This window comes from Vibrio sp. Vb1018 (assembly GCF_033338775.1).
Taxonomy (GTDB): domain Bacteria; phylum Pseudomonadota; class Gammaproteobacteria; order Enterobacterales; family Vibrionaceae; genus Vibrio; species Vibrio alginolyticus.
Genome location: NZ_JAWOTI010000007.1, coordinates 115,343 through 173,013, shown reverse-complemented (window position 1 = coordinate 173,013; position 57,671 = coordinate 115,343). Strand labels below are relative to the sequence as shown.

The following is a 57,671-nucleotide window of genomic DNA, read 5'->3' as shown; positions in this document are numbered from 1 at the left end:
AGCCAGCGCACTCAATTCGATATCGAAATGATGAATGAGTTGGGCTTTTGCTCCGGTATCGAAAACTATTCTCGTTATCTCAGTGGACGCTCGGAAGGTGAGCCGCCACCAACCCTGTTTGACTACTTACCTCATGATGGCTTGTTGATCATCGATGAATCTCACGTGACAGTACCGCAGATAGGTGCCATGTATAAAGGTGACCGTTCGCGTAAAGAAACGCTGGTGGAGTTTGGTTTCCGGTTACCTTCAGCTTTGGATAATCGTCCACTGAAGTTTGAGGAGTTTGAAGCACTAGCGCCACAAACGATTTTCGTCTCTGCTACGCCCGGAAATTACGAACTAGAAAAATCGGCGGGTGATGTGGCGGATCAAGTCGTTCGTCCAACAGGCTTGCTTGACCCTGAGTTGGAAGTTCGCCCAGTAGCGACCCAAGTCGACGACCTATTGTCTGAGATCCGTATTCGCGCTGCTAAAGATGAACGAGTTCTGGTTACAACACTGACCAAACGAATGGCTGAAGATCTCACCGAATACCTTCACGAACATGATGTTAAGGTACGTTATTTACACTCAGACATTGATACTGTTGAGCGTGTGGAAATTATCCGTGACCTTCGTCTTGGGGAATTTGACGTGCTGGTGGGAATAAACTTATTGAGAGAGGGCCTGGATATGCCAGAGGTCTCGTTAGTTGCAATTTTGGATGCGGATAAAGAGGGCTTCTTGCGGTCTGAACGCTCACTCATTCAGACCATTGGTCGTGCTGCACGAAACATCGAAGGTAAGGCGATTTTATACGCTGACCGAATCACCAACTCAATGAAAAAGGCGATGGATGAAACTAACCGTCGTCGCGAGAAGCAGGAAGCGTACAACGAAGAAATGGGTATTTCGCCACAAGCGCTCAAACGAAATATCAAAGACATCATGGAACTTGGCGATATCACTAAGTCTAAACGCCAGCGTAACACTAAACAGGTACCATTATCGAAAGTGGCGGAGCCTTCGCAAACTTACGAGGCACTGTCCCCTCAGCAGCTAGAAAAAGAAATCAATCGACTGGAGGCAGCGATGTATCAGCATGCGCAAGATTTAGAATTTGAGTTAGCGGCACAAAAGCGTGACGAGATTGAAAAACTACGAGCGCAGTTCATCGCAAATAGTTGAACAAACTTACCGATTTAACTATCCAAGCATTTTAGGTCGCTTGTAAAAAAAGAAGCCAATAGGCAGTCGGGTCTATTGGCTTGTTTTGTGAACATATCGTTCACTAACAACGTCAGTTGGCTAGGTGACCCGAGGGGTCACTATCGTTACAGCATGGTTTGTGCCACTTTTTAAATAATTGATATTATTTTTGAATTTTTTCCTTTGCCCATAATTTAGCTAATGTTATTTGCAAAATGCAAAGCGTAATGCGATTATTGTTTAAAACACAACAAAATAATAGCTAGGTTATGCAACAAAAACCCGAAGGCCCAAAGTCTCGTTACCTTTTAATGGTCGAGGACACCGCATCTGTTGCGGCTCTGTACCGCTCATACCTGACACCGCTTGGCATAGATATCAATATTGTCGGCACAGGTAGGGATGCCATTGAGAGCCTAAATCATCGAATTCCAGATCTTATTTTACTCGATCTCCGTCTGCCAGATATGACGGGGATGGACGTTTTACATGCCGTTAAAAAGAGTCATCCCGACGTACCTATAATTTTTATGACCGCTCACGGTTCTATCGATACCGCTGTCGAGGCCATGCGTCATGGCTCACAAGACTTTCTAATTAAACCGTGTGAAGCAGACCGTTTACGTGTCACGGTTAACAATGCAATTCGTAAAGCGACCAAGCTAAAAAATGAAGCCGATAATCCAGGCAATCAGAGCTATCAGGGGTTTATCGGCAGTAGCCAAACCATGCAGCAGGTTTACCGTACGATAGATTCAGCGGCGAGCAGTAAAGCGAGTATTTTTATCACAGGTGAAAGTGGAACTGGTAAAGAGGTATGTGCCGAGGCTATTCACGCAGCAAGTAAACGTGGTGACAAACCTTTTATTGCAATTAACTGTGCTGCAATTCCAAAAGATTTGATTGAGAGTGAACTGTTTGGTCACGTAAAAGGGGCCTTTACTGGCGCTGCGAATGATCGTCAAGGGGCAGCTGAGTTAGCGGATGGCGGCACACTTTTTCTAGATGAGCTTTGTGAGATGGACTTGGATTTACAAACCAAGTTGCTACGATTTATTCAAACGGGCACATTCCAAAAAGTGGGTTCCTCAAAAATGAAGAGCGTGGATGTGCGCTTTGTTTGTGCCACTAACCGTGATCCCTGGAAAGAGGTACAAGAAGGTCGATTCCGTGAAGATTTGTACTATCGTTTGTATGTCATTCCTTTGCATTTACCGCCTTTACGCGAACGAGGCGAAGATGTTATTGAAATTGCATACTCACTGCTAGGTTACATGTCACACGAAGAAGGAAAAAGCTTCATACGTTTTGCGCCTGATGTCATCGAGCGATTCAACAGCTATGAGTGGCCGGGTAACGTTCGTCAGTTACAAAACGTGCTACGCAATATCGTTGTTCTAAACAACGGTAAAGAGATTACGTTGGACATGTTACCGCCACCGTTGAATCAACCGCTTGACCGTCCGTCGTCTGTGGCTAAATTAATTGAGCCGAAAGCGATGACCGCATCTGAGATTATGCCATTATGGATGACGGAAAAAATGGCAATCGAGCAAGCGATTGAAGCATGTGATGGCAATATTCCTCGAGCGGCGGGATACCTTGATGTCAGTCCGTCGACGATTTACCGCAAGTTACAGGCATGGAACGGCAAGGAAGAGCGGCAAAAAGTATGAGTGTAAATGTATTAAATCAGCAAAAAATAGATGAACTGTCGATGGAAATTGGCAGTGACAACGTACCTGTACTGTTCGATATCTTCCTAGGAGAAATGGATACCTATATCGAGAACTTATCCCAACTGCAGGGGGCAGAGCGATTAGCTTACTCAAAAGAAATCAGCCACGCGTTGAAAAGTAGTGCTGCGAGCTTTGGGGCAGATCGCCTTTGTGAACTGGCTATGTCCATAGACAAAAAAGCGAAAGCCGGTGAGTTGACTGCGGAGTCTGAGGAGTTAGAGGCTATGTTCGATCTTTTGCACGAAACTCGAGATGCTTATCGCTCTTGGCGACAGTAACTATTTATTCCTATTAACCATTTTTTCTTAGTAAACATCTGTTCTTACTGGATGCCTGAACTAAAACCCTTCGATGACAGAAGGGTTTTCATTATCAATAAACACCTTAAAAGAGGGCGCTAACCAGGTAACGTGCTCTTAAATAGAAAGTTGTAGCTGATTTTCAATCGCTAGTTTGAGCTTGTTTCTATCGTGACGCCAGTCTCGGTTAGAGGAGGCGAGTGACTCCGTCACTACATTCCATTGACTTAAGACGTCTTGCTCGGTTTTCTCTGCTAGAACCACGTCTATTTTTCTTCCTTGACAGGCACGTTCACACCATTCTAATTTTTGAGCCATCGTCATTCGTCCCGCTGGGCCGTATTCTGGACTCAGGTTAGCAACAAAAATGACTTTTGCTTTTGTGTTTGCTGCAATCGCTTTGCCGAGTTCAGGCAGCAATAAAGGAGGCATGATACTGGTTAAAAAACTGCCAGGGCCAAGAATAATCGCGTCCGCTTCCGCCAAAGCTGTGATGGCTTCTTTGGTGGCAGGCACTTCTGGTGAAAGGTCCAAGCGTCGTAGGTCTGCTTTCATTTCGTCGACATTTGTTTCTCCCGTAACCCACTTCCCATCTACGGATAACGCGGAAAGATCCGAAGGGTGTTCGGACATAGGAAGGATGTTAACGTCGACTTTTAACATATTGCGAATCAGATTAATGGCATCTAAAGGCCTGACCGATAAGTTATCGAGTGCAGTAAGCATCAAATTACCAAGATTATGACCATCAAGTTCGCCAGTGCCTTTGAAGCGATATTCAAACATCATCGAACTGATTGAAGGCTCTGTAATGAGCTGATTAATACAGTTACGTGTGTCTCCCCAAGCGATTCCTCCTTGGCAGTGACGAATTCTTCCTGTTGAACCACCATTGTCAGTCGTGGCAACAATCCCAGTTGCATTGCTGCCAAAATCTCGTAATGCGGCCAGCATTCGACCTAAGCCATGACCACCGCCAACAGCGACCACTTTTTTATCTGTGTAGATATTCATTATGTTCTTCTAATAATCTAATAAAAAACGGCTACAATTTATCTTAAGGAGTGTCTTAAAGGTACTCACTTAGCGGTAAATTGTGTCTCTAGAGAGTTTTTTATCACTCAAGTCTGGATTCCATTACAAATATTAAGTATTTTACACCGCAAAGCTATCAGAGATTTCATATCTCTGGTTGCCATAACTCCGAGCTCACTATTGCTAAGTCCTTGGATAAGCGTTTTGAGCCAGTGGCATACTGTCACAAGGGCATGATTGGAAATGGCCATGCCTCCCGTGTTTGGAAAGGTGTTCCGTGGCGCAACAATTCGAAGACAAATTTCATCGTAAGTTTTATTACTTGCGTCTGTCTGTGACCGACGTATGTAATTTCAAATGTACCTATTGCCTTCCTGATGGCTATAAGCCTTCGGGCAATAAAAACTCGTCTTTTTTATCTCTCCCTGAAATCAAACGGGTCGTAAAAGCATTCGCTGATTGTGGCACGTCAAAAGTGCGCATCACTGGTGGTGAGCCTAGCTTACGCAAAGATTTTACCGACATTATCCATTCAGTAGCGGCGACGCCTGGCATTCAAAAAGTTGCAACGACAACCAATGGCTACCGCATGGCAAAACAAGTCGCAGACTGGCGTGAAGCGGGTTTAACCCACATTAATGTCAGTGTGGATAGCCTTGACCCGCGTATGTTTCATCAAATCACAGGTGAAAATAAGTTTACTGAAGTCATGAATGGTATCGAACGTGCGTTCGAGGTCGGTTATGAGCAAGTAAAAGTTAATGTGGTGTTGATGAAAGATCTGAACCATCACGAGCTGCCAGCGTTTCTTAACTGGATAAAAGATCGTCCAATCCAACTGCGTTTCATTGAGTTGATGCAAACGGGTGAGATGGATGAGCTATTTAATAAGCACCATGTATCCGGAGTGGCAATTCGTAACCAGCTAATTGCAAATGGTTGGTTGCTGAAAGTGCGCTCGCATAATGATGGTCCTGCGCAAGTATTTGTTCATCCTGATTACAAGGGTGAAATAGGTCTTATCATGCCTTATGAAAAAGACTTTTGTGAAAGCTGCAACCGACTGCGCGTTTCTGCGATGGGTAAGCTGCACCTATGTCTGTTTGGAGACCACGGTGTAGAATTGCGTGATCTTTTGGAACGTGATGAGCAAGAGAGTGAGCTTATTGAACGTATCCAGGCGCAGTTACAAACCAAGTCGGTAAGCCATTTCTTGCATGATGGCAATACTGGTATGACGCCACACCTCGCGTCTATCGGCGGCTAACTTCATTCAATTTTTAGAGCGAGTTCACTGATAAGCTGGCTCTAACTTTTTCCGAATCGATACCAAGCGTATCAAAGCTAATTAAGAGAATAGGTGAACAAATGGGTCACGCCGAAAGCAAATTCCAACCTGCAAATATTGCCGTTCTAACGGTATCTGACACTCGTACTGAAGAAAACGATACCTCTGGTCGTTACCTAGCTGAGCATGCTCAAGAAGCGGGTCACAACGTAGTAGACAAGCAAATTGTTATTGATGACATGTATAAGATCCGCGCGATTGTTTCTCAATGGATTGCTGATGAAAGCGTACAAGCGATCATGATTACTGGTGGTACAGGTTTCACCTCACGTGATAGCACGCCAGAAGCACTTAAGCCTCTATTTGATAAAGAAGTTGAAGGTTTTGGTGAGTTGTTCCGTATGGTGTCGTACGAAGAGATCGGTACGTCTACGATTCAGTCTCGTGCGATTGCTGGTTTTGCTAACCACACCGTGATCTTCGCAATGCCAGGTTCAACTGGTGCGTGCCGCACAGGCTGGACAAAAATTATTAAACAGCAGTTGGATGCAAGTCATCGCCCTTGTAACTTCATGCCACACCTATCTGTATAACCTTTCCTAAAAGCGAAGGAAAAACAATGACCCAATTTACACATATCAATGCTTCTGGCGAAGCAAACATGGTTGACGTGTCAGCAAAAACGGAGACGGTTCGTGAAGCTCGTGCTGAAGCATTTGTTCACATGGCCCCAGAAACACTTCAACTGATTGTCTCTGGCCAGCACCACAAAGGTGATGTATTTGCGACGGCTCGTATTGCTGGTATTCAAGCTGCGAAGAAAACCTGGGATTTGATTCCACTTTGTCATCCGCTACTACTCTCTAAAGTTGAAGTTCAACTGGAAGCTATCGAAGCAGAAAACAAAGTTCGCATCGAATCAGTATGTAAACTTGCGGGTAAAACTGGTGTGGAAATGGAAGCGCTCACGGCAGCTTCCGTTGCTGCTCTAACGATTTACGATATGTGTAAAGCAGTACAAAAAGACATGGTCATTGGTCAAGTTCGTCTACTAGAGAAAACGGGTGGTAAATCTGGTCACTTTAAGGTGGAATCATGATTAAAGTACTTTTCTTTGCTCAAACTCGCGAGCTGATTGGCATCGACAGTGTCGAGTTAGACGGGCCGTTTGAAACGGTTGAATCCATTCGTGCACATCTAGTGGAAGAAGGCACTAAGAAAGATGGCAAGTGGGATTTAGCGCTCGAGCCAGGAAAGCTACTTGCTGCAGTGAACCAATCCATCGTCCCTCTGGATACACAAGTAAAAGCAGGTGACGAAGTGGCGTTTTTCCCGCCGGTAACTGGGGGTTAAGATGGATTCTCGTGTTTCTGTACAAATTGAAGACTTTTCGGTTGAGCAAGAATATCAACGTCTATCTGAAGGGACGGCTGCCGGCGCTGTCGTTACATTCGTTGGTAAAGTTCGAGATATGAACCTTGGGGATAATGTCATTGGTTTACATCTAGAGCACTATCCGGGGATGACAGAGAAGAGCTTGAGCGACATTTGTGATCAAGCTGAGTCTCGCTGGCCACTATTAGGTGTACGCGTGATTCATCGCGTCGGAGACATGGATAGCGGTGATCAAATTGTATTTGTGGGCGTTTCCAGTGCGCACCGCGGCGCGGCATTTGATGCGTGCGAGTTCATCATGGATTATCTGAAAACCCAAGCTCCATTTTGGAAAAAAGAGCGTACGACGAATGAAGATCGTTGGGTTGAGTCGCGCGACACCGATCATCAAGCTGCACAGCGTTGGGAAAAATAGAACTAACCCGCATTCTAGTGAAAAAAGCTAAGTGCTAATGGTACTTAGCTTTTTTTGTATTTATCTTCATTGTATTGCTCACTTTGTTTCAATATTTCCTATCTTTTGTCTGGTGATATTCTTCACAATAAAAGTTTTTTGCCCAATATATAAACAATTATTTGTTAGACTTGATTTGTCATAAATGTTAAATGATGTGTAAATATCTAGCATAAGATGCTAGCAAATGGTTTAAACTCAGATTAATCGAAAGTTTCGCCTGTTAAATGTCGCTTCTGGTCTTTATTTGGCTGGTGAATGCTTTGGGGTTAGAGTTTACTGCTAGATATGTGTGGTTTAGTCAGCATTATTGGTTTTTTTGCTACATTTTTATGGCAAATTACTTCAATGATTGCTAATGTGTGCCGCAGTCTTTGTAAGGTTTTAGACTTTTGTGCTCAGAAAGTGCACTAAAAAAATCTAAAACTCTGACCGTTCCAGGCCCTTACAAAGAAGTCATGGATGCTAACGAAAAAATTTGGAGTTTTACGCATGTATAAGAATAAAATCACGCGCGCTTTATTTATTGGTGCTGGTCTTTCTCTCGCTCTAGCTGGTTGTGGTGAAAAGCCTGCGGAGAAACAAGCTGCTGAGCCTGCTCCGGCTCCAGCCCCTGAAGCTAAATCTGATTCTAAAGAGCCAAAACTTGCTGCTGTTCAAGAATTGGTGCGTGGTAACGGTACAGAAGTTGCGACAATAGACCCTCATAAATCTCAAGGTGTTCCAGAATCCCACGTGATTCGCGATCTTCTTGAAGGCCTTGTAAACCAAGATGCGGACGGTAACACTATCCCTGGTGTTGCAGAATCTTGGGAAACTGAAGACAACAAAACATACACTTTCCACTTACGTGAAGACGCAAAATGGTCAAACGGTGATCCTGTCACTGCAGGTGATTTCGTTTACAGCTTCCAACGTGCAGTCGATCCAGCAACCGCCTCTCCATATGCTTGGTACATGGAATACACCAAGATGAAGAACGCAAAAGACATTGTTGCGGGTAAAAAAGATAAGAGCGAGTTAGGTGTTAAAGCGGTTGACGACCACACGTTAGTGGTTGAGTTAGATACTGCAGTACCATATTTTGTAATGATGATGGGCCACACGACAGTGAAACCTGTTCATCAAGCAACTGTTGAAAAGTTCGGCGATCAATGGACGAAGCCAGAGAACTTTGTAGGTAACGGTGCTTATGTTGTTGACAACTGGGTTGTAAACGAGCGTTTGGTTCTAAAACGTAATGAACAGTACTGGGACAACGAAAACACAACGCTTGACCAAGTTACTTTCCTACCAATCGAGAACCAAGTAGCGGAAATGAACCGCTTCCTAGCGGGTGAAATCGACTTCACGAATGAGCTGCCTACAGAGCACTTCAAGCGTCTGAAGAAAGAGCACCCACAAGAAGTGTCTGTAACCGGTAACTTATGTACTTACTACTACATCTTCAATACGAAGAAAAAGCCGTTTGATGATGTTCGTGTGCGTAAAGCGATTTCTTATGCGATTGACCGTAACATTGTGACCGATGCGATTTTAGGTCAAGGTCAAAAGCCAGCTTACTTCCTAACACCTGAAATTACGGCAGGTTTCAACCCAGAAATTCCTGCATACGGCAAAATGACGCAAGAAGAGCGTAACGCAGAAGCTGCGCGTCTATTGGAAGAAGCGGGTTACGGCGCAGACAACCCTCTTGAATTTAACCTTCTATACAATACATCAGAGAACCATAAGAAACTTGCGGTTGCACTGGGTTCAATGTGGAAGAAGACGCTTGGTCTAGACGTTACGCTAGAAAACCAAGAGTGGAAAACTTATCTATCTACCAAAGATTCTGGCAACTTTGAGGTTGCTCGTGCAGGTTGGTGTGGCGACTACAACGAAGCTTCATCTTTCCTAACGCTGATGATGAGTAATAACACTACTGGTGGTATTCACTACGACAGCAAAGAGTACGATGCGATCATGAACAAAGCATTTGCTTCAACTTCTGACGAAGAGCGCCAAGCACTTTACCTAGAAGCAGAGAAGTTGATGGCAAAAGATATGCCAATCGCACCTATCTACCAGTACGTGAAATCACGTCTACTATCACCGAAAGTTGGTGGCTTCCCAGTAAATAACGCGGAAGACAAGATTTACTCTAAAGATCTCTACATCACAGAGTAATTCGTAACTCGATAGAACTATAAAAATGAGGCTCTACATGTGAGAAATTGCATGTAGCGCCTATCTTTAGTCCAAAAGAATTGGACGACTTCTTTAATTTAACTGTCACAGACTGAAAGAGTGAGTTTATGCTTAAATTCATCGCAAAAAGGATATTTGAGGCGATCCCAACAATGTTGGTTTTGATCACCGTATCTTTCTTTCTTATGCGCTTTGCACCGGGAAACCCTTTCTCGACAGAGCGCCCATTGCCACCCGAAGTAATGGCAAATATCGAAGCTAAATATGGCTTGGATAAACCTGTATTTGAACAATACACCACGTATTTGACCAATGTTATCCAAGGTGATTTCGGACCGTCATTTAAATACCTTGATTACTCAGTAAACGAGCTGATCGCGGTTGCCTTACCTGTTTCGGCTAAAGTGGGCTTCATCGCCTTTATCTTTACTTTGATAATGGGGGTTACCGTCGGTACCATTGCTGCGCTCAAGCAAAATACTTGGATTGATTACACCATTATGTCGACTGCGATGCTTGGTGTCGTAATGCCATCCTTTGTATTAGCGCCTGCGCTTATCTACATATTCTCGCTTCACTGGAATATCTTCCCTGCGGGCGGTTGGCAAGATGGTAGCTGGCAGTATTTAGTGCTTCCTGTTATTGGTATGTCGCTACTGTATGTTGCTACCTTTGCTCGTATCACGCGTGGTTCGATGATCGAAACCCTAAACAGTAACTTTATTCGTACGGCACGTGCTAAAGGTCTAAGTTACCGTTATATCATTATCAAACACGCTCTTAAGCCGGCACTTCTCCCTGTTGTTTCTTACATGGGTCCAGCTTTCGTAGGTATCATCACCGGTTCCGTTGTTATCGAAACCATTTTTGGTCTGCCTGGTATTGGTAAACTATTCGTTAACGCTGCGTTTAACCGTGACTACTCGCTAGTAATGGGGGTAACCATTCTGATTGGTTTCCTATTCATTCTATTCAACGCGATTGTAGATATTTTACTTGCAATGATTGACCCGAAAATTCGCTACTAACAGGGACGTTTGGTTATGTTAACGAAAAAAGAAAACCTAGAAGCGATTGAGAAATTCTCCGAAAACTTGGAGATTGAAGGTCGCAGTCTTTGGCAAGATGCTCGTATCCGTTTCATGCGCAACAAAGCGGCGATGGTGAGCTTATTCCTTCTTGTTCTAATGACGTTGGCGGTTATTATCCTGCCAATGATCGCACCGTACACATTTGATGATACTGACTGGTACGCGATGCACGTTGCACCGAATGCTGACCATTGGTTTGGTACTGACAGCTTAGGCCGTGATTTATACGTGCGTACGCTAATTGGAGGTCGTATTTCGTTGATGGTAGGTGTTATGGGTGCATTTGTAGCGGTACTGATTGGTACGCTCTACGGCGCAGCATCTGGTTTCATCGGCGGTAAAGTTGACCGCGTAATGATGCGTATTCTAGAAATTTTATACGCGGTACCGTTTATGTTCCTGGTGATTGTACTGGTAACATTCTTCGGTCGTAACATCATGCTGATCTTCGTTGCGATTGGTGCTATCGCATGGCTAGATATGGCGCGTATCGTACGTGGTCAGACTCTTAGTCTACGTAGCAAGGAGTTTATCGAAGCGGCACATGTGTGTGGTGTAAGCAACTGGAAAATCATTACTCGTCATATCGTACCGAACGTACTGGGTATTGTAGCGGTATACTCTACGCTGCTTATCCCAAGTATGATTCTAACGGAATCATTCCTATCATTCCTTGGTCTTGGTGTTCAGGAACCAATGACAAGTTGGGGCGCTCTTCTACAAGAAGGTGCACAGACAATGGAAGTAGCAATCTGGCAGCTGGCATTCCCAGCAGTGTTCATGGTTGTGACGCTATTCTGCTTCAACTACGTTGGTGACGGCCTGCGCGATGCGCTGGATCCAAAAGACAGATAATTAAAAGATAAGATTAAGGAAGCAATGATGAGCTTATTAGATGTCAAAGATCTGCGCGTCGAATTCACCACGCAAGATGGTATCGTAACCGCAGTAAACGATTTGAACTTTTCTCTAAACCAAGGCGAAACCTTAGGTATCGTTGGAGAGTCGGGATCAGGTAAATCTCAAACCGTATTCGCAATCATGGGCCTTTTGGCTAAGAACGGTATTATTTCTGGTAGCGCAAAGTTTGAAGGCAAAGAAATCCTAAACTTACCAGAAAAAGAACTGAACAAAGTGCGTGCGGAACAGATCGCAATGATCTTCCAAGACCCAATGACATCACTGAACCCTTACATGAAAGTGAGTGATCAGTTGATGGAAGTGCTTATGCTGCACAAAGGCATGGGCAAAGCGGAAGCATTTGAAGAATCAGTACGCATGCTGGAAGCGGTAAAAATCCCTGAAGCGCGTAAGCGTATCACGATGTACCCGCATGAGTTTTCAGGCGGTATGCGTCAGCGTGTAATGATCGCGATGGCGTTGTTATGTCGTCCTAAACTGCTTATTGCCGATGAGCCAACAACAGCACTTGATGTGACGGTACAAGCACAGATCATGGACTTGTTGAATGAGCTGAAATCTGAGTTCAACACAGCGATCATCATGATCACGCACGACCTTGGTGTGGTTGCAGGTTCGTGTGACAAGGTGCTGGTGATGTATGCAGGCCGTACTATGGAGTACGGTAACGTAAACGAAATTTTCTACAATCCAAGCCATCCTTATGCGGAGGGGCTGCTGAAGGCGATTCCTCGCCTCGATACTGAGGGTGAAATTCTGCCGACCATTCCTGGTAATCCACCAAACTTGCTTCGTCTACCGCCGGGCTGCCCTTATCAAGAGCGCTGTCACCGTGTGATGGATCGTTGTAAGCGCGAGGCGCCAATTCTGACACCATTTGGTGATGGTCGTCAGCGTGCATGTTTTTCTGAATGGGAGGCTTGGAACAAATGAACGCAGTAGACAAAAAACTAATTCTGGACATTTCTGAGCTGAAAGTTCACTTCAGCATTGCCTCAAAGTCGGCATGGCCGTGGTCAAAGCCTTCGAGCCTGAAAGCGGTAGATGGCGTGAACGTTCGACTATACGAAGGGGAAACGCTTGGTGTAGTAGGTGAATCAGGTTGTGGTAAATCGACGTTTGCTCGTGCCATCATTGGTCTGGTTGAAGCTACTGACGGCCAAGTAGTTTGGTTGGGTCAAGACCTTACTAAAATGAAAAGCGTTCAGCGCCGTGAGACGCGTAAAGAAATTCAGATGATTTTCCAAGACCCATTGGCATCGCTGAATCCGCGTATGACTGTTGGTGATATCATTGCTGAACCTCTTGAGACATTCTATCCAGAACTGTCTAAGCAGGAAGTGAAAGATCGCGTTAAAGAGATGATGGCGAAAGTTGGCCTATTACCTAACGTGATTAACCGTTACCCACACGAGTTCTCGGGTGGTCAGTGTCAGCGTATCGGGATAGCGCGTGCGCTTATCCTTAAGCCTAAGATGATCATTTGTGACGAGCCAGTATCGGCGCTTGATGTATCTATTCAAGCTCAGGTTGTTAACCTGCTTAAAGAGATTCAAAAAGAGTTAGGGCTTTCTCTGGTATTCATTGCGCATGACTTGTCTGTCGTTAAACACATTTCAGATCGCGTTTTAGTTATGTATTTAGGTAATGCCGTGGAACTTGGCGAGGCCGAGGCTCTGTTTGCTGATCCTAAGCACCCATATACGCGTGCGCTGATGTCTGCGGTTCCGATCCCGGACCCGGATATTGAGCGCAATAAGAAAATCCAAATGCTAGAGGGTGATCTTCCTTCACCTATCAACCCACCGTCGGGTTGTGTATTCCGCACTCGTTGCCCACAAGCAACCGAAGAGTGTGCGAAGACAAAGCCAACCATTTTAGGTAATGACGTTCACGCGGTATCTTGTTTACACGTTAGTGTATAAATTCAGCCTGTGACGGGCTTAAGCGCGACACCTTCATCGGGTCGCGCTTTTTTTATGTGTCTGATTTATACATTCGAATTTCTTGAACATGATGTCCTAAGTTCGATGATTCTCTGTTTGATAGGAAACGCTAATATAGACACAAACAGAACGAGAGGAGAGCAATCATGGGTAAGTTGGTTGAAGGTGTTTGGCAAGATGTCTGGTATGACACAAAATCAAATGGTGGCAAATTTGTGCGCGAAGATGCCGGATTCCGTAACTGGGTTAAAAACGACCCTGATGCGGAGTTTACACCAGAGTCCGGTCGATACCATTTGTATGTCTCTCTTGCTTGTCCGTGGGCACATCGAACCCTCATTTTCCGCAAGCTGAAAGGTTTAGAACCACATATTGATGTCACGGTCGTTTGCCCTGATATGCTCAGCCAAGGTTGGCAAATGGGGCTTCCTGAGCCATTGTTTGGTCACACGCGCATGTATCAAATTTACACGCAGGCCAAACCCGATTGCACGGGCCGCGTAACCGTGCCTGTACTTTGGGATAAAAAGACCAATACTATTGTGTCAAACGAGTCGTCAGAGATCATTCGCATGTTCAATTCGGAATTCAATACGTTAACAGGGAATCACGACGACTACTATCCAGATCATCTAAAACACGTTATTGATGAGTGGAACGATTTTGTTTATCCAAATGTCAACAACGGAGTGTATCGTTGTGGCTTCGCGACTACACAAGAGGCGTATGAAGAAGCGTTTGATTCTTTGTTTAATGCGTTAGATAAAATCGATGCTCACTTAGCGACGCATCGTTACTTAGCAGGGAACACAATTACTGAGGCTGATTGGCGTTTGTTTACGACTCTTATTCGTTTTGATGCGGTGTATGTGGGGCATTTCAAGTGTAACAAGCAGCGCATCGCAGACTACGAAAATATACAAGGCTACTTAAAAGAGTTATATCAAGTCGAAGGCGTCGAAGAAACGACGGATTTCTATCACATTAAACGCCACTACTACTTCAGCCACACTGGGATTAATCCGACGCAAGTTGTACCAAAAGGGCCTGATTTAGACCTAAATACTCCTCATGGAAGAGAAAGGATTGGCTAGTTTGCTGCTTCCATCGCAAATGAAAAAGTACTTAACGGTTAGCAATGCCGTTAAGTACTTTTGTGTCATCTAAATACCGGGAGTAGGAAGTTTACTTTTTCATTCATCGCCACCTTACTTAGCGCGTACGATGTCCATCACTAGCTTTCCGTCCACTTTTACAGGACCGTCCTCTTTAGCGCCGAGCGTATACTCAAACACACCAGTCTTCATGCCACCTTTCTCTCCGTGGACCATTAACATCAGCATATCGCCTGATTCTACTGGTTCCATCAAAATTGCATTTACGTTTTCATTCTTTCCCATTTTTAACGGAGCGTAGCCGATAACAGGACCAGGCTTCATTGATTCGTCTGTTCGGTGGACAACCATCCACCCATTGTCATCAGCATGAGCCATTTCAGCGGTCACCGTTCCTCCGGACATATCTTGATCGACGCCTTTAATACTCGGGGCGGAAAAGCTGAATGAAGAAAAACTAATCAGAAACGCAGCTAAACCAAACTTTATCAGTGATGTATTGATGAAATCCTTCATATATATTCCTTAGCAGTCAATGAGTTTGTGCATTGCAGTAGCTTTTACGTATTTCCTAGCAAAAAAGTTTAGCTAAAACGTAAATAATGCCGATAAATTGAACAGGGACCGTGCTGCTTTGGAGCCAATGCATTTTTGGGAGTGGGTCAATCGGTGTAATAACAAGCACGAGCAATGTCGATTAGGTATGGGGGCGATAGGGAGAAAAGCTTTGTGCACCAGTAATTATAGGTTGTGCAGTGATTGGTATAAAAAACAAATAAGTGTTCTGGCCAGCAATAGAAAAAGCCCTCGACGAATCGAGGGCTTTGTATCTATATCCAACTAGATGTCAGAAGCGATTATTTAGCTTCTTGGTCTGCTTGGATAGCTGTTAGAGCGATGGTGTACACGATGTCGTCTACTAGCGCGCCACGAGACAAGTCGTTTACAGGCTTACGCATACCTTGCAGCATTGGACCGATAGATACTAGGTCAGCTGAACGTTGTACCGCTTTGTAAGTTGTGTTACCCGTGTTTAGGTCTGGGAATACAAATACTGTCGCTTTACCTGCAACTGGAGAGTTTGGTGCTTTAGAAGCAGCAACGTTTTCCATAATAGCAGCGTCGTACTGTAGAGGACCGTCAATGATAAGATCAGGACGTTTCTCTTGAGCCAGTTTTGTTGCTTCACGTACTTTATCAACGTCTGCACCCTTACCAGATTCACCAGTAGAGTAAGAGATCATTGCAACGCGTGGTTCGATACCAAATGCTGCTGCAGAGTCAGCAGATTGGATAGCGATTTCAGCAAGCTGTTCAGCAGTTGGATCTGGGTTGATTGCACAGTCACCGTAAACCAGTACTTGATCAGGCAGAAGCATGAAGAATACTGAAGATACGATAGACGCATTTGGTGCCGTCTTGATGATTTGGAACGGAGGAACGATAGTGTTCGCCGTAGTGTGAACAGCACCAGAAACTAGGCCGTCAACTTCGTCGTTCTCAAGCATCATTGTGCCTAGGAATACTGAATCTTGTAGCTTCTCACGAGCCACAACTTCAGTCATGCCTTTCGCACCGCGCAACTCAACTAGGCGAGCAACGTAGTTTTCACGAACAGCATCTGCATCGATGATGGTTACACCAGTACCTAGCTCAACGCCTTGTTGAGCCGCTACGCGACGGATTTCATCTGGGTTACCTAGAAGTACACAGTCTGCAATGCCGCGTTCAGCACAGATTGCCGCTGCTTTAACTGTGCGTGGTTCGTCACCTTCTGGAAGAACGATACGCTTACCTGCTTTACGAGCAAGTTCAGTTAGCTGGTAACGGAACGCTGGTGGGCTTAGACGACGAGACTTCTGAGTGCCTTCAGTCATGGACTCGATCCAGTTACCGTCGATGTGGCCAGCAACGTGTTCGTTGATGAACTCGATACGCTCTTTATCGTCTGCAGGTACTTCGATGCTGAAGCTCTGTAGGTTTAGAGACGTTTGCCAAGTGTTACCTTGTGCTTTGAATATAGGTAGACCAGTGTCGAATGCTGGTTTACATAGGCCTTCGATTTCGCTAGGGATATCGTAACCGCCAGTTAGCAGTACAGCACCAATATCCACACCGTTCATTGCAGCAAGAGAAGCAGCAACGATAACATCAGGACGGTCTGCAGAAGTAACAAGTAGAGAACCCGGTTTGAAGTGCTCAATCATGTTTGGCAGAGAACGTGCACAGAAAGTGATGCTCTTGATGCGACGAGTGTTGATGTCACCTTCGTTGATGATATCTGCTTTCAGGTGTTTAGCCATGTCGATTGCACGAGTCGCAATCAGATCAATGCTCCATGGCACACAACCTAGTACACGAATTGGAGAAGTGTTGAAAATTTCCATCACTTTCAATTCGTTTTGTTTCGCGCTGTCTGCATCGTCAAAGATTTCAGATAGGTCAGGGCGAGTACGGCCAGCTTCGTCAACAGGAGCGTTTAGCTTGTTGATGATAACACCAGAGATGTTTTTGTTTTTAGTGCCGCCGAAGTTAGAACATGCTACTTCGATACGCTCTTTCAGTTGCGCAGGGTTATCAGTACCTGGAGTCGCAACTAGCACGATTTCTGCACCAAGTGTTGCCGCGATTTCCGCGTTTACTTGGTTTGCAAATGGGTGCTTACGAGTAGGTACAAGACCTTCGATTAGCGTAACGTCTGCGTCTTTGTTGATTTGGTTGTAACGTTCAACAACGGTTTCTAGCAGCTCGTCCATGTTGTCGTTACCGATTAGGCTTTCAGCAACAGACATCGCCATTGGTTCACCGATCTTCATATCGCTGTTACGACCAACGATAGTTGAAGTCAGATCTGGTTGATCACCACCTGAACGTGGCTGACAGATTGGCTTGTAGAAAGAAACTTTAACGCCTTTACGCTCCATAGCGCGAAGAACACCCATGCTAACGCTTGTTAGGCCAACGCCTGCGCTAGTAGGGATAAGCATAATAGTACGAGACATTCGTAGAGTACCTTTAGCTATTTGGGGGATAAAAGCTCAACTCTTATTCCATGAAGCTCGAAGAATAGGAGTTGAGCCCCTAAGAAATTCGTTTGAATGAAAATCTGGCTAGCCGAGTGGCTAGCCAGGAATTCAATTAAAGACCTGTCAGGCGAGCAGTGTCTTCAGCGATGACTAGCTCTTCGTTAGTAGAGATAACCATTGCAGGGATACGGCTGTTTTCAGTCGTGATAACGCCTTCGCCGCCGAAGCGAGCTTTAAGGTTAGCTTCGCTATCTACTTCGATACCGAAGATGCCAAGACGGTTTAGAACCATTTCACGGATAGGGCCAGAGTTCTCGCCGATACCGCCAGTGAAAGTGATTGCGTCTAGACGGCCTTCCATTGAAGCAGTGTAGCCAGCAACGTATTTAGCTAGACGGTGGCAGAACACGTCCATTGCGCGTGTTGCTTCTTCTTTTTGACCGTAGTTGTCTTCAACGAAACGACAGTCAGAAGTCACTTCAGTTAGACCTTGAAGACCAGACTCTTTAGTTAGCATCGTGTTGATTTGATCAACAGAGTAACCTAGAGCGTCGTGTAGGTGGAAGACGATAGCAGGGTCGATGTCGCCACAGCGAGTACCCATTACCAGACCTTCAAGTGGAGTAAGACCCATAGAAGTGTCTACAGATTGACCGTTCTTGATCGCACATACAGATGCGCCGTTACCTAGGTGACAGTTGATGATGTTTACTTCTTCAACTGGTTTGTTTAGTAGGCCTGCAACTTCACGAGTGATGAACAAGTGAGAAGTACCGTGCATGCCGTAACGACGGATACCGTGTTCTTTGTATAGGTTGTATGGAAGAGCGTATAGGTAAGACTCTTCAGGCATAGTTTGGTGGAACGCAGTGTCAAATACAGCAACGTTTTTCAGCTCTGGGAAGTTTTTCTTAGCCGCTTCGATACCGATGATGTGAGCAGGGTTATGAAGAGGTGCAAATGTTGCAGCGTCTTGAATACCTTTTAGAACTTCATCAGTAATTAGTGCAGATTGAGTGAACTGCTCGCCGCCGTGAACGATACGGTGACCGATTGCGCCTAGGTTAGCTTTAAGCTCTGGCTTAGAAGCAAGAATAGTTTCTACCATAAACGCTAGTGCTTCTTCGTGAGCTGCACCATTGCCTAGTTGAGCTTCGTGCTTGCCATCAAGTTTCCACTTGATGCGAGCTTCAGGAAGGTGAAGACACTCAGCAAGACCTGACAAGTGCTCGTCGCCGTTCTCGGCATCAACAACGGCAAATTTAAGAGAAGAACTACCGCAGTTTAAAACTAAAACTAGCTTAGACATGTATGACTACCTGTTATTCGTCTGATAAAAAATCAGTTAAAGAATGAAAAATTAATCACAAGAATAGCCGATACCCAGAAGGCTGCGTACTAATCCTGGTCAAAAATTGTTCTAATTCCATATAAAGAAATAGTGATGAACCCTTCCATCACTATGATGCGATCCGTGCAGATAGATATCTCGGAGTTGCTTAAATTGTAAATAACAGCAACAATGAGATTGAGGGTCTGCAAAGGATAGCGATAATAAGCAATGATAACAAAAAAAATTTGAAAGAATATTAACTTTCATCAATTTTTTGTACCTTCAGTTGAAATGTTCAACTATTTTTTAGTGAGAGAGCGGTATGAGTAATAAAGTCGGATTGATCCATAGCCTGAAAGATGGCCAGAATTACATGGAGATCTGGCCGGTTCGTAAAGAGCTAAGCGCCATATTTCCGGAACAGCGTATCATTAAGGCGACTCGCTTTGGCATTAAAGTCATGCCAGCTGTTGCTGCGATCAGCGTACTCACTCAAATGGCATTCAACAATTACCACGCTTTACCTCAATCCATTGTTGTCGCCTTGTTTGCGATTAGCTTGCCACTTCAAGGCATTTGGTGGCTTGGTGCTCGGTCCAACACGAAATTGCCGCCTTCTTTGGCCTCTTGGTATCGGGAGTTGCATCAAAAAATTGTGGAAACAGGTTTTGCATTAGAGCCTGTCAAAGCTCGCCCTCGTTACAAAGAGCTTGCGATAATATTGAACCGAGCGTTTCGCCAGCTCGATAAATCGTCATTAGAGCGTTGGTTCTAATTTAAATTGTTTGAAATGGAGTGTGCACTGGCCGCTCCATTTTTGATCCTGCCTCTATTACCTACTTTGACGGTCGTTGATGAAGCGAGCGAAGCTTTGTTTGCCAAAGATTCTTTCCGGATGAAGAAGTCCCCCCGATCACAAATGTTGCTTTAGTGTTAAATCTTTCTTTTCTTTACTAAGACTTAGTAGTAATAATAAAAACAAGATGCGCAAGAAGTGCACAGTTATACGAACACAACAATACCGCCTTCAAACATTTGAATTCACGAGTCGATACACATATTGAAAGCTCGTGAAACAAGGACGAAGTCACATCAAGGAGTTATGATGAAAACGAAACGTTTATTAGCCACCGCCGTTCTATCAGCTACTGCTATTTTCTCTTCTACCAATGTACTGGCCGCCACTGCAACTGTCGCAGTTTCACAGATTGTCGAACACCCGGCGTTAGACGCGACGCGCCAAGGGTTACTTGATGGTTTGAAAGCGAAAGGCTACGAAGAAGGCAAAAATCTAGAATTTGATTATAAGACCGCACAGGGTAATCCAGCGATTGCGGTGCAAATTGCCCGTCAGTACGTCGGTGAAAATCCTGATGTGTTAGTTGGCATCGCGACACCTTCGGCACAAGCTTTGGTGTCGGCTACTCGCTCTATTCCTGTTGTCTTTACTGCGGTAACAGATCCGGTTGGTGCGAAATTGGTTAAGTCGATGGAACAACCAGGCAAAAACGTAACTGGCCTGTCTGATCTTTCACCCGTTGCTCAGCATGTCGATCTCATCCAAGAAATTCTTCCTCAGGTGAAAAGCATCGGGGTTGTATTTAATCCCGGTGAAGCTAATGCCGTGACTTTAGTTGAATTACTAAAAGAAAGCGCAAAAGCAAAAGGCATACAAGTGGTTGAAGCGACCGCACTAAAAAGTGCTGATGTTCAGTCTGCGACTCAAGCGATTGCAGCGAAATCAGACATTCTTTACGCCCCAACAGACAATACAGTTGCAAGTGCGATTGAAGGGATGATTGTGGCAGCGAATCAAGCGAAGAAACCTGTATTTGGTGGCGCGACGTCGTATGTCGAAAAGGGTGCAATTGCAGGCTTAGGTTTTGACTACTACCAGGTTGGTGTACAAACCGCGGATTACGTGGCGGCGATTCTTGATGGTCAAGAACCAGGCAAGCTGGATGTAAAAGTCGCGACGGGCTCTGACCTTGTAATTAATGAAAGCGCAGCATCTAAGCTCGGTATCAAGCTGCCAAGTTCTGTGATTGAACGTGCGACAAGCATGCAATAAGTAACGCTTTTTGGGGTTAAGCCTGTCACGTTGGTTGATAGAGGCTTGCCCCAAAATTGATACTCGCCAGATTTCTCGTGTAAAGCATTCTGCTAGAGAAGAAGGGGAGTATACGTTAGAAGTCTTAAGTTCAGGTTGGTATTAGCCAGCCTGAGCATGCAGAAAGGAGCAGTTATGTCTGCATTTGCTTTTTTTGGTGCACTCGAAATTGGCTTGATTTATGGCCTAGTCGCTCTGGGTGTGTATCTTACGTTCCGTGTTCTCGATTTCCCCGATTTGAGTGTGGATGGCAGCTTTCCAATGGGAGCTGCGGTAGCTGCAACGGCGATTGTCGCAGGTATTAATCCTTGGCTTGCGACAATAATGGCGATGATAGCTGGTAGTATGACGGGGTGGGTAACCGCTTTTCTGGCTGTTCGGTGTGGTATTTTACACCTGTTAGCTTCCATTCTTACCATGATCGCTGCATTTTCAATTAATATTCGTATTATGGGCAAACCTAATATGGCGTTGCTTGGAGAGGATACTATTCTCACTCCGTTTGAAGCATTGGGCGATGCGATGTTTATTCGCCCTCTGGTTGTTGGGGTCTTAGTTCTTCTGTCCGCTTTCTTTGTCATTCGCCTGCTGAACAGCGACTTTGGTCTTGGTTTACGAGCCACGGGTGTGAATGCGCGTATGGTTTCTGCGCAAGGGGCGAGCACTGGCTTTTATACCTACTTTGGCTTGGCTTTATCCAACGGGTTTGTGGGATTCGCAGGCGCGTTGTTTGCACAAACGAACAGCTTTGCGGATGTGACCTCTGGCGTGGGCACCATTGTCGTTGGTTTGGCAGCTGTGATTTTGGGGCAGACCCTTATTCCCGGGCGCAAGATTTGGGTTGCGGTATTTGCGGTCATCATCGGTTCGGTACTTTATCGCCTTGCAGTGGCTTTCGCTTTGAGCTCTGGCATGTTTGGTTTACAAGCTTCAGACCTCAACCTGGTTACCGCAGTATTGGTGGCTGTGGCGCTTATTGCTCCAAAGCTAAAACAGAGCATGAGAGCGAAACAACGCGTTACTGATGCTAAACAAGCGGCATCAAAAAATGGTTCTGGGGAGGCATTATGATCGAACTAAATAACATTCAGGTCACGTTCAACCCAGGGACGATTTTGGAAAATCGTGCATTGAAAGGCGTCTCTTTAGAGGTTCCAGAGCATCAATTTCTTACCGTGATTGGTTCTAATGGCGCAGGAAAATCGACGTTGCTTGGTGCGGTGACAGGTGAGACGCCGATGATAGGTGGTCAGGTGATCATTGATGGTAAAGACGTCACCAAGCAGACGGTAGCCCAACGTGCGACGCAATGTGCCCGAGTGTTTCAAGACCCATTGGCCGGGACTTGTGGTGCACTGACGATAGAAGAGAACATGGCTCTAGCGCACATGCGTGGTAAAAAACGCAGCTGGGGGTTGGCGCTCTCTACTAAACGTCGCAAGCTGTTCCAAGAGCGAATTAGCATCCTCGGTCTTGGTTTAGAAGACCGCTTGGGCGATAGCATTGGGTTGCTGTCTGGTGGACAACGACAAGCCGTTAGCCTTGTGATGGCGACGTTATCGGAGAGTAAGTTGTTATTGCTTGATGAACACACGGCTGCGCTTGATCCTCGTATGGCGGCGTTTGTTATCGACTTAACTAAACGTATTGTCGATGAGTTCGATTTAACAGTGATGATGGTGACGCATTCGATGAAAGACGCATTAGCATGTGGCGATAGGACCGTAATGCTTCACCAAGGTGAAATTGTGCTTGATGTGGCTGGAGAGCAGCGCGCTAACATGCAAGTACCAGACTTGTTGGATATGTTCTCCAAAGTGCGTGGTGAAGAGCTGGCAGATGACAGTCTCTTGTTGAACTAAGCGGTATCCGACAAGTCACTACGCCTACTAAGTGTGATCCTCCTTGGGAAAATTGGCTGATATGTCAACTCGCAGGGAGGATTTCTTGTCTCTAATTCTTCAATAAAATAGTGGCATATCCGATGACGAGGAGTGCCCATAATGAACCTGCCATTTATTTTTCATAGTCAAACTATTGATGGTTTAGCTTTTAATGACGAGCAAGTTACAGTCAGGCTGAAAACCGAGACATTGGATTTTGATTCCGTCTATGTGCGTATTGAGCCGGACAATGAAGAATATCTGGTCGACATGGCTCAAATTGGAACAGCTGGGGAATTGTTACTATGGGAGGCATCGTTTCGACCAAATCGAGATCGAGATGTCACACATTATGTGTTTAAGATCCTCAAAGACGGACAACAATACTGGCTCGATGCACGGGGTGTGCAAAAGCGTATTCCACCCAAAGAGTTCCACTTTAAGTTGAATGTAAACCATCAACCACCAAGCTGGGTCCAAGAGCAAGTTTTCTATCAAATCTTTCCTGACCGTTTTTCTGCTAGTAAAAGTGAGTCTGATATTCGCCACGCTTATGCGCAGTATGATTCTGCATCGATTGTCAAGGCGTGGGGAGACGCGGTAGGCTCTCACCAAAATACCGGGGCGCGTGAATTCTTTGGCGGCGACCTCAAAGGTGTAGAACAAAAGTTGGACTATCTTGAACAGCTCGGCGTTACTGCGCTTTATTTCAACCCGATCTTTTCTTCACCAAGTAATCATAAATATGACACCACCGATTACTTCACTGTTGACCCTATGCTCGGCACCAACGATCAGTTTGCTGAACTGTGTGAGAAAATCCGTGGTAAGAATATGAAGATTGTCTTAGACGCGGTGTTTAACCACACGTCAGTGCATCATCCTTGGTTTGATATCCAACAAAAAGGAGAAGGAGCGTATGGCAATCCGCAGTCAAAGTTCCGTGATTACTACTTTTTCGAAGGTGAAACCAATCACTACATTGGTTGGAAAGGCATTGGTAACTTACCGGTTCTGAACTTTGAAAATGAACAGGTGCGCGACTACATCTACCAAAGTGAAGATTCTGTCATCAAGTATTGGCTGAAGCCACCGTACTTGGTTGATGGCTGGCGGTTTGATGTAATCCATATGCTTGGCGAAGGAGACGGCGCGAAAAACAATGCTCATTATGTGGCAGCGTTTCGTAATGCGACTAAGTCAGTAAACCCGAATGCTTATGTGTTAGGTGAGCACTTTTTTGAAGCAACGCAGTGGTTGCAAGGTGATCAAGAGGATGGGGCGATGAACTACTACGGTTTTGCTCATCCAGTTCGAGCTTTTATCGCGCAGCAAGATATTATGTATGAACCAATCAACATTGATGGTTTGGAGTTTAAAGCATGGTTGGACGAAGCCAGAGCAAAAATTCCATTTTCGAATCAGCTATCGCAGCTAAATCAACTCGATAGTCATGATACTGCTCGTTTTATCACACTGGTTGATGGTGATAAGCGTAAAATGAACATCGCGCTAGCAATGCTTATGACTTACGTTGGCACGCCTTGTATTTACTACGGGAGTGAAGTCGGTCTAGAAGGAGGTCTAGACCCAGATAATCGTCGCTGTTTTCCTTGGAATGAAATTGAAAGTTCACAATGGCTATCGCTTTACCAACAATGGATCAAGATACGTAAACAATGTAAGCCTTTACAGTCGGGCTGTATTCAATGGCTTCATTGCACTAACAACCTGTTGGCGTACGCACGTGTACTGGGTCGTGAAGCAGTCGTTGTAATGATTAATCTCAGTGGTAATGAATGTTCAATCGATTTACCTATGTGGCAACTGGGCTTGGAGGTTAGCCAAGTTGTATCGTTGTTAGATGACACAGAACAGGTTGATTATAAAGGTCATATCTCTGTCAATATGTCTGCACAGAGCTGCAAATTATGGCGACTAAAGTGACACCACACTCTATATTGATTAAACTCCTTTAATATATAAACGGTCTCAAACAGCGCGCACACATTTGTTTGGTCTCTTGTTATCTGGTGCTGCATTGCATGCGTCACCAGATAACGAGTATCAATTTAATAGCAGTCATAAGAGACTATTGACCTTTCATATGTATGGTACTCAATGGTAAACCAAAGGCGATTTAGCCTCTCATTTGTCATCTTTTTTCCTCTGGCGTTATTTGTAGTGGTTTTACTCGTGACAACGAAAAATTACTATGATGCGGTTAACCGCTATATCGATTCTGAGTATTCGCGTATCGAGCGTGCAATGTCTCGCGGTATTAAAGTACTCACGGCTTTAGATTACAGCTTCACCAACTATACCAATTACGCTAACCCACTGTTTGAAGAACATAATTCTTTAGTCAAAGAAGGGCTTTGTTATCTTTGGCCTATAGATGTGTTATTACTCGATAGTGTTTATAGTGAAGGGTTACCTGCGGTTGACCTTGATTATATGATCGTAGGGGACGAAAGCTTATGCCAGCAAGGTTCAACGATTAACCAGTTAGCTGAACAAAAGGCGGGTTTTGCGCCGTCCTTGTCATTTCTGCACGATATTGAATCGCACATTGTTGGAATCCATTACATTGACAAACGCGGTTACGTTATCTCCTCACCCGATACCTACGCAAAAAATTTCACGAGAGAACTTTTGTCAACGCTAAAAGCCCGACCTTTTTGGCAAAAAACCGCGCAAGATAAAGTGAACATTACCTTGGCTGGACCAGGGCCAGTGTTGGACTCGATGGAAGGTCAAGTCATTAGTATGACGGTACCCGTCTATGAGAAAGGAGAACACCAAGGTGTTTTGTCTATTGATTTTGACATCAATACGCTCATGGCTTCGTCGCTAGGTCTTGTTGGTCAGTTTCATTTGGTTTCCAATTTACAATCCATTCCTTCAAACAGTACACGAATCAAACCAGTCGAATTAGAGCGATTGAGTGCGAATCACAGCATGTACTACGAGTACAACCTTTGGGATGAAGCTAAGAACCTAGCGGTTTTTGAAAAATACAGCCTTATTGTCGCACTATTTATTTACGTGCTGAGTACCGTCGTCTTGTTCTATGTGAATATGCATAGCGAGCGACGTTACTTTAAAGAACTGGCAGCAAGAGACCCAATGACCAGTTTATTGAATCGTCGAGGTATGCAAACCGTGTGGCGTAATAAGATGACAAAAAAACAGGTTGCTTTAGCAGTGTTCGATATTGATAACTTCAAGAAGATCAACGACACCTATGGTCATGATGTCGGTGATTCTGCAATTCAGCTTGTTGCAAAATGTATACGTGAAAATATTCGCCATACCGATGTTGCCTCAAGGTTTGGTGGCGAAGAGTTCGTTTTAGCGATTTATGACGAAGATTCAGAGGGCATTAAACTCATTTTAGACAGAGTAAAAAAGGCCATAGATGAGCGCTCGACACGCGTAACGAAAGAAGGCTTTACGATCTCTGGCGGTGTGGTGTTTAGTAAAGAGAGCCGAGTAGAAAACTTTGATGAATTGTTTAAAGCGGCGGATGAAAAGTTATATCAAGCCAAAAGTACCGGCAAAAATAAGATCTGTTACTAGGATTTAGATACAAAAAAGGACGAGATATTCGTCCTTTTTTGTGTTCGGGAGTTATGCAACCTGAGAGTTTAAGTCATCGCGGTAGCGTTGAATATGCTCAACAATTGGTGCGGCTTTGTTGAACGTTCTGATTTCTCTAAATAGGTCTTTTGCTTCAGGATAAGCCTGACGTAAGTAAGAGAACCATTGTTTTACGCGGTTTGGGTAATACAAGCCTTTATCGCCTTTCATCTCAAACTTGGAGTAATAGATGAGCAACTCAACCACCTCGGGCCATGACATTGGCTGGTGGTTATGTTTTACCATATTGCCTAAGTTAGGGATATTGAAAGCGCCTCGGCACACCATCAAAGAGTTAACGCCAGTCGTTTCAATGCAACGTTGACCGTCTTCATAATTCCAAATTTCACCATTCGCTATCAGTGGGATATCGAAACGTTCACGAATTTGGTTGATGTAATCCCATTTTATCTCAGAAGCTTTATAACCACCTTGTTTAGTACGTGCGTGTACGGTCAATTCATTTGCGCCAGCAGACTGAATGGCATCGACAATTTCAAAGCAATCTTCAGGGTTCTCCCAGCCAAGACGAATTTTTGCAGTTACGGGAATGGCTTCTGGAACGGCTTCTCGACAAGCTTTAACAACACGGTGAATGAGCTCTGGATGTTGGAGTAGCGCTGCTCCACCTTTACTTTTGTTGACCATTTTGGCTGGGCAACCAAAGTTTATATCAATACCTCTGGCGCCAAGATTTGCCGCTTTAATTGCGTTCTCAGCCATCCAGTTTGGTTCTTGTCCCAACAATTGCACATGTACTGGCACACCAGATGCAGTCTGAGAACCTTGCAACAGCTCCGGGCATAAACGGTGAAATACATGATCGGGTAATAGCTGGTCGATTACGCGAACAAACTCCGTAACACACAGGTCATAGTCGTTTATCTCGGTCAGGATTTGGCGCATCAAATGATCTAAAACGCCTTCCATTGGGCCTAGTACAACTCGCATAGCTTGCCTAATACAGTTTGGTGGTAAAAAGGAGGGCGATTGTAGCGATGTAAGTTAAGTTTGTCATTAAAAGAGTCGAAGCGCCCAGTGCAGTCAAACACACAACGTTAGGTTACGTGCTTTTGAGCTCTGAGGTATAATGCCGCCAAATTTATGGGAAACCAGATGTCATGCAATACACATTGATTGAAAAAGGTGAAGTTCACGTCGATGAATCTTGCCTATTTATCGAAGGCGCAGTGTTAGCTGCGAATCTGACGACAAAACCACTCGCTCCTGAAAAGTGGTTAGAGCCGCTATTAGGTGAGGGATTCAAAGCGATTCAACCAGCTGTGGAAGAGCAAATTCACAAGCAGCATAACCGAATTCAACGAAACGAATATTCCGTGCTAGAGCTAACAGGCAAAGAACCTGAACAACTTGCTGATTTTGCCGAAGGCTTTATGTCTGTTTGGCCAATGATTGAAGAACAGTGGCAGGACGTTGAGCTCAATGATGGATTACAGCGTATGCTGCAAGCATTACTGACCACTTTGATGCTGGCTATCGATGAGCCAGCAACGCAGCAACAGATGCGCGACGCAGGTATTGAAACGCCACCGGCCCTGACAGATTTAGTCGACCAGCTTGATTTAATGGTCGGTGAAGTCGCGCTGGGCGCGGATGAGTTGATGGTAGGAAATAAAGCTCAAAGCCTAAACCCATTCAAAGGTATCGGGCGCAATGATCCCTGTCCTTGTGAGAGCGGAAAAAAATTCAAGCAGTGCTGTGGTCAATCACGCGGCTAAAGCGAATCGCCGCGCTATCCACTTAACAAAAAGCCGACCAGATGGTCGGCTTTTTGTTAATTTTTACGCGTCAGTAGGATTAACGAATTGGATTAACGCGTTTTGCAGGGAAGAATTGTGCAATTACAATTAATGCCAAAGCGATTAAATTGCCTGCAAAAATTACTACTAACCATTGTGGCATTGATAAATCAAGGAGCTGCCACACAACCTTAGAGCAATCACCATATGCTTCAAACATCCAAGGAACCCACTGATTGAGCGGAGCCCAGCTAGGGAATGTGACGAATAAATCGCAAGTCGCGAATGGTGATGGATTAAACTGGTAGTCAACGTGCTGCATTGCAAGTAACAAACCCTTGTAAGCACTTAATCCCCAGCCTATCAAACCTAGCCAGCGGAAAATTGGGTTCTTGGGTGCCAATATACCAACCATTGCAGCGACGCCCACTCCCATCATCGCGACTCTTTCATAAATACACATGACACATGGTGCAAGCATCATGACGTGCTGAAAATAAAGGGCACATGCTTCAAAGAAAACGACGAATAGCAGAAGCAGTAGCCACGATAAACGTCCCTTTGAAAACTGGTTAAGTGAATTTAAAATAGTCACGTTTTTGTTCCTGTCTGAAATAGAAAAAGCTCTGAATACTCAGAGCTTTTTATCGTGGATAAGTTTCCTAATCAACTCAAATTTTAGTGACCACCGGATACTACGGGAGTCAGATCACCACTATGAGGTAAAATCCAACCAGCTTCGTAGAAAGAAGCTGTTGCAGGCTCTAGGAAGAACATGATTCCCATCAGACCGACAATCGCAAGAACGACGGTGTAAGGCAGCGCCATGATAACCATTCGACCGTAAGACAGACGAATTAATGGAGCGAGAGCCGATGTGAGTAAGAATAGGAATGCCGCTTGACCGTTTGGCGTTGCAACAGAAGGCAGGTTAGTACCAGTATTGATTGCCACCGCCAGTAAGTCGAACTGATCACGAGTAATGAGGCCCTCAATGAGTGCAGTTTTTACTTCATTGATGTAAACCGTACCAACGAACACGTTATCCGACACCATAGATAATAAGCCATTCGCCACATAGAACAGAGCTAGCTGAGTACCTTTATCTTCAACGGCAAGCACCGCATCGATGACTGGTTTAAACAGCTCTTGATCAATGATTACAGCAACGATCGAGAAAAATACAGCAAGCAGTGCAGTGAAGGGCAGGGCCTCTTCAAACGCTTTCCCCATGGAGTGCTCTTCAATGACACCAGTAAATGCGGTCGCTAAAATGATCACAGAAAGGCCAATTAAGCCGACAGCCGCTAAGTGCAAAGCGAGTGCAACGATCAACCAAACCGCAATAAGACCTTGAACCCAGAGTTTTGCGACATCTTGATTTGTTCGCGTTTTACGCTCTTCACGGTCAAAATCGACGAGGATCTGACGAACGTTATTAGGAAGCTTCGCGCCGTAGCCAAACACTTTAAGCTTTTCAACTAAAGCACAAGTGATGAGACCACAGAAAAATACAGGTAGTGTCACTGGAGACATACGGATTAGGAATTCACCAAATAACCAACCCGCTTGGTCTGCAATAATTAAGTTTTGAGGTTCACCAACCATCGTGGTTACGCCACCTAAGGCAGTACCTACACCAGCATGCATCAACAAAGAGCGCAAAAAGGCACGATAGTTTTCTAGGTCATCACGCGTTAGTTCAGTGATCGTGTCATCTTGTGTATGGTCATGGTCACCGATAGGGTTACCAGACGCCACTTTGTGATAGATAGAGTAAAAGCCGATCGCCACGCTGATAACAACGGCGATAACCGTCAAGGCATCCAAAAACGCAGACAAAAATGCCGCAGCAAAGCAGAACGCGAGTGATAGTAGGGTTTTAGAGCGAATGCCAAGTAAAATTTTGGTAAAAATGAACAGCAATAGCTGCTTCATGAAGTAGATGCCCGCAACCATAAATACCAGAAGTAGCAGTACTTCGATATTTGCTACTAATTCGTGCTTAACTTGCGCAGGGCTAGTCATGCCGATAGCAATGGCTTCAATAGCAAGTAAACCGCCAGGTTGTAATGGGTAGCATTTTAATGCCATTGCTAGCGTGAAAATAAATTCAGCGACCAACAACCATCCAGCTACAAATGGGTTTATTAGGAAGAATACAATCGGGTTAATTATTAAGAAGGCTATAATGGCAACTTTGTACCAATCAGGCGCTTTACCAAGGAAGTTCTTGATAAAAGCGTTTCCGAGCGATATCGGCATGATAATTCTCTTTATAACAAAATTATGAATAGACACTACAATAGTGCTTAAGTATCTGTTTGTTAGACTTATTAACTAGTCTTTAAAAACAATAACTTAGTAAAACAACAATCCTTTGTTTATTGTAGTCTTGCCAAGTTACTTCCCCTGAACTCAAGCACCGCTCACTTTCGACCGCAAACTCTACACTCAGGCATTTATTAGTCAATAACAAAACGTGATGCTACCGACTAAAATGACTTTTTAAATGTAATAACGCGATCAAAACGGCGTTACTATACCATGAAAGTCTTAAAAAAATCCTCTTGGATTTTAAATGACGGTCAGTGACGAGAAAAGGCAAATTAAGAAAGAATATTAACTGTGATATACAAAGTAATTTTTCATATTTTGAATATAAAAATGTGACACGGTTGTCTTTATTTCTCCGAGATTTGTGAGCTGTTTAATTAAATGAAAATTCATATTTTACTGCTTTCGCTCGCATGTTAGAGCCTCTTAAATTGACACAACATATAGAGTATTAACTCTATGTTATGGAGTCGTTTCCACTATTGATCGTAAATTTTCTCAAACCGCTAAGTAGTGGTATGATGAGTAGTATCGACCCTCAGAAATCAATATTGGATAAAAAGTAGAATGGTCATAAAGGCGAAAAGCCCTGCGGGATTCGCAGAAAAATATATTATCGAGAGCATTTGGAACGGCCGTTTTCCTCCAGGCTCAATTTTACCTGCTGAGCGCGAGCTGTCCGAACTGATTGGTGTTACTCGAACGACTTTAAGAGAGGTTCTTCAACGACTAGCCCGTGATGGATGGCTGACTATCCAGCACGGCAAACCTACGAAAGTTAACCAATTTATGGAGACCTCTGGTCTGCATATTTTGGATACTTTAATGACGCTAGACGTTGATAATGCGACAAACATTGTAGAAGATCTGCTTGCGGCACGTACTAACATCAGTCCTATCTTTATGCGCTATGCATTTAAAGCGAACAAAGAGAGCTCTGAGCGTACAATTAAGAACGTAATCGAATCTTGTGAAGCTTTAATGAATGCGGCTTCCTGGGACGAATTCATCGCTTCTTCGCCGTATGCTGAAAAAGTTCTGCAGAATGTGAAAGAAGATAACGAGAAAGATGAAGCGAAGCGTCAAGAAATCTTGATTGCTAAAACGTTCAACTTTTACGATTATATGCTTTTCCAGCGCCTAGCATTCCATTCAGGAAATCAAATTTACGGTTTGATCTTTAATGGTTTGAAGAAGCTCTACGATCGTGTCGGTAGCTACTACTTCTCAAATCCAGCTTCTCGTGAGCTAGCTCTGAAGTTTTACCATCAATTGCTCGAAACTTGTGAAAGTGGCCAGCGTGAACAACTACCAGTAGTGATTCGTCATTATGGTATGGAAAGTGCGTTGATCTGGAACGAAATGAAAAAGCAATTACCAACGAACTTCACGGAAGACGACAGTTAAGCGCTGACAAGTTGGATAAGCGAAAACCGCAGTGCCTTAGGCCTGCGGTTTTTTTGTTTTTATTTATAAGTCGGCGACGGACCAAGCACCAATAATAAGGCATGGAACGTTTATCCTGCTAGCGAGAGTCTGGGTAACGGTAGATATAATGACTCTACGACATCTGAAAGGACATGGTCGTAAGTATTGAAGATGGTCAATGACAAGTCCGATGTGACGCCATAAAGCTCTGCTTCTGTTAAGTCGACATGACTCCCTGTCACGTATTCATTTAGCGTCTGTATTGAGCGCGTGGAAGCAGGAGAGGTAATGCTAAGTGGAGCGATAACCGCTAGTTGGTTTAGCTTACGCATCATGACCGATGCATAGTTTTTGAAACGCTCATTTCCGCCTTGTTCTCCTAAATCTTGAATGCTGATTCGTAACTGAGTCAGGGTCTCCAAGCTATCCATAATGTTTTGCCAGTTCATGTGATACTCATTATGCAAGTCATCTCTTTGCTCAACCGCTAGCCATGCGATGGTTACTTCATCCATCAAAAACAAGCAATGACGAATTAACTTACCATGCTCCATCTGGTTTCTTGCAACACTATGGTCATTCCATTGTTCAAGTAGTTTCCCTACTTTAATCTGTAATACGCGATACATGGGTTTGTTTTCAAACCGTGATGTTTCGACTAAAAGATGCAGCTTGTTAGTCAGAGCATCATGAAGAGCGTCCAATTTTTGTTGATCGTTTTGTTGGAATTGAAGCGAGTAGTGAGTAGCAGCTCGGTGGTGTCTCAGAAGGTGAACAACATCTCGCAACAATGTTAACAGCTGATATTTGCGCGCATGTTGCTGCTCTCGTTTAGAAGATAAGTGATATATTCCGGCTAAAATAGCGATGGACAATAGTGTGGAAATCAAAACAAACATAACCAACTCCTTGTTAGTGTTTGGACCTAACAAGGAAGATAGCAGTTTTGATGCCACTAATTAAATTCTATTAAAACAGTAATTTAGGATTGTGATGGGAGAGGTGCTGTACAAGTTTGGTGCACAAATTCCCCAAAAGTGTGAATTCAGTCAAAAAAAGTCCCCGCTGAACTGGCGAGGACTTTTTAAATTTGATTGTAAAGCTACAACTTACATTACGCGCATACCAGGTTGAGCGCCTTCGTGTGGCTCAAGGATCCACAGGTCACTACCACCAGGGCCTGCCGCTAGGATCATACCTTCAGACATACCAAACTTCATCTTACGAGGTTTTAGGTTTGCTACCATTACCGTTAGCTTACCTTCTAGCTCTTCAGGTTTGTAAGCTGACTTGATGCCAGAGAATACCTGACGAGTTTCACCACCGATGTCCAATTGGAACTTAAGCAGTTTGTTGGCTTTTGGTACTTCTTCACAAGAGATGATGCGAGCGATACGCATATCTACTGCAGCAAAAGCATCGAACTCAATCTCTTCAGCGATTGGTTCTTTGTCTAGCTCGGTTTGGCTAGCCTTGTTCTTTTCCGCTTCAGCTTTCTCTTTCGCCGCCATTTCTGCCGCCGCATCTTCTTTAGACGCTTCGATCATCGCTTCAACATTCTTCGGATCGATACGGTTGAACAGTGCTTTGAACTTAGTGATCTCGTGGCCTGTTAGTGGAGCAGCGATGTTTTCCCAAGTTAGCTCTTGGTTTAGAAACGCTTCAGTACGCGCAGCTAGCGATGGCATTACTGGTTTCAGGTAAGTCATCAGTACGCGGAATAGGTTGATACCGACAGAACAGATGTCTTGTAGTTCCTGATCTTTGCCTTCTTCTTTTGCTACAACCCACGGTGCTTTTTCATCAACGTATTGGTTAGCTTTGTCTGCCAATGCCGTGATTTCACGGATTGCACGACCAAACTCACGCGTTTCGTAAAGCTCAGCGATACGGTCAGCAGCAGCAACAAATTCGTTGTAAAGTTCAGGCTCTGCAAAGTTGTCAGACAGTTTGCCTTCAAAACGTTTCGCGATGAAACCTGCGTTACGAGATGCCAGGTTAACGATCTTGTTAACAACGTCAGCGTTTACGCGCTGAGTGAAGTCTTCAAGGTTAAGATCTAGATCGTCGATACGGCTGTTTAGCTTCGCAGCGTAGTAGTAACGAAGACACTCAGGGTCTAGGTGCTCTAGGTAAGTGCTTGCTTTTACGAACGTACCTTTAGACTTCGACATTTTTGCGCCGTTTACGGTTACGTAACCGTGTACGAATACGTTGTTAGGCTTGCGGAAGCCAGAACCTTCTAGCATTGCTGGCCAAAATAGGCTGTGGAAGTAAACGATGTCTTTACCGATGAAGTGGTACAGCTCTGCTGAGCTGTCTTTTTTCCAATACTCGTCGAAATCTAGGTCGTCGCGCTTGTCACATAGATTTTTGAAAGAGCCCATGTAGCCGATAGGCGCGTCTAGCCATACGTAGAAGAATTTGTTCTTCTCACCAGGGATCTCGAAGCCAAAGTATGGTGCATCACGTGAGATATCCCATTGCTGCAAACCAGACTCGAACCATTCTTGCATTTTGTTCGCTGTTTCAGCTTGTAGCGAGCCAGAGCGAGTCCACTCTTTTAGCATGCTTTCAAACTGAGGCAGGTCGAAGAAGAAGTGCTCTGAATCTTTCATTACTGGCGTCGCACCAGAAACCGCAGATTTAGGATTGATCAGTTCTGTTGGGCTGTAAGTCTCACCACAGTTGTCACAGTTGTCACCGTACTGGTCTTCAGACTTACATTTTGGACAGGTACCTTTTACGAAACGGTCCGGTAAGAACATCTCTTTTTCTGGATCGAACAGCTGAGAGATAGTGCGGCTAGAGATAAAGCCATTTTTCTTCAACTCAAGATAAATGTGTGACGCTAGCTCACGGTTCTCATCTGAGTGTGTGCTGTGGTAGTTATCAAAGCTGATATCAAATCCAGCGAAGTCTTTTTGGTGCTCTTCGCTAACTGCGGCAATCATTTCTTCAGGAGTAATACCCATCTGTTGCGCTTTAAGCATGATTGGCGTGCCGTGAGCATCGTCAGCACAGATGAAGTTTACAGTGTTGCCGCGTAGGCGTTGGTAACGAACCCAAATGTCCGCTTGGATATGCTCAAGCATATGACCAAGGTGGATCGAACCGTTAGCGTACGGAAGGGCACAAGTTACCAGCATTTTCCTTGACGGAAAGTTTTTTGGATCGTTTGCCATACTTAATATTCGCTTTTCTTGATAGGTATAAATAAATTTTGATGGATAATACTACCCCATGAACTGACTAACTCCAAGGTGTCAAACTGCGGAATGCCTTAGTTTTTTTGGGGTTCTGGTTGAGCCTGGACGGTGGTAGCATGACATCTAAAAGGAGGGCTTATGCATCAGTTCACTTCAAAACAAGATTTTTGTCACTGGTTTAACCAATTCCAACATCCACAGTTGGTGGAAAACTGGGCAGATATTCATGGCGCAATTTCGATTACGACACAGGGTTCTATTGATATAACGTTGCCATTCGCAAGTAATGAGCTTCAAACCGTACTGCATGACTGGATTAAACAGCAGCAAGCCTCGGGTAAAGTGGCTGAATTCCCATTTAATATTCGCCTTGGAGTTAAAGCTTTAGAAACTCAAGTGGCTAACTCGGTTAAGGGTGTTAAGAACATCGTTGCCGTCAGTTCTGCGAAAGGTGGCGTTGGTAAATCTACTACCGCAGTTAACTTAGCGTTGGCGATTGCTCAATCTGGGGCGAAAGTGGGATTGTTGGATGCAGATATCTATGGTCCGTCTGTACCTATGATGTTGGGGCAAGAAGATGCTAAACCAGAAGTTCGTGATGGCAAGTGGATGGAACCCATTTTTGCTCACGGCATCTATACTCATTCTATCGGTTATTTGGTGGATAAATCAGAAGCGGCGATATGGCGCGGTCCAATGGCTTCAAAAGCGTTGTCGCAGTTATTAACTGAAACAGATTGGCCAGATTTGGATTATTTGGTGATTGATATGCCGCCAGGTACGGGGGATATTCAATTGACTCTGTCACAACAAATTCCGGTAACAGGTAGCGTGCTAGTCACAACACCGCAAGATTTAGCCCTTGCCGATGCAAGGAAGGGAGCGGCAATGTTTAACAAAGTCCATGTCCCGGTTATTGGTGTTGTGGAAAACATGAGTTATCACATTTGTAGTCAATGTGGCGCGAAAGAGCATATTTTTGGTATGGGCGGAGCTGAAAAAATGTCGCAAGAATTTGGCTTAGCATTGTTAGGACAAATTCCGCTTCATATCTCTATGCGAGAAGATATTGACGCTGGCGTGCCAACGGTAGCAAGACGCCCAGAAAGTGAGCATGCAGGGTATTATAAGCAACTTGCCGATCGCGTATGTAGCACGATGTTTTGGCAAGGCAAAGCAAAACCAGATGCGATTAGCTTTACAATGGTGAACTAAGTTTACTATGCCTGTTGGTTGATAATCGCACATTTTAACGTTTGCTCGGAGGTTAATCCTCTGAGCAGGCAGAAACTTATGACTAAACCCTAATTCCAACTAGTAACTATGGGGTGAACTCCCTATAATCAGGCAGTTTATCTTTTTATGTGACTAGAAATCATCATCGGGTGCAAACTAATGTCTGATAATAATCAATGCGTCATCGTAGGTATTGCTGGCGCTTCTGCTTCTGGAAAAAGTCTGATCGCGAGCACTATTTATAATGAGCTTCGCGCGAAAGTAGGCGATCATCAAATCGGTGTCATCACGGAAGATTGCTACTACAACGACCAAAGCCACCTAAGCATGGAAGAGCGAGTAAAGACGAACTACGATCACCCGAGTGCGTTGGACCACGACCTACTGTGTGAGCACCTAGAAAAATTGGTACGTGGTGAAGCAGTAGAAGTGCCTGAGTACAGCTACACTGAGCACACAAGAACAATTAACACCACCACAATGACACCTAAAAAGGTGATCATTCTAGAAGGTATCCTTCTTCTTACAGACCCTCGTCTTCGTGATTTGATGCATGCGACAGTATTTATGGACACACCGTTAGATATTTGCTTGCTTCGCCGTGTTAAGCGTGATGTGGAAGAACGAGGCCGAACTATGGAATCTGTTCTTAAGCAATACCAACAAACAGTACGTCCGATGTTCATGCAGTTTATCGAACCTTCTAAGCAATATGCGGACATTATTGTTCCTCGCGGTGGTAAAAACCGTATCGCAATTGATGTATTAAAAGCTCACATTGCAAGACTTTTGAAAGCTTAAGCCTATAGACGGCTATATCGCTTTATTTTTAGGAGAAGAAGTGGCACCTTAAGTGCCACTTCTTTTTTTGTTTTTAAATTAGTCAGTTGCAGGTTAAAACCAGACACTTTTCACGCTTTTGTGGAACTGTCAGCGGTAAATGGAGTCTGCGCTTATAATTGTAAAAACACTCGAGCAAGGAAAAACAAATGAAGAAACTGCTCTTAATTCTAGCAATACCGATTGTGGTCATTTTGGTCGCAATTTTAGCGTTAACCATCTTCGTCAATCCGAATCAGTTTAAACCCCTTATTGTTGAGCAAGCGCAAAAGCAAACGGGATTAGAGTTGGTGATTGAAGGGGATATCAGTTGGCAATTTTTCCCATCGATTGGCTTTGAGTTGGGACATACAGAATTGCGAAATCCACAAGGCTTTAGTAAACCCAATTTATTCAAAGTTGATACCGTTGGTGTAGACATCTCTGTTATGCCACTTTTTAGTCAACAGCTTGAAATTGGAAACGTCACGCTTGATGGTGCTGAGTTCTACATTGAAACCAAGAAAGATGGCAGCAAGAATATTGATGCATTGACGAAAGCCCAAACACAACAAGCAGAACAAGAGAGCAATGCTGCGCCTACGCAAAATGGTGAAACGCAAACTTCTGGTTCTGATTGGAGTATTAATCTTGCTGGCGTTACGGTTTCTAACGGTTCATTAGAAATGCAGGATAAGCAAGCCGGTAGTTACACCAAACTCTATGATATTTCATTAAACCTTTCCGAATTCGCTTTTGACAACTGGACAACGGCTGATTTTGGCGTGAAGGGCGAAATGAACGACCAAAAGTTCACCGCGAAAGGTCAGGCAGACTTTAAGCTAGAAAAAGGTTTGGCAAACTACGCGCTAAAGAACATCAACTTTGATGCGACATACTCTGACCCTGCCAATAAAATTGAATCGGCAACGATCGGTTTAGACACGTTTGAATTCGATAAAGTAAATAACCTGACTTATGCCATTAAGGGTGACGCTGGTGGTATGAAGTTAGATATGCAGGGTGCTGGTCAACTTAGCGTGGACAAGGCTATCAGCAAAGTACAGTTGGATAAGTTAACTCTTAAATCGACTTTTGAGGGTGATGCTTTACCTCAGTCCCCGATGAAAGTCGACATGGTGTCTGATCTGTCTTTCGACCTAACGAAAAACCATCTGAGTTTTGTTCTAGAGAAGTTAACAGCGAATGCTATCGCCCTAGATGGTAAGGCAGATGTGACACTCGGTGATATTCCTAAAGTACGCTTTGCTCTCCATAGCCCCAATATCGATCTTGATGAGTTCTTAGGGTTAGATAAGCAAGCTGCCGAAGGTAATAAGCCTGCTTCTGGTGGCGAGAGTGCTCCTGCCGGACCTGAGGTTGAGCCTGATTTGTCTGCGTTGAAAACGTTAGATGTAAAGGGTGACATTACCATCGACAAATTCAAAGCGGCAAATGCGAAGATGGAAGCGGTAAAAACGAGCTTCACTGTAAATCGTGGCGTGTTTGAGCTTACATCTTTTAGTTCGAAGTTGTACCAAGGCTCAATCTCAGCGACAGCGAAGTTAGATGCACGCCAATCACCAGCGACTTACAGTGTTAAAAAGTCAATCAAAGGCGTGAAAGTTCAACCGCTACTTATAGACGTTGCTGAAAACGACAAACTTGAAGGGACAGGTAACATTGATGTGAATGTTACAGGTAAGAGTCTCACGCCTACCGGTATCAAGAAGAATCTATCTGGTACGGTTGTTATCAATTTTGCTGACGGTGCGGTGAATGGCATCAACGTTGCTCAGTTGATTCGTGAAAACTATGCGAAATTTAAAGGGCAAAAAGTTGAAGGCACCAATGAAGCTAAGAAAACAGACTTCAGTGCGATGACGGCGACATTGAAACTCAACAAAGGTGTTGTATCAACGGATAATATGCAAGCTCAGTCTCCATTGTTACGTGTTCGTGGTAAAGGTACCGCAAACTACATCAATGAAACAGTCGACTTTACTATCAGCACGTCAGTTGTAGGCAGCCTAGAAGGCCAGGGCGGTAAAGATATAGATGAGCTGAAAGACATCACGATTCCAATCAATGTGTCTGGTAAGTGGGCAGAACCTAAGTTTAAGCTCGTATTCGATGATGTTCTGAAGCAGAAAGCTCAGAAAGAAATCGATCGTGGCGTAGAGAAGCTAACGGACAAAATCAAAGACGAGAAAACCAAAGATGCGGTCGATGGTTTATTGAAGAATCTTTTCAACTAACCGTGCGTGAAAATCAAAAGGGTTGGCATTTTGCCAACCCTTTTTAAATTACTCTGCGAGTGTTACCAATCGACGCCTTTGAGGGCTTTTACGCCAGATTCAAATGCGTGCTTTACATTTTTCACTTCAGAAACGGTATCGGCCATTTCAATCAGGGTTCGATGTGCGCCACGCCCAGTAATAATAACCGACTGCATTTTAGGTCTGTTGCTCAGTGCTTCGACCACTTCGTCTAAGTCGATGTAGCCGTAGCTCACCATATAAGTTAGCTCGTCAAACAAGATGACATCGATAGAGTCGTCTTGCAGCATGCGCTTACATTCTTGCCATACGCCTTGCGCTGCTTCGGTATCAGCGGCTTTGTTTTGAGTTTCCCACGTAAAGCCGGTTGCCATTACTTGGAATTCAACGCCGAGTTTCTCAAGTAGGTTGCGCTCACCGTTGTCCCAAGTACCTTTAATAAACTGCGCGACAGCACAATTCAAACCATGACCCACTGCGCGTGCGATCGTACCGAATCCTGATGTCGATTTACCTTTACCATTTCCGGTAATGATCAGTAGCAGACCTTTTTCCTCTTGAGCAGCAGCGATTTTTGCGTCTACCTGTTCTTTGACTTTTTGTTGGCGAGCTTTATGGCGTGCTTCTTTATTTTCTTCGATAGACATAATACTTCCTCAATTCCTTTTCGTGCTGTGCCCAAGCTAATTTGGGTTCATTGATTTATCTCGCTATGATAGACCAACATATCGTGAAGAAAAACCACCGATAATTCAGGGAATAAAATGAAGAAAATACTTGTTGTTTGTATGGGAAACATTTGTCGGTCACCAACTGGAGAGGCAGTGTTAAGAGCGAAAGCTCAAAAGCTAGGCGTTGAAGTAGAGGTTGATTCGGCAGGTACAATTGGCTACCACGCAGGAAACCGACCGGATTCAAGAGCGATGGCAGCAGGAAAGCAGCGAGGTTATTCTTTTAAAGGAATGCAAGCGCGCCAAGTCACCATTGATGACTTTGAAAAGTTTGACCTTATATTAGCCGCAGATAAAGCAAATTTGGCCGATTTATTGGATATTTGTCCGTTGAAGTATCGACACAAAGTATCGTTATTTTTAAGTCATTCTGAGTCAGGTTACGACGAAGTCCCGGACCCATATTATGGTGGGGAAGATGGCTTTGAACTGGTGCTTGATTTAATCGAAGAGGCATCAGACGCAATTTTGAAGAAGCTATAATCGCCGTGCTTGAAGACAATAGAAAAAGGGATGAGCTCAGCTCATCCCTTTTTATTCGTGTTAACCCGCTAGTATGTCGGTTGCGACTTTGTAGCTTGGGTCTTCCTTCACGTTAATTTCAACCAAGCTGCCAGCTTTGTCCAAAAGTTTACGACAATCTGGGCTTAGGTGACGAAGGTGCAGCGTTTTACCTTGAGCATTGTAACGCTCAGCCAGTGTTTCAATGGCTTCAATTGCAGAGTGATCTGTCACGCGAGAGTCTGCAAAATCGACAATCACATCTTTTGGATCTTCAGGCGCGTTAAACAACTCCAGGAAGTTAGCCGCAGAGCCAAAGAAAATAGGGCCGTGAATCTTGTACTCTTTTGAACCTTCCTCGTTTAAGCACGTGTCGGCATAGATGTGCTTAGCGTGTTGCCATGCAAACATTAATGCAGAAACGATAACACCAACCGCTACGGCAACAGCAAGGTCAGTAAGAACAGTAACAACGGTCACAAGAACAATAACGAAGAAGTCTTGCTTCGGTACGCGGCGTGCTAGCTTAAATGTTGCCCATTCGAATGTACCAATGACAACCATGAACATCACACCAACCAGAGCAGCGAGTGGGATCATTTCAATTAGCGAAGAAGCGAATAAGATAAACATCAATAGAGCGATAGCCGCAACGATACCAGATAGACGGCCGCGACCACCTGAGTTTACGTTGATCATCGACTGACCAATCATCGCACAACCACCCATTGCGCCAAACACAGAACACGTCATGTTTGCCATACCTTGACCGATACATTCGCGGTTAGATTGACCACGAGTATTCGTCATCTCATCTAAAACTGTCAGTGTTAGTAGAGATTCAATTAGACCAATGGCCGCGAGAATGATCGCGTATGGAAGAATGATTTGTAGTGTCTCTAGTGTAAATGGTACCGCAGGAATAGAGAAGGTTGGTAGTGAACCTGCGAGTGTTGCAGCTTCATCACCAGACATTGTACGCAGGAAGTCAACAACAGTTCGAGTTTCCAGATCCAAGCCAACCACTAAAGCCGTCACCGTTACGATTGCAACAAGTGAAGAGGGTACAGCCGTTGTGATTTTTGGTAGAAAGTGAATGATTGCCATAGTTAGCGCAACCAAACCAAGCATTAGTAGCATTTGGTCTTGTGGTAGCCAAGTAAGCATGCCGTTGATATCTGGCGCTTTAAACTGACCCAACTGAGCTAGGAAGATAACAATAGCCAGACCGTTCACAAAACCAATCATCACAGGGTGAGGCACGATACGGATGAACTTACCCAATTTAAACATACCAGCGGCAATTTGAAGTATACCAGCGAGCATGATGGCTGCGAATAGGTACTGGACACCGTGAGTCGCGACAAGCGAAACCATTACGACTGCCATGGCACCTGTTGCACCAGAGATCATGCCGGGACGACCACCGAAAATGGAAGTAATAAGACCAACGATGAATGCAGCGTAAAGACCGACCATCGGATCTACGCCTGCGACGAACGCAAATGCGACAGCTTCAGGAACCAATGCTAGCGCAACGGTTAAGCCTGATAGCACATCATTTTTTACGGAGTGCTTAGAAAATTGGGGAAATTCGAACATGTTTGTTTTTAAGTTCTCTTTGCAATGAGTTAAACCCGACACATATTCGTATTTGCACAAGCCACTGGAAGGTTGATTTTTAATCAAACATTGCAGTGTAAACCGTAGTATTAAAAGAGCAGCATCAGAATGGTGTCGAAAACTTGAGTCGGCGCATGCTACCGAAAAGTGTGATTAAGTTCAAGAATGATACGAATAATGGCGTACAAATGTGATCACGAATTGGTATTTATATGAACAATTTATTGGGCAAATATGAAGATAAAAAAGGCTACCAGATGGTAGCCTTTAATTTATTTATGCCGTTAAGCAGTTGAACGTAATGATTTAGCCTAGTTAAAGTTAGGCTTTGTCATCTCTGCCGATGCACGGTTTTTAGCCACTTGGCTACCTGCACCTTTAGCTTGGTAACGTTCGGTTTTGAACGGCGCTGCTGCAACCGTGATTTCGCGTAGCTCTTGAGGGCCAGGTGCTTTCGTCATCGGTGCGCTAGCGTTTAGCTTAGCAGCAACTTTAATGGCTTCGACTTTAGGCTCTGGTTTATCTACTGGCGCTTCGGCTACAATCTCTTTTGCTGCTTCAACGATAGGCTCTTCAGTAGGTGCCGTTTCTACAATGGCATCAACCGGTTCAGCATGTTCAGTTACAGGAGTTTCAACGATAGGCTCTACCGATGCTGTTTCTACTACTGCCGATTCAGCTTTTTCTGCGATTACTGTTTCAACAACAGGTGCTTCTACTACTGGAGCTTCCACTTTCGCTTCAACGGTTTCTTGAACCTTGTGTTCAACAACTGGCGCATCTGTTACGACAGGTTGCTCGCGACGAATAATCACTTTACCCATTGCCATTTCTGGACACGCAAAGCCACCTTGGATTGTAGGTACTGCTGCTACAGCTTCTTCCTTAACTCGCTCTTCCTTCTTAGGTGCTGGTTTCGGAATGTAACGTGGCATTACTTTACCCATAGCCATTTCAGGAGAAGCGACACCTCCCTTACGTAGGCGGAACGGGTTAGGGCGGCGATCACGGCCACGGCGACGACGCTGGCCGCTTGCACGCAGGTGACGTGGCGAACGACGATTACGACGTTGCTTAGACTCTGCTTGCTTGTTGTCTTGCTGTGCCTCTACCGCTGCTTCTGTTGGCTTTTCAACTTTAGCTTCAACCGTTTCTTGAGTCTTAACCGCTGTTTCTTCGGCTTTCTTCTCAATAGCTTCTTGGTCCTTAACGCGTACAGACTTGTTCAATTTGCGACGTTGGCGGCGCTCTTTCACTTTTTCTGCTTTCGCATTTTGCTGCTTCGGTTTGCTCTCTTCTGGTTTTGTTTCAGTACGAGCTTCCGCTGCTAGCTGCAGACCTTTTTCCGCTACTTTTGCGTTTGCTTTCTGCTCTTGGGCTTTATCTGCCTGTTGAGCTTTAGGTTTACGCTTTTGGTTACGGTTTTGCGGTTTATTTGTTTGTTGTTGAGCTTCGTTTTGCTCATTAGCCTGCTCATCACGAGGCTTACGACGACGTCGGTTATCGCGATTGTCGCGGTTATCACGATTATCACGCTGGTTGTTATTGCGACGACGATCGTTGCGATCACGTTTGTTACGTCGATTATCGCGATTTGGTTTTTTCTCTTCCTGAGGTTTCTGTTCTTCTTTTGTTTCTTCAGAACTACCGAATAGGAAGCTACCAAGTGCTTTAAACAGACGGCTGAACAATCCAGGTTTCTCTTCTTGTTCAACGTTTTGTTCTTTCTTCTTCGCCTCAGGAGCTGGTTTAGCTGCTGGTGCAGGTGCGGTTTGAGACGGAGCAGCAAAGCCTTTAAGAACTGGCTCTTCAATTCGTTTTGGTTTTACGTCAACTTCAGCTGGCTCTTTACCTTCTGCTTCTTTCATTGCTTCCAGTTTCTTAGGAAGTAAGTAAGAAATCAGATCGAACTCTTCGCCTTCACGAATACGGATAACTTCAAAGTGCGGTGTTTCCATATCAGAGTTAGGAACAACCGTAATTTTCACTTCTTGAATGCGTTCGATATGGTTTACTGAACGACGTTTTTCGTTCAATAAGTAAGAGGCGATTGGCACAGGTACGACTGCAAGTACTTGTGCTGTGTTGTCTTTTAGCGCTTCCTCTTCAATTAAACGAAGTACAGAAAGTGCTAGAGATTCGTTGTCGCGAACGACACCAGTTCCGCTACAGCGAGGACAGATGTGATGGCTTGCTTCTGCAAGAGAAGGGCTCAAGCGCTGGCGTGACATCTCCAACAAACCAAAGCGAGAAATACGACCGATTTGTACACGAGCGCGATCAAGACGAACGGCTTCACGTAGACGGTTTTCTACTTCTCGTTGGTGACGAACTGGGGTCATATCGATAAAGTCGATAACCACTAAGCCACCTAAGTCACGTAGACGCAATTGGCGAGCAATTTCGTCGGCTGCTTCTAGGTTCGTGTTTAGAGCTGTTTCTTCAATATCGCCGCCCTTGGTTGCACGAGCAGAGTTGATATCGATAGACGTTAGTGCTTCAGTCGGGTCAATAACAATAGAACCACCAGATGGCAGACGCACTTCACGTTGGAAAGCCGATTCAATTTGGCTTTCGATTTGGTAGTGGCTGAATAGTGGAACTTCGCCTTCATATTTCTTAACGCGGTTAAGGAAATCAGGGCGCACCAATTGAATGTGCTCTTTTGCACGTTCGTAGATGGTGTTGCTATCAATTAAGATTTCGCCAATATCACGACGCAAATAGTCACGGATTGCACGAACGATAACGTTACTTTCTTGGTGGATTAAGAATGGAGCAGGGTTAGAGTCCGCTGCACCTTTGATTGCACCCCAGTGGTTAAGTAGTACATTCAAATCCCACTCAAGCTCTTCAGCACTCTTGCCAACGCCAGCAGTACGTACGATTAGGCCCATGCCCTGAGGCAGTTCCAAAGTACTTAATGCGGCTTTTAGTTGAGTTCGCTCGTCACCTTCGATTCGACGAGAAATACCGCCAGCACGAGGGTTGTTAGGCATCAGAACAAGGTAACTACCAGCAAGAGAAATGAAAGTAGTAAGAGCAGCGCCCTTGCTTCCACGTTCTTCTTTTTCCACTTGAACGATTACTTCTTGGCCTTCCGTTAGCACTTCTTTGATGCTTGGACGACCTTGGTAGGTGTAACCTTCAGGGAAATATTCGCGGGCAATTTCTTTGAGAGGGAGGAAACCGTGACGCTCGGCGCCGTAATCAACAAATGCGGCTTCTAAGCTTGGTTCGATACGTGTGATACGTCCTTTGTAGATATTCGCTTTTTTAGATTCATGCCCTGGACTCTCGATATCAAGATCGAAAAGTCGCTGGCCATCAACCAGAGCGACACGCAACTCTTCTTTTTGAGTTGCGTTAATTAACATTCTTTTCATTGAAAATTCTCGTTGTCTTTTCTTTTATATCTTTCTTGTCGACTTGCCACTGTTTTTTCGCTCTTTCACGGTGCCAGATCCCATGGCTTGTATTTTGCAGCCTCCCGGCTGGAAGGGGATGCTCTCGGGCACTTCAGTCATCACAAGCCTCTTGTGGTTTCTGTTGGAAACGTAGACTTGTGACCCGCTATTTGGGCGGTAGGTACTCAACGTGAATATGCGAGGAGTAGGGTGGCAAGAGTGTTGAATTCGATGTGTCTCACGCCAATGCTGCACTCGACCTTCAACGATCTACTCACATTGCTTGAGGATAAATGATTGGTAATGAATAAAATGTAACCAAACCTTCCTTAGCAGCTGTGAACTATAGCAGTGCGCGTGGCTATCAGCAATCTGCTTTCACGCAAACGATAGAAAATTTGCCGCTAAACTCAAAATTTCTAATTTATAACAGGTTGTTTCATAAGCAATTGAGATGTGCAAACTGTTCAGGACAGAAAACAAATTGAGAACTTGATTGAGAGTTTTAATAATTTAAACAAAAGCTTGGCGAAATTTAGACCAGTATGTGCCACCGAGTGTTTCTTTTACGACAAGAATAATGTGAAGTCGCACGAAATTGAGTTTACAATACCGCCCATGAACGAAATAAGAACAAAAGTCCAGTTCGTCGACATTGACGAAGATATGGCGGGTCAGCGCATTGATAATTTTTTGCGCAACCAATTAAAAGACATTCCTAAAAGCATGATTTACCGAATTGTGCGTAAGGGCGAAGTGCGCGTAAATAAAAAGCGTATAAAAGCAGAGTACAAGTTAAAAGCAGGCGATCTCGTTCGTATTCCACCGGTGACCGTCGAGAAAAAAGATGACGATGTCGCACCAAGTACGAAACTTAACAAAGTCGCTGAGTTGGAAAATATGATTATCTTCGAAGATGATCATATGTTGATTCTAAACAAACCATCTGGCACCGCGGTGCATGGTGGCAGTGGTTTAAAGTTTGGTGCGATTGAAGCGCTTAGGGCTCTGCGTCCTCAAGCTCGCTTTCTTGAACTTGTGCATCGTATTGACCGTGATACTTCAGGGATTTTGCTGGTTGCTAAGAAGCGTTCTGCACTTCGTCACTTGCAAGCCCAGTTTCGTGAAAAGACAGTAAAGAAGTTTTACTTAGCTCTTGTCATGGGGCAATGGAAAAGCAGTTGTAAGGTTGTGAACGCGCCACTGCTCAAAAACGAAGTGAACAGTATTGTTCGTGTTAACCCTAATGGTAAGCCGTCAGAAACGCGTTTTAAGATTTTGGAAAAGTTCGAACAAGCTACATTGATTCAGGCGAGTCCGATTACTGGTCGAACTCACCAAATACGAGTTCATACGCAATACACTGGTCACCCAATCGCTTGGGATGATCGCTACGGTGATCGCCGCTTTGATGCTTATACAGGTCAAGTTGGTTTAGATCGTTTGTTCCTACACGCGGCAAACATTAAGTTCCAACACCCATCAAATGATGAGTGGATGGAAATCAACGCACCGATGGAACCGAAACTAGAAAAAGTGTTGGCGGGTTTAAGAAACGCGTAACCATGTTTTCCTCGCGGATGCAAAAGGGAGCCACAGGCTCCCTTTTATCGTATTTGGGTTAAAGGACATCGAGTCCTTGAACATGCAACATATCAATCAAATCAATCAATGGTAGTCCGACAAGTGTGTTCGGGTCTTTACCAACTAATTTCGTAAACAAACAAATTCCCATGCCTTCGCTTTTAAAGCTGCCTGCGCAGTAAAAAGGTTCTTCCCTGTCGACGTAGCGTTCGATTTGTTCAAGCGTTAAATCTCTAAAGTGCACCTCGAAAGAATCAAAGCCGACTTCTGTATGGTTTGTGACGGTGTTATGTACCGCAAGACCAGTATAGAAAGTGATGACTTTTCCACTTTGAGCCAAAAGTTGATTTATCGCGTTATCTCTATTTAAAGGCTTGCCAACGATTTCACCATTAATGACACAAACTTGGTCACTGCCGATAACTAAACTTGCTTTATCCGTCTGGCAAGATATTGCTTTCTCTTGGGCCAGTCTCTGCACAAGTTCAGTTGGCGTTTCTTGGTCAAAAGGTGTTTCATCGCAATCAGGTGGTAAACAAACGAATGGTAATGAGAGCTTTTCAAGCAGTTGTTTACGAAAAGGGGAAGTTGAGGCTAAAACCAGTTGGTAATTTTTCATTTTGAATTACAATTCGTGGGAGCATTTCCAATAGGATAATCGATCAAAAATGATTCTGGCTAATGCTCTGTATGTTAAGCGTAAAAAAGTACAACTTTTTTGCCTTTTTCTTTGACTAATTTTGATTTGGAAGATAATATTCGCGCCCTATGCAAAAGGTAAAAATACCGCGAACGGTTGACCCAGCTAAAGCTGCACAGAAACGATTGGATTACGATGGCATCATCCAAGCTAGTCTTTTCAAGCGCTTAGTGGAAACAACTGAAGGCGTAAAACGCGACGCAGAAGTCTCATTGTCATTTGGGATGGATGAACAGCGACTCGTTGTTATCTCTGGTAAAGCTAACATCGAAGTCGATTTAGAGTGTCAGCGTTGTAATGAGGTATTCGCACATGAGTGCGAAGTTGAATTCCTTTCTACTCCTTACTACGGTGAGAAAACAGAACAGGAAGCACCAGAAATTTATGATTTGGTAGATCTAAATGAATATGGTGAATTAGACCTCATACAACTTGTTGAAGACGAGTTCATCTTAGCATTACCTCAAATTGCGATGCACGATGAAGCGGATTGTAGCGTTGATTCAAATAACATGGTTTTTGGTGAGATTCCTGAAGAAATTGAGGAAGAAAAACCGAATCCATTCGACGTTTTGAAAAGTCTGAAAAAGTAATAGGTGTGGTAGCCGATTCTTCTTCAGGTTTTTAACCCAATAGTATAGGAGTAGGGTCAATGGCCGTACAGAAAAACCGTAAAACTCGTTCTAAGCGCGGTATGCGTCGTTCACACGATGCGCTAACTACAGCTGCTCTATCTGTAGACGCGACTTCTGGTGAAACTCACCTACGCCACAACGTAACTGCTGAAGGTTACTACCGTGGTCAAAAGGTTATCAACAAGTAAGGTTGAACCTTTGCAAAGTATTACCGTTGCACTTGATGCAATGGGCGGGGATTTCGGTCCACGCGTAACAGTGCCTGCCGCCGTGCAGGCACTGTCTCATTTCCCAGAGCTAAAAGTGATTCTTATTGGTGATCAATCTCTGATCACGTCTCAATTATCTCAACTCGGTACCTCGACCAGTTCCCGCTTGACTATTCTTCACAGCGAGAAAGTTATCTCGAACTCAGAAAAACCTTCATTGGCGTTGCGTAATAGCCAAAATAGTTCTATGCGTATGGCTATCGATTTGGTTTCTGAGCAGAAAGCGGATGCTTGTGTTAGTGGTGGCAACACCGGTGCATTAATGGCACTATCGCGTTTCATTCTTAAGTTACTTCCTGGCATTGAACGTCCTGCTTTAGTTTCCGCTTTACCGACGATTACCGGAAAGCGCACTTGGATGCTAGATCTGGGGGCGAATGTATCGTGCGATGCTGATAGCTTGTTCCAATTTGCTGTAATGGGCAGTGCATTAGCTGAAGAACACTTGGGTCGTCCTCCTCGCGTTGCTGTACTCAATATTGGCGCAGAAGAGATTAAAGGTAACGATTTAGTCAAACGTTGCGCAGAAATGCTTTCTCAGACCGATGCGATTAACTTTGTCGGTTATATTGAAGGTAATCAAATTTTGCATGATGTTGCTGACGTCATTGTTTGTGATGGATTTGTCGGCAACGTATGCTTAAAAGCCAGTGAGGGAACAGCTCAACTTTTTATCGAAAAAATTAAAACCAGCATAATGGCATCAACGATAAAGGGTTGGATAGCTAGAAAGTTGTTTTCTAGGCTATTTAATGAACTAAAAACACTGAACCCCGACCAGTATAACGGCGCAAGTTTGCTAGGATTGCGCGGCATTGTCATAAAAAGCCATGGAAGTGCGGATGTATCTGCGATTGTCAATGCACTTGGCGAGGCAGTACACGAGGTCAAACGACAAGTACCAAGCCGTATTAGCGATCGTTTGGAAGCGGTTTTACTCGAGAGGCATTATTAGTCTTCATGTATAGCAAAATTTTAGGTACTGGCAGCTACCTGCCATCTCAGGTGCGTACAAACGCAGATCTAGAGAAAATGGTAGATACAAGTGATGAGTGGATCGTTGCTCGCACGGGTATTAAAGAGCGTCGAATTGCTGCAGAAAACGAGACTGTAGCAGACATGGCATTCTACGCAGCTGAAAACGCTATCGATATGGCGGGTATTGATAAAAACGATATCGACCTGATTATCGTAGCCACAACGAGCAGTAGCCATACTTTCCCTTCATCTGCGTGTCAGGTGCAGGCAAAGCTTGGCATTAAAGGTTGTCCAGCTTTTGACTTAGCCGCTGCTTGTTCTGGTTTTGTGTACGCATTATCTGTTGCAGACCAACATATCAAATCTGGTATGTGCAAAAACGTACTTGTGATTGGTTCAGATGCTTTGTCTAAAACGTGTGATCCGACAGACCGTTCAACCATTATCCTATTTGGTGATGGTGCCGGAGCCGTTGTCGTAGGCGCTAGCCAAGAGCCTGGCATTATCTCTACCCACATATACTCGGATGGTCAATTCGGAGAGCTTCTAAGCCTACCTGTACCTGTGCGGGGGCAAGATGCGGATAAATGGCTTCATATGGCTGGGAACGAAGTATTCAAAGTCGCTGTCACTCAGCTATCGAAACTAGTAAAAGATACGCTTGAAGCCAACAACATGCATAAGTCTGAACTAGACTGGCTAGTGCCGCACCAAGCGAACTACCGCATTATTTCAGCGACAGCGAAGAAACTTTCGATGTCACTAGACCAAGTCGTGATTACACTTGATAAACACGGCAACACATCAGCTGCGACGGTGCCAACAGCACTAGATGAAGCGGTACGTGATGGTCGTATTAAACGCGGTCAAACTCTGCTTCTTGAAGCGTTTGGCGGCGGATTCACTTGGGGCTCGGCCCTTGTGAAGTTCTAAGTTTCACAAGAATTCAAAATTTAAGGTGCACTTGGTGCATCTTATTTCTTTTTACTTTGCTTAAAGGAAAACAACATGAGCAAGTTTGCTATCGTATTTCCAGGTCAAGGTTCTCAAGCTGTAGGTATGCTTGCAGAACTAGGCGAACAATATGACGTAGTAAAACAAACATTTGCAGAAGCATCTGACGCACTAGGTTACGATCTATGGGCGCTTGTTCAAAATGGACCTGCAGAAGATTTAAACGAGACTTTCCGTACTCAACCAGCTTTGCTAGCTTCATCTGTTGCAATCTGGCGTGTATGGCAGGAACTTGGCTTAGAGCAACCAGCAAACCTAGCCGGTCACAGCCTAGGTGAGTACTCAGCACTTGTATGTGCGGGTGTTATTGACTTTAAAGAAGCCATCAAGCTGGTTGAATTACGTGGTCAACTTATGCAAGAAGCAGTACCAGCTGGTACTGGCGCAATGTACGCGATTATCGGTTTGGCTGATGATGCGATTGCAAAAGCGTGTGAAGACGCAGCGCAAGGCGAAGTGGTCTCTCCAGTAAACTTTAACTCGCCTGGTCAAGTCGTTATCGCTGGTAGCAAAGACGCAGTAGAGCGAGCTGGTGCGCTATGTAAAGAAGCTGGTGCGAAGCGTGCGCTTCCTCTTCCTGTTTCAGTACCTTCACACTGTGCACTTATGAAGCCAGCAGCGGAAAAACTTGCTGTAGCTCTCGAGTCTATCGAATTTAACTCACCACAGCTGCCAGTTATCAACAACGTTGATGTGGTTGCTGAGACAGATCCTGCAAAAATCAAAGATGCGCTTGTTCGTCAGCTACATAGCCCAGTTCGTTGGACTGAGACAGTTGAACTGATGCACGAACAAGGCGTAGAAAATCTTCTTGAGCTTGGTCCTGGTAAAGTTTTAACAGGTCTAACAAAACGTATCGTGAAAACGCTAACTGCAGCCGCAGTGAATGATATCGCATCGCTAGACGCTGCGAAGTAATCCATCAAGCGATAAATTTGCGATAAGAAAAGGAAACACAACATGATGAATCTAGAAGGTAAGATCGCGCTAGTTACCGGCGCAAGCCGTGGTATTGGCCGCGCGATCGCGGAACTTCTTGCCGAGCGAGGTGCTACGGTTATCGGTACTGCTACTTCTGAAAGTGGTGCGGCTGCTATCAGCGAGTATCTTGGTGATAACGGTAAAGGCTTAGCGCTTAACGTGACTGATGTCGAGTCTATCGAAGCGACATTAAAAACGATCAACGAAGAATTTGGTGTGATCGATATTCTGGTGAATAACGCTGGTATTACTCGTGACAACCTATTGATGCGCATGAAAGATGATGAGTGGAACGACATCATCGATACCAACCTAACGCCAATCTACCGCATGTCTAAAGCGGTTTTACGCGGTATGATGAAAAAACGTGCGGGTCGTATCATCAACGTAGGCTCTGTTGTTGGTACCATGGGTAATGCTGGTCAAACTAACTACGCAGCAGCGAAAGCGGGCGTGATTGGTTTTACTAAATCAATGGCTCGTGAAGTTGCGTCTCGTGGTGTAACAGTGAACACTGTTGCTCCTGGTTTCATCGAAACTGACATGACTAAGGCACTAAATGATGACCAACGTGCGGCAACATTGTCGAACGTGCCAGCAGGTCGTTTAGGTGACCCACGTGAAATTGCATCAGCAGTAGTTTTCCTTGCTTCTCCTGAAGCAGCGTACATTACTGGTGAAACTTTGCATGTAAATGGTGGCATGTACATGGTTTAATGCGACAGTTTATGCAAAATAAGCTATTTTACATTGTGAAAAATAGCCTATAGTTGCAGTTAACTGTCATGAACTTGTCATGCTTATGCGCAAGATTTGTGCATGATTTAAGTCAAAAATGTATTGAAATTCGGTTAAATTCGCTAATTTTGTGGTTTGACCAGCAAGGACCCCCTTGCAACTTTCAATAGTTCGAATAAACTACGGAATCATCGCATTAGGCGAAATCTGTAAAGGAAAAGAAAAATGAGCAACATCGAAGAACGCGTAAAGAAAATCATTGTTGAACAGCTAGGTGTAGACGAAGCAGAAGTTAAAAACGAAGCTTCTTTCGTTGACGATCTAGGTGCTGATTCTCTAGACACTGTAGAACTAGTTATGGCTCTAGAAGAGGAATTCGACACTGAGATTCCTGACGAAGAAGCTGAGAAGATCACTACTGTTCAAGCTGCAATCGACTACGTAAACAGCGCTCAGTAATTAGCTCTCCCAGGCGGTCTCCTAGACCGCCTGTGTTCTTTCTAACTTCTTCTATCCTCTCATAGAAATATTCAATTCCCGGAGAATTATATCGTGTCCAAGCGTCGTGTAGTTGTCACTGGCATGGGTATGTTGTCACCGGTAGGCAACACAGTAGAATCATCTTGGAAAGCCCTGCTAGAAGGTCAAAGTGGTATCGTAAATATCGAGCACTTTGATACTACGAACTTCTCAACTCGTTTTGCAGGTCTTGTTAAAGATTTCGATTGCACAGAGTACATGTCTAAAAAAGATGCTCGTAAGATGGACCTTTTCATCCAGTACGGCATTGCAGCGGGTATTCAAGCTCTTGATAACTCTGGCTTACAAATTACCGAAGAAAATGCGGCTCGAGTTGGTGTTGCTATCGGCTCAGGCATTGGCGGTCTTGACCTTATCGAAACTGGCCATACTGCATTAGTAGACAAAGGCCCTCGCAAAGTTAGCCCATTTTTTGTTCCTTCGACCATTGTAAACATGGTTGCAGGTAACCTATCTATCATGCGTGGTCTTCGTGGTCCAAATATCGCGATTTCTACCGCATGTACTACTGGCCTGCATAATATCGGCCATGCAGCACGTATGATTGCCTACGGCGATGCAGATGCGATGGTTGCTGGTGGTGCAGAAAAAGCTTCTACGCCTCTTGGCATGGCTGGCTTCGGTGCAGCTAAAGCACTATCTACTCGTAATGAAGAGCCTCAAAAAGCGTCTCGCCCATGGGATAAAGGCCGTGATGGTTTTGTTCTAGGTGATGGTGCTGGCATGATGGTGCTTGAAGAGTACGAACACGCAAAAGCACGTGGCGCGAAGATTTACGCAGAACTGGTTGGTTTTGGTATGTCTGGTGATGCTTACCACATGACATCTCCAAGCGAAGACGGCTCTGGTGGTGCACTTGCGATGGAAGCGGCGATGCGTGACGCTAACATCACAGGTACTCAAGTAGGTTATGTGAATGCTCACGGTACTTCTACTCCTGCTGGTGATGTTGCAGAAATCAAGGGCGTGAAACGTGCTCTTGGTGAAGAAGGTGCGAAGCAAGTTCTTGTGTCTTCAACTAAGTCGATGACGGGTCACCTATTAGGTGCTGCTGGCTCTGTTGAAGCAATTATCACGGTTATGTCTTTGGTTGACCAAATTGTTCCGCCAACCATTAACCTTGATGATCCAGAAGAAGGTCTAGACATCGACCTTGTGCCGCATACAGCGCGCAAAGTTGAAGGTATGGAGTACGCTATCTGTAACTCGTTTGGCTTTGGTGGTACAAACGGTTCTTTGATCTTCAAGAAGTTCGCTGAGTAACACTATCTAACCTAATTTAGATAAGCGAAACTTGTATTCTAACGGCTCGATGCTTAGCATTGAGCCGTTTTGTTTTATTTGTTGTCTGCTAATTTGAAGGTACGTGAATGTTTTGGGTAAATGGAGTTCCGCAAACGCATGTAGAGCTAGGTGATCGCTCATTCCAATACGGTGATGGAGGCTTTACCACCATCCTGACCCAAAATGGAGAGTTGGTTTACTGGCAAGAACATACTGAGCGCATGAGTGCTTGCCTTGACGCTTTGAAGATCTCTTCACCTGACTGGAAAGTTGTGCATGATTGGGCAAGCAAAGCGGTTTTATCTGACGCACGAGCGGGGGTGAAGATTCACGTTAGCCGCGGTATTGGCGGGCGAGGGTATAGCCCTAATGGGATTGAAGGCCCTATCGTGACGATTTCCAATTTTGCGTTTCCTTCTCATTATTCATCTTGGCAAGAACAAGGTGTGGACTTGGGCGTTTGTAATACTCGTCTAGGGATTCAACCTTTACTTGCTGGACATAAGCACAACAACCGTTTAGAGCAGATTCTCGCCAAGGCTGAAATCGACAATACAGAGTTTGCAGATGCAATAACGTTAAATGTGCAAAACCATGTCATTGAAACTACAATGGCCAACCTTTTTTGGGTTAAAGGTAATAAAGTATTTACGCCGGAGCTGACCTTATCAGGCGTTACGGGCGTAATGCGTCGTAAGGTGCTTGAGTTACTTAAAGTAAGTCATATTGAAGTCATCGAGGGGCGTTTTATACTTCCAGATTTTCTGAGTGCTGACGAGGCTTTCATGTGTAACTCAATATTAGGTGTCGCACCTATTCGCAGCATAGTGACATCGAACTCTAAGACTATATTTCCGATAGGAAAATTGACTCAACGACTGCAAGGGAATTTAACTACGTGATTAAAAAACTGTTGGCTTTTGTTGTGCTGATTGCAGTGATAGGCGCAGCAGCTGTTTTTTATATAATTTCACAGGCTAAACAATACGTTGAAAAGCCTATTCTATTGGAACAACCTCAGCTGTTTACTGTAGAAAGTGGTACAAGCTTTCATCATGTCATGCGCGCCTTAGTTGAAGATGAGGTGATTGAAACATCGGAGTATATCCGTTTAATTCCTCACTTATATCCAGAATTGTTGCAAGTGCGAGCGGGTACTTACCAACTTGAGCCTGGTATGTCGCTTTTGCAAACATTGGAGCATCTGAATAATGGAAAAGAATACCAGTTTGCGATCACTTTTGTTGAAGGCAGCCGCTTTTCTGAATGGGTAGATCAACTAAAAAGTGCTCCTTATTTAAAGCATGATTTAACCGAACTGTCAGAAAAAGAAATGGCTGCGAAGCTTGGAATTGAGAGAGAAAAGCTAGAAGGGTTGTTTTTAGCAGAAACCTACCATTACACAGCGGGTGCGAGTGAAAGCCAGTTATTAAAACGAGCGCATCGAAAACTCAATAAAATACTGGACGCTAGCTGGGAAGCTCGTCAAGAAAAGCTGCCATTACAGGACAAATATGAAGCCTTGATTCTCGCGTCTATCATCGAGAAAGAGACGGCTATTGATTCTGAGCGTGAGCGCGTCGCTTCTGTGTTTATCAACCGATTGAACAAACGCATGCGGTTACAAACTGATCCGACAGTTATTTATGGTATGGGTGATGCCTACGATGGCAACATTCGTAAGAAAGATTTGCGTACGCCAACACCATATAACACCTATACCATCAATGGTTTGCCACCAACACCGATTGCGATGGCTGGTGAAGCTTCCATTGAAGCGGCTTTGAACCCAGAAAGCAGCAACTATTTATATTTTGTAGCAAGTGGAAAGGGCGGACATGTATTTTCGAAATCCCTTGCTGAGCACAACCGTGCTGTTCGTGCCTATTTAAGAGAACTAAGAAAGAACAAATGATGAAAGCAAACTTTATTGTCGTTGAAGGCCTAGAAGGCGCGGGTAAAAGCACTGCGATTAAAACCGTTTTAGATACGCTAAAAGCGGCCAGTATTGAGGATATCGTAAATACCCGTGAGCCAGGAGGCACACCGCTAGCAGAAAAAATGCGCGCTCTGGTGAAAGAAGAGCACGAAGGCGAAGAACTTAAGGACATGACGGAGTTGCTGCTTCTGTACGCTGCACGTGTTCAGTTGGTTGAGAACGTGATCAAACCAGCTTTGGAAAACGGTCAGTGGGTGGTTGGTGACCGACATGATATGTCGTCGCAAGCTTATCAAGGTGGTGGCCGTCAGATTGACGCATCGTTAATGAAAAATCTCCGGGATACAACGCTTGGTGATTTTAAACCTGCTCTCACTCTCTATATGGATATTGACCCTCGTGTTGGGCTTGAGCGTGCACGTGGGCGTGGTGAGTTAGATCGTATAGAGAAGATGGATATTAGTTTCTTCGAGCGTACACGTGAGCGTTATTTGGAGATTGCTCATGCCGATCCTTCCATCGTTATCATTAACGCAGAACAGACGATTGAAGGCGTGTCGCGTGATATTCGGGACGCTCTAAACGAGTGGCTAGCTCGTCAATAAGTGAAACGTAAATTTAGGTGACTCATGTTAAATGATTATCCATGGCTACAGCCAATATGGGATAACCTCAAAGTAGGGTTAGAGTCGGACAGAATACCAGGTGCGCTTTTATTACAAAGCGAGCAGGGCTTGGGCATCGAAAAACTTATCGAGTTTTTTAGCCAAGCACTTCTTTGCCAAAATTACGCGAGTGAAGCATGCGGTTTTTGTCATAGCTGCCAGCTAAATCAATCTCAAAACCACCCTGATTTACACTGGATCAAGCCAGAGAAAGAAGGAAAGGCGATAACGGTGGACCAAATTCGCGCTTGTAACCGTCTTGCTCAGGAATCATCTCAGCTTAATGGTTACCGCCTATTTGTAATAGAACCGGCGGACTCTATGAACGAGTCGGCATCGAATGCGCTGTTAAAGAC

52 protein-coding genes and 1 riboswitch (2 of these 53 running past the window's edge) are annotated in these 57,671 nt (G+C 44.5%); of the genes, 39 read left to right on the top strand and 13 right to left on the bottom strand.

The features are described 5' to 3' along the window. From uvrB to luxU, 3 genes are all read left to right on the top strand, one after another. Positions 1 to 1,170: the 3' portion of an excinuclease ABC subunit UvrB gene (gene uvrB, locus R7Z10_RS10100; RefSeq protein WP_318104790.1), read on the top strand. Its footprint begins 861 nt before the window's first position; only the last 1,170 of its 2,031 coding nucleotides appear in the window; its start codon lies off the left edge, out of view; its stop codon occupies positions 1,168 to 1,170. A gap of 290 nt (positions 1,171 to 1,460) precedes the next feature. Next, on the top strand, positions 1,461 to 2,867 hold the full coding sequence (luxO, locus tag R7Z10_RS10095; protein ID WP_005380768.1) for a quorum-sensing sigma-54 dependent transcriptional regulator LuxO: 1,407 nt from the start codon (positions 1,461 to 1,463) through the stop codon (positions 2,865 to 2,867). Continuing rightward, the gene (luxU, locus tag R7Z10_RS10090) at positions 2,864 to 3,208 is read left to right on the top strand and encodes a quorum-sensing phosphorelay protein LuxU (protein ID WP_017636054.1); all 345 of its coding nucleotides are present in this window, start codon (positions 2,864 to 2,866) and stop codon (positions 3,206 to 3,208) included. The genes luxO and luxU overlap by 4 nt, the downstream gene beginning before the upstream one ends. A 138-nt stretch (positions 3,209 to 3,346) precedes the next feature. Here luxU and R7Z10_RS10085 read toward each other — a convergent pair whose 3' ends face one another. Further along, positions 3,347 to 4,243 (bottom strand): YvcK family protein, encoded by an 897-nt coding sequence (locus R7Z10_RS10085; protein ID WP_005388931.1) that lies wholly within the window; start codon positions 4,241 to 4,243, stop codon positions 3,347 to 3,349. A 175-nt stretch (positions 4,244 to 4,418) separates the two neighbouring features. Then, positions 4,419 to 4,553, top strand: a riboswitch (molybdenum cofactor riboswitch). Here R7Z10_RS10085 and moaA point away from each other — a divergent pair. The 11 genes from moaA to R7Z10_RS10030 all read left to right on the top strand — a co-directional run bounded on the left by moaA (position 4,542) and on the right by R7Z10_RS10030 (position 14,643). Beyond that, the gene (gene moaA / locus R7Z10_RS10080) at positions 4,542 to 5,531 is read left to right on the top strand and encodes a GTP 3',8-cyclase MoaA (protein ID WP_017636052.1); all 990 of its coding nucleotides are present in this window, start codon (positions 4,542 to 4,544) and stop codon (positions 5,529 to 5,531) included. It overlaps the preceding riboswitch by 12 nt. A 101-nt stretch (positions 5,532 to 5,632) precedes the next feature. Continuing rightward, complete coding sequence (gene moaB, locus R7Z10_RS10075) at positions 5,633 to 6,145, top strand: molybdenum cofactor biosynthesis protein B (protein ID WP_005388935.1); 513 nt, start codon at positions 5,633 to 5,635, stop codon at positions 6,143 to 6,145. A 26-nt stretch (positions 6,146 to 6,171) separates the two neighbouring features. After that, positions 6,172 to 6,651 (top strand): cyclic pyranopterin monophosphate synthase MoaC, encoded by a 480-nt coding sequence (moaC, locus tag R7Z10_RS10070; RefSeq protein WP_005380779.1) that lies wholly within the window; start codon positions 6,172 to 6,174, stop codon positions 6,649 to 6,651. Continuing rightward, positions 6,648 to 6,905, top strand: coding sequence for a molybdopterin synthase sulfur carrier subunit (moaD, locus tag R7Z10_RS10065; protein WP_005388938.1), 258 nt, complete (start codon positions 6,648 to 6,650; stop codon positions 6,903 to 6,905). Before moaC ends, moaD begins: the two co-directional genes overlap by 4 nt. Before the next feature lies 1 nt (position 6,906). Continuing rightward, a complete protein-coding gene (gene moaE / locus R7Z10_RS10060) occupies positions 6,907 to 7,362 on the top strand; it encodes a molybdopterin synthase catalytic subunit MoaE (RefSeq protein WP_017821374.1) in 456 nt (151 codons plus the stop codon). A 531-nt stretch (positions 7,363 to 7,893) separates the two neighbouring features. Further along, complete coding sequence (locus R7Z10_RS10055) at positions 7,894 to 9,570, top strand: ABC transporter substrate-binding protein (RefSeq protein WP_017633862.1); 1,677 nt, start codon at positions 7,894 to 7,896, stop codon at positions 9,568 to 9,570. A gap of 128 nt (positions 9,571 to 9,698) precedes the next feature. Further along, a complete protein-coding gene (oppB, locus tag R7Z10_RS10050; RefSeq protein ID WP_005380786.1) occupies positions 9,699 to 10,619 on the top strand; it encodes an oligopeptide ABC transporter permease OppB in 921 nt (306 codons plus the stop codon). A 15-nt stretch (positions 10,620 to 10,634) separates the two neighbouring features. Further along, complete coding sequence (gene oppC / locus R7Z10_RS10045; protein WP_017633861.1) at positions 10,635 to 11,537, top strand: oligopeptide ABC transporter permease OppC; 903 nt, start codon at positions 10,635 to 10,637, stop codon at positions 11,535 to 11,537. Positions 11,538 to 11,564: 27 nt separating this feature from the next. Beyond that, positions 11,565 to 12,536: an ABC transporter ATP-binding protein gene (locus tag R7Z10_RS10040; RefSeq protein ID WP_005380792.1), complete on the top strand. Its 972-nt coding sequence runs from the start codon at positions 11,565 to 11,567 to the stop codon at positions 12,534 to 12,536. Continuing rightward, the gene (gene oppF / locus R7Z10_RS10035) at positions 12,515 to 13,528 is read left to right on the top strand and encodes a murein tripeptide/oligopeptide ABC transporter ATP binding protein OppF (RefSeq protein WP_005387265.1); all 1,014 of its coding nucleotides are present in this window, start codon (positions 12,515 to 12,517) and stop codon (positions 13,526 to 13,528) included. The genes R7Z10_RS10040 and oppF overlap by 22 nt, the downstream gene beginning before the upstream one ends. A 167-nt stretch (positions 13,529 to 13,695) precedes the next feature. Beyond that, positions 13,696 to 14,643, top strand: coding sequence for a glutathione S-transferase family protein (locus R7Z10_RS10030; protein ID WP_318104788.1), 948 nt, complete (start codon positions 13,696 to 13,698; stop codon positions 14,641 to 14,643). Between the two features lie 114 nt (positions 14,644 to 14,757). On the opposite strand, the gene R7Z10_RS10025 is transcribed toward R7Z10_RS10030, so the two are convergent. From R7Z10_RS10025 to R7Z10_RS10015, 3 genes are all read right to left on the bottom strand, one after another. Then, positions 14,758 to 15,180 (bottom strand): hypothetical protein, encoded by a 423-nt coding sequence (locus tag R7Z10_RS10025; RefSeq protein ID WP_005380804.1) that lies wholly within the window; start codon positions 15,178 to 15,180, stop codon positions 14,758 to 14,760. A 341-nt stretch (positions 15,181 to 15,521) separates the two neighbouring features. Continuing rightward, positions 15,522 to 17,666 carry a phosphate acetyltransferase gene (gene pta / locus R7Z10_RS10020; protein ID WP_005380805.1) on the bottom strand — a complete coding sequence of 715 codons (2,145 nt, stop codon included), beginning with the start codon at positions 17,664 to 17,666 and terminating at the stop codon, positions 15,522 to 15,524. Positions 17,667 to 17,802: 136 nt separating this feature from the next. Beyond that, the gene (locus R7Z10_RS10015) at positions 17,803 to 18,999 is read right to left on the bottom strand and encodes an acetate kinase (protein ID WP_005380807.1); all 1,197 of its coding nucleotides are present in this window, start codon (positions 18,997 to 18,999) and stop codon (positions 17,803 to 17,805) included. 346 nt (positions 19,000 to 19,345) lie between these two features. On the opposite strand from R7Z10_RS10015, the gene yfbV reads away from it, so the two are divergent. The 6 genes from yfbV to R7Z10_RS09985 all read left to right on the top strand — a co-directional run bounded on the left by yfbV (position 19,346) and on the right by R7Z10_RS09985 (position 26,598). Next, positions 19,346 to 19,798, top strand: coding sequence for a terminus macrodomain insulation protein YfbV (gene yfbV / locus R7Z10_RS10010; protein WP_005380809.1), 453 nt, complete (start codon positions 19,346 to 19,348; stop codon positions 19,796 to 19,798). A gap of 330 nt (positions 19,799 to 20,128) precedes the next feature. Continuing rightward, positions 20,129 to 21,094 carry an ABC transporter substrate-binding protein gene (locus tag R7Z10_RS10005; protein ID WP_005380811.1) on the top strand — a complete coding sequence of 322 codons (966 nt, stop codon included), beginning with the start codon at positions 20,129 to 20,131 and terminating at the stop codon, positions 21,092 to 21,094. Positions 21,095 to 21,268: 174 nt separating this feature from the next. Next, a complete protein-coding gene (locus R7Z10_RS10000) occupies positions 21,269 to 22,204 on the top strand; it encodes an ABC transporter permease (RefSeq protein WP_012841584.1) in 936 nt (311 codons plus the stop codon). Then, a complete protein-coding gene (locus R7Z10_RS09995; protein ID WP_042523106.1) occupies positions 22,201 to 22,995 on the top strand; it encodes an ABC transporter ATP-binding protein in 795 nt (264 codons plus the stop codon). Before R7Z10_RS10000 ends, R7Z10_RS09995 begins: the two co-directional genes overlap by 4 nt. A gap of 141 nt (positions 22,996 to 23,136) precedes the next feature. Next, the gene (gene malZ, locus R7Z10_RS09990; RefSeq protein WP_054576224.1) at positions 23,137 to 24,963 is read left to right on the top strand and encodes a maltodextrin glucosidase; all 1,827 of its coding nucleotides are present in this window, start codon (positions 23,137 to 23,139) and stop codon (positions 24,961 to 24,963) included. Positions 24,964 to 25,137: 174 nt separating this feature from the next. Then, positions 25,138 to 26,598, top strand: a complete 1,461-nt coding sequence (locus R7Z10_RS09985; RefSeq protein WP_054576223.1) for a sensor domain-containing diguanylate cyclase — start codon at positions 25,138 to 25,140, stop codon at positions 26,596 to 26,598. Between the two features lie 51 nt (positions 26,599 to 26,649). On the opposite strand, the gene dusC is transcribed toward R7Z10_RS09985, so the two are convergent. Beyond that, positions 26,650 to 27,609: a tRNA dihydrouridine(16) synthase DusC gene (gene dusC, locus R7Z10_RS09980; RefSeq protein ID WP_017633856.1), complete on the bottom strand. Its 960-nt coding sequence runs from the start codon at positions 27,607 to 27,609 to the stop codon at positions 26,650 to 26,652. A gap of 170 nt (positions 27,610 to 27,779) precedes the next feature. Between dusC and R7Z10_RS09975 the strand changes: the two genes are divergently transcribed. After that, the gene (locus R7Z10_RS09975; RefSeq protein ID WP_005380818.1) at positions 27,780 to 28,397 is read left to right on the top strand and encodes a YecA family protein; all 618 of its coding nucleotides are present in this window, start codon (positions 27,780 to 27,782) and stop codon (positions 28,395 to 28,397) included. A gap of 79 nt (positions 28,398 to 28,476) precedes the next feature. On the opposite strand, the gene dsbB is transcribed toward R7Z10_RS09975, so the two are convergent. Together dsbB and nhaB are read right to left on the bottom strand one after the other, a co-directional pair. Next, positions 28,477 to 29,013, bottom strand: coding sequence for a disulfide bond formation protein DsbB (dsbB, locus tag R7Z10_RS09970; RefSeq protein ID WP_031779052.1), 537 nt, complete (start codon positions 29,011 to 29,013; stop codon positions 28,477 to 28,479). A gap of 83 nt (positions 29,014 to 29,096) precedes the next feature. Then, a complete protein-coding gene (gene nhaB / locus R7Z10_RS09965; RefSeq protein ID WP_005380822.1) occupies positions 29,097 to 30,683 on the bottom strand; it encodes a Na(+)/H(+) antiporter NhaB in 1,587 nt (528 codons plus the stop codon). A 639-nt stretch (positions 30,684 to 31,322) separates the two neighbouring features. On the opposite strand from nhaB, the gene fadR reads away from it, so the two are divergent. Continuing rightward, positions 31,323 to 32,162, top strand: coding sequence for a fatty acid metabolism transcriptional regulator FadR (fadR, locus tag R7Z10_RS09960; RefSeq protein ID WP_005380824.1), 840 nt, complete (start codon positions 31,323 to 31,325; stop codon positions 32,160 to 32,162). Positions 32,163 to 32,272: 110 nt separating this feature from the next. Here fadR and R7Z10_RS09955 read toward each other — a convergent pair whose 3' ends face one another. Together R7Z10_RS09955 and metG are read right to left on the bottom strand one after the other, a co-directional pair. Then, the gene (locus tag R7Z10_RS09955; RefSeq protein WP_017821380.1) at positions 32,273 to 33,082 is read right to left on the bottom strand and encodes a hypothetical protein; all 810 of its coding nucleotides are present in this window, start codon (positions 33,080 to 33,082) and stop codon (positions 32,273 to 32,275) included. A gap of 210 nt (positions 33,083 to 33,292) precedes the next feature. Then, the gene (gene metG / locus R7Z10_RS09950; protein WP_005387290.1) at positions 33,293 to 35,368 is read right to left on the bottom strand and encodes a methionine--tRNA ligase; all 2,076 of its coding nucleotides are present in this window, start codon (positions 35,366 to 35,368) and stop codon (positions 33,293 to 33,295) included. A 162-nt stretch (positions 35,369 to 35,530) separates the two neighbouring features. Between metG and apbC the strand changes: the two genes are divergently transcribed. The 3 genes from apbC (at position 35,531) to R7Z10_RS09935 (ending at position 39,705) form a co-directional block, all read left to right on the top strand. Then, positions 35,531 to 36,607, top strand: a complete 1,077-nt coding sequence (apbC, locus tag R7Z10_RS09945; protein WP_054574796.1) for an iron-sulfur cluster carrier protein ApbC — start codon at positions 35,531 to 35,533, stop codon at positions 36,605 to 36,607. Between the two features lie 180 nt (positions 36,608 to 36,787). Next, positions 36,788 to 37,429: a uridine kinase gene (gene udk, locus R7Z10_RS09940; RefSeq protein ID WP_005380833.1), complete on the top strand. Its 642-nt coding sequence runs from the start codon at positions 36,788 to 36,790 to the stop codon at positions 37,427 to 37,429. Between the two features lie 188 nt (positions 37,430 to 37,617). After that, a complete protein-coding gene (locus R7Z10_RS09935) occupies positions 37,618 to 39,705 on the top strand; it encodes an AsmA family protein (protein WP_226083592.1) in 2,088 nt (695 codons plus the stop codon). Between the two features lie 62 nt (positions 39,706 to 39,767). Here the strand turns inward: R7Z10_RS09935 and cobO are convergent, their stop codons facing one another. Further along, positions 39,768 to 40,373 carry a cob(I)yrinic acid a,c-diamide adenosyltransferase gene (gene cobO / locus R7Z10_RS09930; RefSeq protein ID WP_005380837.1) on the bottom strand — a complete coding sequence of 202 codons (606 nt, stop codon included), beginning with the start codon at positions 40,371 to 40,373 and terminating at the stop codon, positions 39,768 to 39,770. 117 nt (positions 40,374 to 40,490) lie between these two features. Between cobO and R7Z10_RS09925 the strand changes: the two genes are divergently transcribed. After that, positions 40,491 to 40,940 carry a low molecular weight protein-tyrosine-phosphatase gene (locus R7Z10_RS09925; RefSeq protein WP_025767219.1) on the top strand — a complete coding sequence of 150 codons (450 nt, stop codon included), beginning with the start codon at positions 40,491 to 40,493 and terminating at the stop codon, positions 40,938 to 40,940. A 60-nt stretch (positions 40,941 to 41,000) separates the two neighbouring features. Here R7Z10_RS09925 and R7Z10_RS09920 read toward each other — a convergent pair whose 3' ends face one another. Both R7Z10_RS09920 and rne read right to left on the bottom strand, forming a co-directional pair. Then, entirely contained in the window at positions 41,001 to 42,560 is a 1,560-nt protein-coding gene (locus R7Z10_RS09920) for a SulP family inorganic anion transporter (protein ID WP_005380840.1), read from the bottom strand. A 332-nt stretch (positions 42,561 to 42,892) separates the two neighbouring features. After that, positions 42,893 to 45,967 (bottom strand): ribonuclease E, encoded by a 3,075-nt coding sequence (rne, locus tag R7Z10_RS09915; protein WP_318104786.1) that lies wholly within the window; start codon positions 45,965 to 45,967, stop codon positions 42,893 to 42,895. A gap of 639 nt (positions 45,968 to 46,606) precedes the next feature. Here rne and rluC point away from each other — a divergent pair. Then, the gene (rluC, locus tag R7Z10_RS09910; protein WP_021033985.1) at positions 46,607 to 47,551 is read left to right on the top strand and encodes a 23S rRNA pseudouridine(955/2504/2580) synthase RluC; all 945 of its coding nucleotides are present in this window, start codon (positions 46,607 to 46,609) and stop codon (positions 47,549 to 47,551) included. 58 nt (positions 47,552 to 47,609) lie between these two features. On the opposite strand, the gene R7Z10_RS09905 is transcribed toward rluC, so the two are convergent. Further along, positions 47,610 to 48,191, bottom strand: a complete 582-nt coding sequence (locus tag R7Z10_RS09905) for a nucleoside triphosphate pyrophosphatase (protein WP_054729223.1) — start codon at positions 48,189 to 48,191, stop codon at positions 47,610 to 47,612. Positions 48,192 to 48,340: 149 nt separating this feature from the next. On the opposite strand from R7Z10_RS09905, the gene yceD reads away from it, so the two are divergent. The 12 genes from yceD to R7Z10_RS09845 all read left to right on the top strand — a co-directional run. Continuing rightward, positions 48,341 to 48,865 carry a 23S rRNA accumulation protein YceD gene (yceD, locus tag R7Z10_RS09900; protein ID WP_005387307.1) on the top strand — a complete coding sequence of 175 codons (525 nt, stop codon included), beginning with the start codon at positions 48,341 to 48,343 and terminating at the stop codon, positions 48,863 to 48,865. A 59-nt stretch (positions 48,866 to 48,924) separates the two neighbouring features. Beyond that, positions 48,925 to 49,095 (top strand): 50S ribosomal protein L32, encoded by a 171-nt coding sequence (gene rpmF, locus R7Z10_RS09895; RefSeq protein ID WP_005396978.1) that lies wholly within the window; start codon positions 48,925 to 48,927, stop codon positions 49,093 to 49,095. Between the two features lie 10 nt (positions 49,096 to 49,105). After that, positions 49,106 to 50,131 carry a phosphate acyltransferase PlsX gene (gene plsX / locus R7Z10_RS09890; RefSeq protein ID WP_017633846.1) on the top strand — a complete coding sequence of 342 codons (1,026 nt, stop codon included), beginning with the start codon at positions 49,106 to 49,108 and terminating at the stop codon, positions 50,129 to 50,131. Positions 50,132 to 50,136: 5 nt separating this feature from the next. Next, the gene (locus tag R7Z10_RS09885; protein ID WP_017821385.1) at positions 50,137 to 51,087 is read left to right on the top strand and encodes a beta-ketoacyl-ACP synthase III; all 951 of its coding nucleotides are present in this window, start codon (positions 50,137 to 50,139) and stop codon (positions 51,085 to 51,087) included. Positions 51,088 to 51,162: 75 nt separating this feature from the next. Then, positions 51,163 to 52,086, top strand: a complete 924-nt coding sequence (gene fabD, locus R7Z10_RS09880) for an ACP S-malonyltransferase (protein WP_005387313.1) — start codon at positions 51,163 to 51,165, stop codon at positions 52,084 to 52,086. A gap of 45 nt (positions 52,087 to 52,131) precedes the next feature. After that, the gene (gene fabG, locus R7Z10_RS09875; RefSeq protein WP_318104800.1) at positions 52,132 to 52,866 is read left to right on the top strand and encodes a 3-oxoacyl-ACP reductase FabG; all 735 of its coding nucleotides are present in this window, start codon (positions 52,132 to 52,134) and stop codon (positions 52,864 to 52,866) included. Between the two features lie 246 nt (positions 52,867 to 53,112). Then, a complete protein-coding gene (gene acpP, locus R7Z10_RS09870; protein ID WP_004406112.1) occupies positions 53,113 to 53,346 on the top strand; it encodes an acyl carrier protein in 234 nt (77 codons plus the stop codon). A gap of 93 nt (positions 53,347 to 53,439) precedes the next feature. Then, positions 53,440 to 54,690, top strand: a complete 1,251-nt coding sequence (fabF, locus tag R7Z10_RS09865; protein WP_005372948.1) for a beta-ketoacyl-ACP synthase II — start codon at positions 53,440 to 53,442, stop codon at positions 54,688 to 54,690. Positions 54,691 to 54,797: 107 nt separating this feature from the next. After that, positions 54,798 to 55,613, top strand: coding sequence for an aminodeoxychorismate lyase (gene pabC / locus R7Z10_RS09860; RefSeq protein WP_054577645.1), 816 nt, complete (start codon positions 54,798 to 54,800; stop codon positions 55,611 to 55,613). Continuing rightward, positions 55,610 to 56,626, top strand: coding sequence for an endolytic transglycosylase MltG (gene mltG / locus R7Z10_RS09855; RefSeq protein WP_318104784.1), 1,017 nt, complete (start codon positions 55,610 to 55,612; stop codon positions 56,624 to 56,626). The genes pabC and mltG overlap by 4 nt, the downstream gene beginning before the upstream one ends. Continuing rightward, entirely contained in the window at positions 56,623 to 57,255 is a 633-nt protein-coding gene (gene tmk, locus R7Z10_RS09850) for a dTMP kinase (protein ID WP_167415350.1), read from the top strand. Before mltG ends, tmk begins: the two co-directional genes overlap by 4 nt. 24 nt (positions 57,256 to 57,279) lie before the next feature. Then, a protein-coding gene (locus tag R7Z10_RS09845) for a DNA polymerase III subunit delta' (protein ID WP_054729226.1) crosses the window boundary here: on the top strand, positions 57,280 to 57,671 show its beginning. It continues 571 nt past the right edge of the window; 392 of the gene's 963 nt are visible here — the first part of the coding sequence; its start codon is at positions 57,280 to 57,282; its stop codon lies off the right edge, out of view.

Excerpts from the sequence above, each read along its gene's own strand:
- luxO (WP_005380768.1), top strand. The coding sequence starts at position 1,461 with ATGCAACAAAAACCCGAAGGCCCAAAGTCTCGTTACCTTTTAATGGTC.
- luxU (WP_017636054.1), top strand. The coding sequence starts at position 2,864 with ATGAGTGTAAATGTATTAAATCAGCAAAAAATAGATGAACTGTCGATG.
- R7Z10_RS10085 (WP_005388931.1), bottom strand. The coding sequence starts at position 4,243 with ATGAATATCTACACAGATAAAAAAGTGGTCGCTGTTGGCGGTGGTCAT.
- moaB (WP_005388935.1), top strand. The coding sequence starts at position 5,633 with ATGGGTCACGCCGAAAGCAAATTCCAACCTGCAAATATTGCCGTTCTA.
- moaC (WP_005380779.1), top strand. The coding sequence starts at position 6,172 with ATGACCCAATTTACACATATCAATGCTTCTGGCGAAGCAAACATGGTT.
- moaD (WP_005388938.1), top strand. The coding sequence starts at position 6,648 with ATGATTAAAGTACTTTTCTTTGCTCAAACTCGCGAGCTGATTGGCATC.
- moaE (WP_017821374.1), top strand. The coding sequence starts at position 6,907 with ATGGATTCTCGTGTTTCTGTACAAATTGAAGACTTTTCGGTTGAGCAA.
- R7Z10_RS10055 (WP_017633862.1), top strand. The coding sequence starts at position 7,894 with ATGTATAAGAATAAAATCACGCGCGCTTTATTTATTGGTGCTGGTCTT.
- oppB (WP_005380786.1), top strand. The coding sequence starts at position 9,699 with ATGCTTAAATTCATCGCAAAAAGGATATTTGAGGCGATCCCAACAATG.
- oppC (WP_017633861.1), top strand. The coding sequence starts at position 10,635 with ATGTTAACGAAAAAAGAAAACCTAGAAGCGATTGAGAAATTCTCCGAA.
- R7Z10_RS10040 (WP_005380792.1), top strand. The coding sequence starts at position 11,565 with ATGAGCTTATTAGATGTCAAAGATCTGCGCGTCGAATTCACCACGCAA.
- oppF (WP_005387265.1), top strand. The coding sequence starts at position 12,515 with ATGGGAGGCTTGGAACAAATGAACGCAGTAGACAAAAAACTAATTCTG.
- R7Z10_RS10030 (WP_318104788.1), top strand. The coding sequence starts at position 13,696 with ATGGGTAAGTTGGTTGAAGGTGTTTGGCAAGATGTCTGGTATGACACA.
- R7Z10_RS10025 (WP_005380804.1), bottom strand. The coding sequence starts at position 15,180 with ATGAAGGATTTCATCAATACATCACTGATAAAGTTTGGTTTAGCTGCG.
- pta (WP_005380805.1), bottom strand. The coding sequence starts at position 17,666 with ATGTCTCGTACTATTATGCTTATCCCTACTAGCGCAGGCGTTGGCCTA.
- R7Z10_RS10015 (WP_005380807.1), bottom strand. The coding sequence starts at position 18,999 with ATGTCTAAGCTAGTTTTAGTTTTAAACTGCGGTAGTTCTTCTCTTAAA.
- yfbV (WP_005380809.1), top strand. The coding sequence starts at position 19,346 with ATGAGTAATAAAGTCGGATTGATCCATAGCCTGAAAGATGGCCAGAAT.
- R7Z10_RS10005 (WP_005380811.1), top strand. The coding sequence starts at position 20,129 with ATGAAAACGAAACGTTTATTAGCCACCGCCGTTCTATCAGCTACTGCT.
- R7Z10_RS10000 (WP_012841584.1), top strand. The coding sequence starts at position 21,269 with ATGTCTGCATTTGCTTTTTTTGGTGCACTCGAAATTGGCTTGATTTAT.
- R7Z10_RS09995 (WP_042523106.1), top strand. The coding sequence starts at position 22,201 with ATGATCGAACTAAATAACATTCAGGTCACGTTCAACCCAGGGACGATT.
- malZ (WP_054576224.1), top strand. The coding sequence starts at position 23,137 with ATGAACCTGCCATTTATTTTTCATAGTCAAACTATTGATGGTTTAGCT.
- R7Z10_RS09985 (WP_054576223.1), top strand. The coding sequence starts at position 25,138 with ATGGTAAACCAAAGGCGATTTAGCCTCTCATTTGTCATCTTTTTTCCT.
- dusC (WP_017633856.1), bottom strand. The coding sequence starts at position 27,609 with ATGCGAGTTGTACTAGGCCCAATGGAAGGCGTTTTAGATCATTTGATG.
- R7Z10_RS09975 (WP_005380818.1), top strand. The coding sequence starts at position 27,780 with ATGCAATACACATTGATTGAAAAAGGTGAAGTTCACGTCGATGAATCT.
- nhaB (WP_005380822.1), bottom strand. The coding sequence starts at position 30,683 with ATGCCGATATCGCTCGGAAACGCTTTTATCAAGAACTTCCTTGGTAAA.
- fadR (WP_005380824.1), top strand. The coding sequence starts at position 31,323 with ATGGTCATAAAGGCGAAAAGCCCTGCGGGATTCGCAGAAAAATATATT.
- R7Z10_RS09955 (WP_017821380.1), bottom strand. The coding sequence starts at position 33,082 with ATGTTTGTTTTGATTTCCACACTATTGTCCATCGCTATTTTAGCCGGA.
- metG (WP_005387290.1), bottom strand. The coding sequence starts at position 35,368 with ATGGCAAACGATCCAAAAAACTTTCCGTCAAGGAAAATGCTGGTAACT.
- apbC (WP_054574796.1), top strand. The coding sequence starts at position 35,531 with ATGCATCAGTTCACTTCAAAACAAGATTTTTGTCACTGGTTTAACCAA.
- udk (WP_005380833.1), top strand. The coding sequence starts at position 36,788 with ATGTCTGATAATAATCAATGCGTCATCGTAGGTATTGCTGGCGCTTCT.
- R7Z10_RS09935 (WP_226083592.1), top strand. The coding sequence starts at position 37,618 with ATGAAGAAACTGCTCTTAATTCTAGCAATACCGATTGTGGTCATTTTG.
- cobO (WP_005380837.1), bottom strand. The coding sequence starts at position 40,373 with ATGTCTATCGAAGAAAATAAAGAAGCACGCCATAAAGCTCGCCAACAA.
- R7Z10_RS09925 (WP_025767219.1), top strand. The coding sequence starts at position 40,491 with ATGAAGAAAATACTTGTTGTTTGTATGGGAAACATTTGTCGGTCACCA.
- R7Z10_RS09920 (WP_005380840.1), bottom strand. The coding sequence starts at position 42,560 with ATGTTCGAATTTCCCCAATTTTCTAAGCACTCCGTAAAAAATGATGTG.
- rne (WP_318104786.1), bottom strand. The coding sequence starts at position 45,967 with ATGAAAAGAATGTTAATTAACGCAACTCAAAAAGAAGAGTTGCGTGTC.
- rluC (WP_021033985.1), top strand. The coding sequence starts at position 46,607 with ATGAACGAAATAAGAACAAAAGTCCAGTTCGTCGACATTGACGAAGAT.
- R7Z10_RS09905 (WP_054729223.1), bottom strand. The coding sequence starts at position 48,191 with ATGAAAAATTACCAACTGGTTTTAGCCTCAACTTCCCCTTTTCGTAAA.
- yceD (WP_005387307.1), top strand. The coding sequence starts at position 48,341 with ATGCAAAAGGTAAAAATACCGCGAACGGTTGACCCAGCTAAAGCTGCA.
- rpmF (WP_005396978.1), top strand. The coding sequence starts at position 48,925 with ATGGCCGTACAGAAAAACCGTAAAACTCGTTCTAAGCGCGGTATGCGT.
- R7Z10_RS09885 (WP_017821385.1), top strand. The coding sequence starts at position 50,137 with ATGTATAGCAAAATTTTAGGTACTGGCAGCTACCTGCCATCTCAGGTG.
- fabD (WP_005387313.1), top strand. The coding sequence starts at position 51,163 with ATGAGCAAGTTTGCTATCGTATTTCCAGGTCAAGGTTCTCAAGCTGTA.
- fabG (WP_318104800.1), top strand. The coding sequence starts at position 52,132 with ATGAATCTAGAAGGTAAGATCGCGCTAGTTACCGGCGCAAGCCGTGGT.
- acpP (WP_004406112.1), top strand. The coding sequence starts at position 53,113 with ATGAGCAACATCGAAGAACGCGTAAAGAAAATCATTGTTGAACAGCTA.
- pabC (WP_054577645.1), top strand. The coding sequence starts at position 54,798 with ATGTTTTGGGTAAATGGAGTTCCGCAAACGCATGTAGAGCTAGGTGAT.
- tmk (WP_167415350.1), top strand. The coding sequence starts at position 56,623 with ATGATGAAAGCAAACTTTATTGTCGTTGAAGGCCTAGAAGGCGCGGGT.